At 66.6% G+C, this 57,671-nt stretch carries 45 protein-coding genes and 1 pseudogene; 18 read left to right on the plus strand and 28 right to left on the minus strand.

The window, feature by feature from the left end:
• Positions 1-211: 211 nt before the first annotated feature.
• Positions 212-628 (minus strand): RidA family protein, encoded by a 417-nt coding sequence (locus ACFQU3_RS19755; RefSeq protein WP_385912930.1) that lies wholly within the window; start codon positions 626-628, stop codon positions 212-214.
• A gap of 694 nt (positions 629-1,322) precedes the next feature.
• Here ACFQU3_RS19755 and ACFQU3_RS19760 point away from each other — a divergent pair.
• On the plus strand, positions 1,323-1,760 hold the full coding sequence (locus ACFQU3_RS19760; RefSeq protein WP_385912932.1) for a DUF488 family protein: 438 nt from the start codon (positions 1,323-1,325) through the stop codon (positions 1,758-1,760).
• Here the strand turns inward: ACFQU3_RS19760 and ACFQU3_RS19765 are convergent.
• The 4 genes from ACFQU3_RS19765 to ACFQU3_RS19780 form a co-directional block, all read right to left on the minus strand.
• Positions 1,757-2,605 carry a hypothetical protein gene (locus tag ACFQU3_RS19765; protein ID WP_385912934.1) on the minus strand — a complete coding sequence of 283 codons (849 nt, stop codon included), beginning with the start codon at positions 2,603-2,605 and terminating at the stop codon, positions 1,757-1,759. The genes ACFQU3_RS19760 and ACFQU3_RS19765 overlap by 4 nt on opposite strands.
• A 630-nt stretch (positions 2,606-3,235) precedes the next feature.
• The gene (locus ACFQU3_RS19770; protein WP_385912936.1) at positions 3,236-3,520 is read right to left on the minus strand and encodes a hypothetical protein; all 285 of its coding nucleotides are present in this window, start codon (positions 3,518-3,520) and stop codon (positions 3,236-3,238) included.
• A gap of 45 nt (positions 3,521-3,565) precedes the next feature.
• Positions 3,566-3,868 (minus strand): hypothetical protein, encoded by a 303-nt coding sequence (locus ACFQU3_RS19775; protein ID WP_385912938.1) that lies wholly within the window; start codon positions 3,866-3,868, stop codon positions 3,566-3,568.
• A gap of 706 nt (positions 3,869-4,574) precedes the next feature.
• Positions 4,575-4,979, minus strand: a complete 405-nt coding sequence (locus tag ACFQU3_RS19780; protein WP_385912940.1) for a hypothetical protein — start codon at positions 4,977-4,979, stop codon at positions 4,575-4,577.
• A gap of 272 nt (positions 4,980-5,251) precedes the next feature.
• On the opposite strand from ACFQU3_RS19780, the gene ACFQU3_RS19785 reads away from it, so the two are divergent.
• On the plus strand, positions 5,252-6,118 hold the full coding sequence (locus ACFQU3_RS19785) for a DUF6042 family protein (protein ID WP_385912942.1): 867 nt from the start codon (positions 5,252-5,254) through the stop codon (positions 6,116-6,118).
• 350 nt (positions 6,119-6,468) lie between these two features.
• Positions 6,469-8,466, plus strand: a complete 1,998-nt coding sequence (locus tag ACFQU3_RS19790; RefSeq protein WP_385912944.1) for an AAA family ATPase — start codon at positions 6,469-6,471, stop codon at positions 8,464-8,466.
• Between the two features lie 155 nt (positions 8,467-8,621).
• Here the strand turns inward: ACFQU3_RS19790 and ACFQU3_RS19795 are convergent, their stop codons facing one another.
• From ACFQU3_RS19795 to ACFQU3_RS19810, 4 genes are all read right to left on the minus strand, one after another.
• Complete coding sequence (locus tag ACFQU3_RS19795) at positions 8,622-8,954, minus strand: Lsr2 family protein (protein WP_385912946.1); 333 nt, start codon at positions 8,952-8,954, stop codon at positions 8,622-8,624.
• Positions 8,955-9,129: 175 nt separating this feature from the next.
• On the minus strand, positions 9,130-10,890 hold the full coding sequence (locus ACFQU3_RS19800; protein WP_385912948.1) for a competence protein CoiA family protein: 1,761 nt from the start codon (positions 10,888-10,890) through the stop codon (positions 9,130-9,132).
• 289 nt (positions 10,891-11,179) lie between these two features.
• Positions 11,180-12,694: a hypothetical protein gene (locus ACFQU3_RS19805; protein WP_385912950.1), complete on the minus strand. Its 1,515-nt coding sequence runs from the start codon at positions 12,692-12,694 to the stop codon at positions 11,180-11,182.
• Positions 12,663-14,378, minus strand: a complete 1,716-nt coding sequence (locus ACFQU3_RS19810; RefSeq protein ID WP_385912952.1) for an McrB family protein — start codon at positions 14,376-14,378, stop codon at positions 12,663-12,665. Before ACFQU3_RS19810 ends, ACFQU3_RS19805 begins: the two co-directional genes overlap by 32 nt.
• Positions 14,379-14,892: 514 nt before the next feature.
• Here ACFQU3_RS19810 and ACFQU3_RS19815 point away from each other — a divergent pair.
• The 7 genes and pseudogenes from ACFQU3_RS19815 to ACFQU3_RS19845 all read left to right on the plus strand — a co-directional run bounded on the left by ACFQU3_RS19815 (position 14,893) and on the right by ACFQU3_RS19845 (position 24,608).
• Entirely contained in the window at positions 14,893-15,141 is a 249-nt protein-coding gene (locus ACFQU3_RS19815; RefSeq protein ID WP_385912954.1) for an AAA family ATPase, read from the plus strand.
• Between the two features lie 20 nt (positions 15,142-15,161).
• Entirely contained in the window at positions 15,162-15,344 is a 183-nt protein-coding gene (locus ACFQU3_RS19820; protein ID WP_385912956.1) for an AAA family ATPase, read from the plus strand.
• A gap of 55 nt (positions 15,345-15,399) precedes the next feature.
• Positions 15,400-15,762: pseudogene (locus tag ACFQU3_RS19825) on the plus strand (ATP-binding protein); the annotation flags it as partial.
• A gap of 89 nt (positions 15,763-15,851) precedes the next feature.
• Entirely contained in the window at positions 15,852-16,229 is a 378-nt protein-coding gene (locus ACFQU3_RS19830) for an ATP-binding protein (protein WP_385913163.1), read from the plus strand.
• 512 nt (positions 16,230-16,741) lie between these two features.
• Positions 16,742-17,974: a hypothetical protein gene (locus tag ACFQU3_RS19835; RefSeq protein WP_385912958.1), complete on the plus strand. Its 1,233-nt coding sequence runs from the start codon at positions 16,742-16,744 to the stop codon at positions 17,972-17,974.
• Between the two features lie 173 nt (positions 17,975-18,147).
• On the plus strand, positions 18,148-21,411 hold the full coding sequence (locus ACFQU3_RS19840; RefSeq protein ID WP_385912960.1) for a helicase-related protein: 3,264 nt from the start codon (positions 18,148-18,150) through the stop codon (positions 21,409-21,411).
• On the plus strand, positions 21,408-24,608 hold the full coding sequence (locus tag ACFQU3_RS19845) for an Eco57I restriction-modification methylase domain-containing protein (RefSeq protein WP_385912962.1): 3,201 nt from the start codon (positions 21,408-21,410) through the stop codon (positions 24,606-24,608). Before ACFQU3_RS19840 ends, ACFQU3_RS19845 begins: the two co-directional genes overlap by 4 nt.
• Positions 24,609-25,015: 407 nt before the next feature.
• On the opposite strand, the gene ACFQU3_RS19850 is transcribed toward ACFQU3_RS19845, so the two are convergent.
• The 16 genes from ACFQU3_RS19850 to ACFQU3_RS19925 form a co-directional block, all read right to left on the minus strand.
• Positions 25,016-25,273, minus strand: a complete 258-nt coding sequence (locus ACFQU3_RS19850; RefSeq protein ID WP_385912964.1) for a hypothetical protein — start codon at positions 25,271-25,273, stop codon at positions 25,016-25,018.
• Positions 25,274-25,610: 337 nt separating this feature from the next.
• The gene (locus ACFQU3_RS19855) at positions 25,611-26,813 is read right to left on the minus strand and encodes a helix-turn-helix domain-containing protein (protein WP_385912966.1); all 1,203 of its coding nucleotides are present in this window, start codon (positions 26,811-26,813) and stop codon (positions 25,611-25,613) included.
• A gap of 197 nt (positions 26,814-27,010) precedes the next feature.
• Positions 27,011-27,385, minus strand: coding sequence for a hypothetical protein (locus tag ACFQU3_RS19860; protein ID WP_385912968.1), 375 nt, complete (start codon positions 27,383-27,385; stop codon positions 27,011-27,013).
• 23 nt (positions 27,386-27,408) lie between these two features.
• Complete coding sequence (locus ACFQU3_RS19865) at positions 27,409-28,986, minus strand: CHC2 zinc finger domain-containing protein (RefSeq protein ID WP_385912970.1); 1,578 nt, start codon at positions 28,984-28,986, stop codon at positions 27,409-27,411.
• Complete coding sequence (locus ACFQU3_RS19870; RefSeq protein WP_385912972.1) at positions 28,908-29,534, minus strand: hypothetical protein; 627 nt, start codon at positions 29,532-29,534, stop codon at positions 28,908-28,910. Before ACFQU3_RS19870 ends, ACFQU3_RS19865 begins: the two co-directional genes overlap by 79 nt.
• A 544-nt stretch (positions 29,535-30,078) precedes the next feature.
• Complete coding sequence (locus tag ACFQU3_RS19875) at positions 30,079-30,513, minus strand: hypothetical protein (RefSeq protein ID WP_385912974.1); 435 nt, start codon at positions 30,511-30,513, stop codon at positions 30,079-30,081.
• On the minus strand, positions 30,491-31,864 hold the full coding sequence (locus ACFQU3_RS19880) for a type IV secretory system conjugative DNA transfer family protein (protein WP_385912976.1): 1,374 nt from the start codon (positions 31,862-31,864) through the stop codon (positions 30,491-30,493). The genes ACFQU3_RS19875 and ACFQU3_RS19880 overlap by 23 nt, the downstream gene beginning before the upstream one ends.
• 757 nt (positions 31,865-32,621) lie before the next feature.
• Positions 32,622-33,452, minus strand: a complete 831-nt coding sequence (locus ACFQU3_RS19885) for an alpha/beta fold hydrolase (protein WP_385912978.1) — start codon at positions 33,450-33,452, stop codon at positions 32,622-32,624.
• A 161-nt stretch (positions 33,453-33,613) separates the two neighbouring features.
• Positions 33,614-33,742 carry a hypothetical protein gene (locus ACFQU3_RS19890; RefSeq protein ID WP_385912980.1) on the minus strand — a complete coding sequence of 43 codons (129 nt, stop codon included), beginning with the start codon at positions 33,740-33,742 and terminating at the stop codon, positions 33,614-33,616.
• A 42-nt stretch (positions 33,743-33,784) separates the two neighbouring features.
• Entirely contained in the window at positions 33,785-35,314 is a 1,530-nt protein-coding gene (locus ACFQU3_RS19895; protein ID WP_385912982.1) for an ATP-binding protein, read from the minus strand.
• Positions 35,315-35,316: 2 nt separating this feature from the next.
• Positions 35,317-36,741 carry an SCO6880 family protein gene (locus ACFQU3_RS19900; protein ID WP_385912984.1) on the minus strand — a complete coding sequence of 475 codons (1,425 nt, stop codon included), beginning with the start codon at positions 36,739-36,741 and terminating at the stop codon, positions 35,317-35,319.
• A gap of 36 nt (positions 36,742-36,777) precedes the next feature.
• Positions 36,778-38,136, minus strand: coding sequence for a hypothetical protein (locus ACFQU3_RS19905; protein WP_385912986.1), 1,359 nt, complete (start codon positions 38,134-38,136; stop codon positions 36,778-36,780).
• Positions 38,133-38,768: a hypothetical protein gene (locus ACFQU3_RS19910; RefSeq protein WP_385912988.1), complete on the minus strand. Its 636-nt coding sequence runs from the start codon at positions 38,766-38,768 to the stop codon at positions 38,133-38,135. Before ACFQU3_RS19910 ends, ACFQU3_RS19905 begins: the two co-directional genes overlap by 4 nt.
• Positions 38,769-38,950: 182 nt before the next feature.
• Positions 38,951-39,235 carry a DUF6112 family protein gene (locus ACFQU3_RS19915; RefSeq protein WP_385912990.1) on the minus strand — a complete coding sequence of 95 codons (285 nt, stop codon included), beginning with the start codon at positions 39,233-39,235 and terminating at the stop codon, positions 38,951-38,953.
• An 80-nt stretch (positions 39,236-39,315) separates the two neighbouring features.
• Entirely contained in the window at positions 39,316-40,389 is a 1,074-nt protein-coding gene (locus ACFQU3_RS19920) for a C40 family peptidase (RefSeq protein ID WP_385912992.1), read from the minus strand.
• Positions 40,390-41,410: 1,021 nt separating this feature from the next.
• Positions 41,411-41,725, minus strand: a complete 315-nt coding sequence (locus ACFQU3_RS19925; RefSeq protein WP_385912994.1) for a hypothetical protein — start codon at positions 41,723-41,725, stop codon at positions 41,411-41,413.
• A 565-nt stretch (positions 41,726-42,290) separates the two neighbouring features.
• Between ACFQU3_RS19925 and ACFQU3_RS19930 the strand changes: the two genes are divergently transcribed.
• A complete protein-coding gene (locus tag ACFQU3_RS19930) occupies positions 42,291-43,379 on the plus strand; it encodes a hypothetical protein (RefSeq protein ID WP_385912996.1) in 1,089 nt (362 codons plus the stop codon).
• On the opposite strand, the gene ACFQU3_RS19935 is transcribed toward ACFQU3_RS19930, so the two are convergent.
• Both ACFQU3_RS19935 and ACFQU3_RS19940 read right to left on the minus strand, forming a co-directional pair.
• Entirely contained in the window at positions 43,317-43,880 is a 564-nt protein-coding gene (locus ACFQU3_RS19935; protein ID WP_385912998.1) for an NUDIX hydrolase, read from the minus strand. The genes ACFQU3_RS19930 and ACFQU3_RS19935 overlap by 63 nt on opposite strands.
• Positions 43,881-44,020: 140 nt before the next feature.
• Positions 44,021-44,299: a hypothetical protein gene (locus tag ACFQU3_RS19940; RefSeq protein WP_385913000.1), complete on the minus strand. Its 279-nt coding sequence runs from the start codon at positions 44,297-44,299 to the stop codon at positions 44,021-44,023.
• 623 nt (positions 44,300-44,922) lie between these two features.
• On the opposite strand from ACFQU3_RS19940, the gene mobF reads away from it, so the two are divergent.
• Positions 44,923-48,153, plus strand: coding sequence for a MobF family relaxase (gene mobF / locus ACFQU3_RS19945; protein WP_385913002.1), 3,231 nt, complete (start codon positions 44,923-44,925; stop codon positions 48,151-48,153).
• A gap of 1,003 nt (positions 48,154-49,156) precedes the next feature.
• Here the strand turns inward: mobF and ACFQU3_RS19950 are convergent.
• A complete protein-coding gene (locus ACFQU3_RS19950; RefSeq protein ID WP_385913004.1) occupies positions 49,157-50,236 on the minus strand; it encodes a LacI family DNA-binding transcriptional regulator in 1,080 nt (359 codons plus the stop codon).
• 485 nt (positions 50,237-50,721) lie between these two features.
• On the opposite strand from ACFQU3_RS19950, the gene ACFQU3_RS19955 reads away from it, so the two are divergent.
• The 6 genes from ACFQU3_RS19955 (at position 50,722) to ACFQU3_RS19980 (ending at position 57,648) form a co-directional block, all read left to right on the plus strand.
• Positions 50,722-51,999: a sugar ABC transporter substrate-binding protein gene (locus tag ACFQU3_RS19955; RefSeq protein ID WP_385913006.1), complete on the plus strand. Its 1,278-nt coding sequence runs from the start codon at positions 50,722-50,724 to the stop codon at positions 51,997-51,999.
• A 2-nt stretch (positions 52,000-52,001) separates the two neighbouring features.
• Positions 52,002-52,958 (plus strand): carbohydrate ABC transporter permease, encoded by a 957-nt coding sequence (locus ACFQU3_RS19960; RefSeq protein ID WP_385913008.1) that lies wholly within the window; start codon positions 52,002-52,004, stop codon positions 52,956-52,958.
• An 8-nt stretch (positions 52,959-52,966) separates the two neighbouring features.
• Positions 52,967-53,878 (plus strand): carbohydrate ABC transporter permease, encoded by a 912-nt coding sequence (locus tag ACFQU3_RS19965; RefSeq protein WP_385913010.1) that lies wholly within the window; start codon positions 52,967-52,969, stop codon positions 53,876-53,878.
• A 64-nt stretch (positions 53,879-53,942) separates the two neighbouring features.
• On the plus strand, positions 53,943-56,234 hold the full coding sequence (locus ACFQU3_RS19970) for a glycoside hydrolase family 3 N-terminal domain-containing protein (protein WP_385913012.1): 2,292 nt from the start codon (positions 53,943-53,945) through the stop codon (positions 56,232-56,234).
• Entirely contained in the window at positions 56,231-56,437 is a 207-nt protein-coding gene (locus tag ACFQU3_RS19975; protein WP_385913014.1) for a hypothetical protein, read from the plus strand. Before ACFQU3_RS19970 ends, ACFQU3_RS19975 begins: the two co-directional genes overlap by 4 nt.
• On the plus strand, positions 56,434-57,648 hold the full coding sequence (locus tag ACFQU3_RS19980; RefSeq protein ID WP_385913016.1) for a glycoside hydrolase family 32 protein: 1,215 nt from the start codon (positions 56,434-56,436) through the stop codon (positions 57,646-57,648). The genes ACFQU3_RS19975 and ACFQU3_RS19980 overlap by 4 nt, the downstream gene beginning before the upstream one ends.
• Positions 57,649-57,671 lie beyond the last annotated feature (23 nt).

Here is a 57,671-nt window from a genome sequence, read left to right on the forward strand (position 1 = left end):
CGTTGCAGCCTCTCAGTCCCACGTCGAACGGCCCAGGCTGATTTCGACAGACGGGGCCCTCACGCCGCTCCAGAGTCGGCGCGAGCCTGCCGTGATCAATCTGGCCGGGGTGTTCTCCATGCGGCATAGCAAGGCGTTCTGCGCGGTCGGGTCTGGGAGCGCGCGGCCCTCGTCACCACAGGCACGGGCGGCGAGCAGCTGATGCACCTCGTCACGGGTTGAGGGCTGCGACGGCCTCGATCTCGACGAGCTGGTCGGGATAGCCGAGCACGGTCACGCCGAACAGGGTGCTCGGCACCTCGTGGTCTCCGAACGCGTCGTGCACTACCGTCCATGCCGCGAGGAGGTCCTCGCGCACCGTCGTCGCGACGAGCACGCGCGTGTAGACGACGTCGCGCATGGTCGCGCCGGCCGCCGCCAGAGCCGCGACCAGGTTGTCGACGCACTGCCTGGCCTGGGCCGCGATGTCGCCGGGCGCCACGGTGGCACCCGCATCGTCGAGCGGGCAGGACCCCGCCGCGAAGACGAGGCGGGCCGGCCCGTCGGTCGTGGCGGCATACGCGTAGGGAGCGGTGTCGGTGAGGGCGTCCGAACGGATCAGCCGGACGCTGCTGTCGGGTTGGGTCATGTCGCCGAACCTAGCGACGAACGGCGTGGAAGGTCTGGCGGACAGGGCGCACGCCTTTCGACCGACGAGACTGGGGCTGACCGCGACATCCTGAATTTCGGCATGTGGGTGAAGCCATGCGCGGCGAAGAGCGGCGGGATGTCGATCGCGCTGGTGCGCGGAGTCTTGCGGAAAGCACGCTGGTTCTGGCCTGTCTGTCTTGCAGTTCGCGCGGCAGAGTGTCCGTCATGGGGAGGGACCGGCTGGTTCGTGGGGGATGGCCGGAGCAGTAGCCGGGTCGGGGGACTCGTGGGGGAGTTGACGGGGTGGGTTCTGCCGGGGGAGTCGGCGGAACCCACCCCGATCCCGTTCCGGATCGCGCGCGGTTGACCAGCCCGCCGCCTGCTCCAAGACGGACCGTTTCTGGAGTGCGGCCTGCGGCAACTCCGAATGTGTTGGAGACCCTTGAGGCCCGAGGCCCGAGGCCCGAGGCCCGGCCCGGCTCGCGGCGTAATGACGCAGACGTTCAGGTCGGGCAGCACCTCTCGGCGCGACTTGTGTCACTCGCTTGGACGCTGAGGATCACCAACCTCCCGGCCCCACCGACGGGGTCATGTCGACGATGCATCATGATTCGGAGGGACGGGGCTACCAGGCTCGTCGAGTGCGGCCGCGATCTTCGTCGTCCGCCCAACGGTTGACACTGAGGAGCGCGTTGAAGACCGGCATCGTTTCCGTAGGCTACGAAGGACGCGACCTCGAGGCCTTCGTTGATCTGCTCTCACGGCACGACGTCGCCACGCTGGCGGATGTTCGCTTGAACGCGATCAGTCGACGAGCCGGCTTCTCTAAGACCAAGCTCTCCACGTCGCTTGCGGCGGCGGGCATGGAGTATGTCCACTTGAAGTCATTGGGGAATCCAAGAGACAACCGCGATCCCTTCCATCGAGGACGGTTGGAAGAGGGCATTGCCAAGTTCAAGGAAGTGCTCTCGCAGGATGACGCGAAGCTCGCGATCAACTCTCTCGTCGCACGCGCGTGCACTGAGGTAGTCGCCATAATGTGCTTCGAATCAGACCACCTTCGATGCCATCGAGACATCATCATCGATGAAGTCGCTTCTCGCGCAGGCGTTTCGGTCATGTATCTCTAACCCCGGGGCGGGTAGTACATGCCTATCACGCTGAATGTGTTTCTGTGCTTCGCTTGGTTCCCGACGTAAAAGCACGTGTCCTTTCGGCCATCGCAGATCATGCCGAAGAATTGCCCATGAATGGCTCTCCTCAGCTTGGCATCCGACGCCCGGCCTAGCCGGCGTTGGTAGGCGACCAGTTCCCAGTCGAGCACTCCTTGACGATGGCGGCCTTGGCACGCCGGGTCGCTGCACCGGTACAGATACCACGCCTTGAATCTTGGTGCCTCCAACGGCGTCTTCTCTGCGGCGTCGAAGAGTTCGAACTGATTGACGTAGGCGTCAATCTTGAGTTGCTCATCGCGACTCCAGCCGGGATGGTCCTCGATGTCCAAGCCGACGATGGCGGCTGGACGAATCAAGGCCAGCGACTGCGCGGTCGGTGACGTGGCTACGGCTGACAACAGCGCACACATCGACGGCTCGATCATTGGGTCAATCCATGCCCGCCTGTCCCAGGGCCTCTTATGACGCGACACGACCTTCATGGTTGTCAGGTCCGGCTTCCAGCTCTCGTTGCGGGAGTCGGCGGTGGCCGGAGTGGCTTCGACCTCAATGACGTCGTACTTTCGAAACCGAGCTCCTTCGCCTAGGTGGCGAAGGTTCACGGGATACAGGCGGATCCAGTTCGTTCGCGCCACCCCCACTTCCAGGCCTGCAACGCAAACGGTCTCGCCGTGACTGGCGGACGGATTAGGCGCCGCTGTCACCGTGATGAGCACTCTGAGAAGCCGCCGATGACGGGCAGCGGTGGCCGTCGTGTCTGTGATCAGTTCCCCTGAAATGCTGAACAAGCTGTCCTGCATGGGGCAAAACGTACGCGAGTGATCGAGGCCGAGGGGACGGTATCGACCAATCCAGTGACGCCGCCAAGGCTGTCAGACACCCAACTGGCGGCGGAATGACGCGCCTCGTCGGACCAACGCTCGAACGAGTGGATCGCGGCAAATGCGGACATCTTGTGGGCCAGCATCGGCGACATGGGGATGCGGTCGATTGTGGGTGCGGTCGAGGTGGCTGTAGCGTGGCTCTCGCCGGCACTCCATGGGAACGTGATCGAACGCTGCGCGGACAAGACGAGGACGGCGCTCGCGCCTGGCCGGCCCGCGGGTCCGCACGGGCGGGAAGGCCGTCACCCGCGCTGACCACGCCTCCTGCCTCGGCCACGCGGCGTGGGTCGGCGCCGGCTGCCAGTGGGAGACGATCGAGTCGGCCACCGAGGAAGCCCCGGAGGAGTTCGCCCAGACCGGCACTCACTCGTGGAGGAACCTCAGCCGGGGCACGAGCCCGTACCTGCAGTTCCTTGCCGCGAACGGCTACAAGCTCTCCGGTGTCGAGGAACGCGTCGGTTGACATGAGGTGATCGAGAGCGCACTGCCCGTGCGTGAGGTGGGCGTCGTGAGGGACGCTCCATCCTCACGCGCGGGCTGTGCGTTTCACGGGAGGGACATGTCGTCGAAGATGCGTTCAGCGAGTTCACGCGCGATGCCGCTCAGGACGCCGCGTAGGCCTGCGGCCACGAGTTGTTTTCCGAAGTTGGATCCGTTGCTGGCTGTGCGCGTCTCAGCGCTTGCCATGGCATTACGGATGTCTGTTTGTGTGGGGCCGTCCTGCGGTTCGGGTGCCGCCTCGCCTGAGGCTTCGGGGTCGTGTCGTCGTCGCTTGCGGTGGGCTCCTTCTGAATGGTCGCCGTTGGCGGGACCGTTGATCTTCTCGGGCATGGTTCCCCCTAGGGGGTGTGGGACCGACCTTATGCCGGTCCTGGTCTACTGGGCCGCTCCGCCGTCATTTGACGGACCGGCTGCCGACGGCAGGGACAACTCCTGCTCGACTGCTTCTACGTAGGTCTCAAGGGCGGTGCGGATCAACGTCGAGCGCGTCACGTCACGCATGCCAGCGCCTCGGGCGAGGGCTTCGATGCGGTCCAGGCGCTGAACCAAGGCGGTATCGAGGCGCACGCGCACGGCGTCGCTGAGCCCCTTACCGGTCGAGGGAGTATGAATCGCTCGACGGATCCCATCAGGAGTCGTTCCTCCTGCAAATTGCATAGGCGTCATTGTGTTATTCATGTTTGTCTCCTTTTGTGGAGTTAATTACACTATTGCGTGGTGTCATTTTTTGATATGAATTCAGGTATTCCATTTCTCCTTCGATGATTTGGCGTTGCTGCCTCGTTGCTACCTTGCATCGAGTCGTACAACTGTACCACGGGGGAACGGTGGAACGCCAAGTAGCCGCGGCAGCCACCTCGCCCGGCAGCTGAGAGCCCCCGTAAGTTGGGCGGTGGTCGGGCTTCCGCGCTCCCGGTCGATACGCCAAAGCATGCGCGACGAGACTGTCGCACGTCGCGACGGACGAGCGTCGATCCCTTGCCCGCACTGGAGGCACTGGCGGTACTCGAGTTCCCATCCCGTGTGGTCTACGCGGCACTCTGGGCACGAGTGGGACAACCGCCGTGTCGGCACACAAGTCCCGCCCGTGAGGGGCGGGACCCCGGGGTTGGCTGCCTCGTCATGTCGATGTCCCTCTTGGCATGCTTCGCGTACTGCGAAGTGACGAGCGGATCTGGCTCCTCACCTCTTCGCTGCGCTGATGAGTCGTGGGACAGGACTGGTGCGTGATGCGGGTGATTGCCCCTCTCGCTCAGGGGTCCAGCGGGATGCCGAACCCTCGCGCCCTGCTTTCGGAGATGTGATTCGTCAGTGATAGCCACGCATGACTGTTGCTGTGTCCTCGTACCGTCGACGCGTGCTCACATCTGGCTGACAAGGGGCATCAGATCAGGCCAATGCCCCGGTCGTTGCGGTCAAACCGATCCCGGTAGTTGCCCACGCGCGCGTGAATCTGCTGCGGCTCGACCGGGCGGCCGTCACGCATCTTGTAGAGGCCACGACGGTTGATTTCCCTCGCCAGGTCTCCTGCGGGCAGGCGCTTGGCCGGCACGGAGGCGAGGACGTGCGCCATGGCGTCGTGAAGGCGCATCCGCTCCGGCGGCTCCTGCACACCCTCGGCTGCCAGCGACAACAGAAACTCGTACGACATGACCCTCCGCTCTGCTTCGGCCAGGTTCATGGCCGCCTCGTCTCTCACCCGACGGGCAGAAGCAAGGTCCTGCTCGATCTCGTCTCGGCGGGCCTTTACAACATGCGTCACCAGGTCTAGGTATTCATCCTGATCCATCGGCTTCTCCTTGTGCGACTATGCGATATCAAGAATGATGCGATAGTCGCACAAGCATGTCGAGGCCTTGGAGCAGCTGGGATTGACCTGCACCAGCCCAGGAAGCGCCACGCCCTCCGGGCGACGAAGACCTGTTCGGCTCGTCAATCCTGATCCCTCAGCCGCTGCGTATCCCTGGTGTATCCGTGCGTGTGGATGCGCTGTCCGTTCGACGTGGGCGGGCTCGGCGTGGAGCGTGCCGGGGCGTGTGCACACTGAGATAACGTCCAGACATGACGCCGCCTGCTTACCGACCGACCACCCCCGCTGAGGAGAGAGCTGCCATCTTTAGCGACGTCTACTTTCAGCTCGGCTGGTCACGTGCCTTGCCCTCGTCAGCGATCGCGATTCTGTCTCCCCTTGTGTCTCACGGGCCGATGACCCTTGAGGAATTGGAAGATTGGCTGCGGCCGGAGGCGGGTGTGGAGCGCGGATGGGATGCGGAGGCCTGGGAGCCGCTCCACGAGTGGACCGATGATGAGCTCCGCACACAGCGGGAAAGCTTCCAAGACACACCCTTCGCTTCCGACCCGGAGGAGCCATCAGACGCCGCTTCCGTCATGGCGGAGGAACAGGCGCTGCGCTCGGCTCATGTCGCCGAGTTGGACGCTCAGAGCGAGGCACTGGGTGTAGCCGCAATCCGCACTCTTCGAGATCTGCTTGAGTTCATGGTCGCCGGTGGCCTTCTGACGCGCCAACAGAGCGGGTCACGCACGTTGCTGAAGCTGAACGCCCATGCTCCCATCCCTGGCGAGGTTCTGCCGCTCTCGGCAGAACGGCAGAAGGAGGAAGACGAACTGCGCTGGCAGCGCATGCATGAATCCAGCGCTCAAAGCATCATCCGGCTGTTCAACCCGCACGGCGACCGGGTGGACGCGCTACGCACCAGCCTGCAGCGGTTAGCTGGGCAGCTGGATTTGGACGTCGAGTCAGTTCGCGGCGGCGTCCTGAACCTGATCTCGGAAGGGGACTTCTCAGCGAGCATCGACGTCGAACGCGCCGAGGAGCACCGCGTCTTCGAGCTTGTCGCAGACTGGACAGCGTTCACCGCAAGCCGCTTCAGCCTGAGCGTGCGTAGACCCGGCGACGAGGACGACTGAGGGTCCGTTTGGATTCCTCGTTCTGCCATGAGCGCAGGGCCAGCAAGCGGATCACGATGCCACGGATCGAGTACTCGGCCCGGCCAACGTCGTACGCCGGATCCTCTTCATGAAAGGCGGCCCTCCGACCCTGCATGCTCAGGCGGTCACTAGGCGGTCACTAGGCGGTTAAGGGGGAGGGGGACCGGCGACCGCATCGCTGCCGCGACGGGCCTGTCCAAGCGCGTACGGCATAGCTGTGGAAGGACGAGCGGATGCGCTGAGCCTTCACGAGATGGCTCGGACTTCATTCCCGACACGCGTGACACGGACGTCCAGAGCTCGCGCTAGGTGGTGTAGAGGATGTGCGCATGCTGTTAACCCGGATCCGCGCCCTGAACTTCCTAGCCCTAGACGCGATAGACCTTGAGCTCGGCGAGCGCACCACCATCACGGGACCCAACAACGTCGGCAAGTCGACTGTGCTCGCCGCGGTGTCGCTCGCCCAGGACGCGGTAGCCGCCGCGGCCTCCCCGGAAGCCTTCTCCCGGTTGACGGCCGAATGGGCCAGCGCTGGGCATGAAGGCGCGCAGGGCTTCGAAGTGCGGGTCGGCGTCCGGTTCGACGAGGCGCGAGAGCATCGGCAGCTAGATGACTTCCTTCGCGCGGCCTGGGCGAGCCTGCTTCAGCCGGGGGTGAGAGCACTGGCCGTTGCCGATGCGGTCAGGGACGCCCTCGGCAAGGGACCGGCCGAGGCAATGCGGGCCGGCGAGCTGGTCATCACGCATGAGGCGACGGGTACCTCCCCGTGGTCCGTCGCCTGGGAGTTTGCCGTCAACGGCTCAACAGCCCATGTTCGTCTCGCCGGGCCGTACGGCGACCGCCTCATACCCACGCCCGCCCGCCATGAGCCGATGACCCCTCAGGTGACCCGGGCTTTAGCTATCTCCGAGGATGACCCGGTCAACCAGATCCGGGCCAACAAGGTGCCGTTGAGCTTGGCGTCTGTTGTGAGCCGAGGCGTTCATGACTTCACGGTTGATGTTGCAGCGGTGAGCCGCCGGATGCCGGAGGTGTCGTCGCTGCTGGCCGCCGGCATCGGCACCGACGATGGCAGCGGCATTCGGTTCGCGCAGCTGCTGCACACCCTGCTGGCACGCAACATCGTGGTGACCCCTAACCATCGAAGCGCTCCCGAGGCGGAGCTGACATCCGGGCAACTGCACGCCCCGAGCAACCTCAGAGACGGCACCATGCTCGTGGCCGAGTTGTATCGGCTCAAAAACGGCAGCAGCGACGAACGGGCTATCTTCGCCCGCGCTCAACAACTGTTCACACAACTGACCGGCCAGCACGTCGACTGCACGGCACAGAACCTGAGACCGGGCGATGGCCAACCGACAGGGGCCACGTTTCTCGTCGCGGCTGTGCTGAGCCGCAGCCGCGCGTCGAAGCCCCCTGGCAACTACGACGTACCGCTGCGTCGCAGCGGGGCCGGAGACACGGAAGCCTTGTACCTCGCGGCGCTCATGGCCCAGCCACACCGGACTCTGCTGCTGGACGAACCGGCCATACACCTGTCACCGACAGCACAACGGCGGCTGCATCGGCTTTTACGTGCCGACAGCTCCCCACGGCAGGTGGTGCTCGTCACTCACAGCCCGGACATGGTGGCCGTCTCCGATGCCCGCGACCTGGCTGCCATCGTGCGACTGAGCCGTGACGAGCGAGGCGTGCGAGTCGACCGCATCGGCCAGCTCACGTCCTCCGACCGACAGGCTAGAACGCTGCTGTCGTCCTCGGCCATCCGCTCAGTCCTCTTCGCTGCCGGGGTGCTCCTTGTCGAGGGCGGAACCGAAGCGGGCCTCGTCGACCACTGGACATCGGAGGAGCTTGAGCACGAGGGGTACGTGTTGCCCTCCCGGGACGATGCGAACATCGCGTTGCTCTCCGTTGAGGGCGAGAACAACTTCGGCGTCCATGTCGGTCTACTGGGGCACCTTGGTATCCCCTTCGCCGTGCTGGCGGACGGCCCGGCATTGCGACCCGGTCGTAGACCCGCGAACAGCTTGGCAAAAAACGGCCTGCGAGTGCCGTCGACCGGCGCCTCGCTCGCGGATGTCCGTGGTGAGTGGGAGCGTGCGGGCGTGTTCACCCTGGCCGCGGAGTTCGGCGACGGTGGCGATAAGGCCGGCGAGATTGAGTCGTTTCTCACCGCGACCGACGCATGTGCGTTGAAGCAAGCGCGCCGGGAGGTCGATGCAACGAAGGGGGCCCTCGTGGGCGCGGCCTTCGCGGCCAGCGTGCCCGCGCCACCGTCGTTTGTTCAGCTGTGGGGACGCATCGTGCAGCGGTTGGCGCGCCCGTAACAGACATCCACCGTGGTGCCGCTGAACCGGCCTGTCCGTGGTCACGGTGTCGGCCACGCGGCCAGCCTGACCTGACGCAGCAGGGCCCGCCACGCGGAGTCGTGGCGGGCCCAGACGGCTGCTGTGCCTGTGCGGCCTCAGCGCCATAAGCGGCACTAGTGGTGCGCGTCGAAGGCAGCAACGACCCTCTGGGGGATACGTCCCCGAGCCGGCACCAGATGGCCGTTGCTATGCGCCCAAGTCCGGATTTCTGCGTTGCGCGAGTGCCCTGCGGAAGGGACGCTCACTCGCTTCCGTGTGGCGGAGGCTTGAACGCCCGACTCACGGGCCGCCGCTATGTAGCGTGTGAGTGCTTCCCTCAGTTCAGAGGCATTCTTCTCGGATGGGTCGATCTCGTACTTGCTGCCATCCAGCGCGAACGTGACGGATTCCGTAGCTTCGCTACCGTCAAGGTCGTCGATCAAGGTGACGATCTTCTTTTGGGCCATGCGTCGATCGTACGCGGATGGCGTCTCAGTCGAATACGCCGCCAGGTGACGTGGCGGAGCGCCGAGATGGACATCCGATCGGCGCCGCGCGAGGATTCTCATGCTCAGCAACATCCCTGTGGGTGTCGGTGAGCGGGACTGAGGTCTCCATAGAATGGGCGACGTCCTTGGATAGTCAGGTTCTTGGTCGACAACCGATGTGGTATCCGACCTCCTCAAGTATGTCTGCGAGCCTCCCCCCGCAGACAATGCAATTCGTATACCGGCGTGAATCGCGGACTCCCTTCCACGATGGGTCGGGTGAGGGGCCGTTTGGTTTCGTCGTCATCGGCTTTGATCGGCCGGCGGCAGGACTAGGGTCTGGGATGGCGCGTTCGCGCTCCCTCAGTCTGCGGCGACGTTCAACGATCGCGGCTCGCCGTTCGTCTCGGACGCGGGATTCGTCCCGCTCACGGGTCAGTCGGGCCGCTCGGGCAGCCTCACTGGTGCGCTTGTTTCCGGGCGCGCTTGTCAGGTCGCCGAGAACGCGTACATAGTCCACGTGTCTTGGGCGGAAGGCGTTCCACCTGATGTGAACGAGGTCGATCTTGGCCAAGTGCTCGAGGTACTCGACGACGGCCGCTCCTCGACGTGTGCCGTCGCCGTGTAGCCGGAAGCCGCTCACCCGCAGCGTTTTGTAGCAGTCGCCGATCGTGAAGCGCGCGCCGTCATCGCGAGCTTGGATGTGCGCCTCGTACAGCACCGCGTGCCAGTGCTCGGCGAGTCCTTGCACGCCCACGTCGTTCGGCAGCGGCTCGCGCAAGGCGTCTGGAATGGCGCCGTAGCGCGACGTCAGGTCGGCGTATAGCGAGGACGCTTGCCACTGCTGGACGAGCGAGTGACCTTCCTGCTGTAGCCACCGCCGTATCCTCTGGTCTTCCTCATCGGCCCGACTAGCGCGGAGAGAGGCGACCCGTTGGAGGACTGCCCGCTGGCGGTTCATCTCCGCTTCTCGACGCAGTCGCTCTGCTCGAATGGCGGCCTGAGCCTCGTTGTCAGCTCGGCGCGCCTTGACGTACGCGACGAGCGATGCGGCAAGTCGCGCGGTGGTGGGGGTTTGAAGCCCCTCCGGCGAGATGTCGCAGCGTGCGAGTGGGTCCACGCCGAAAAAACCGAAGTCCTCAGAGTCGGCCGCGCCGAGATGGGGAGAGACCTGAAACGTTGTGTTGTCGCCGGGGCACCGGCAGGGATAGTCCTCACACTCATGTGCGTCCGCGTGAGTCCAGACCGTGCCGACCGACTCCTCGATTGGGTTGATCCACATCAGAGGGACCTGCGCCGCAATCATCGCCTGATGGAGTGCACTGAGTGCTACAGCACCCCCCGACCCGACAGAGGTGGCCGTAACCCCTCGCGCCTCGCGCAGGTTGGGAGGCAGATGCCCGAGGAGCCACATGCAGGAAAGGCCCTGGGATAAGTAGGACTCGTGTCGAGCGCGCCACTGAGTTGGTGTCAGCGCGGCGTACTGAATCTCGACGGCGAGCTGTTGACCGCTTGGCCAAGTCAGCATGACATCGGCGCGCCGCTCTCCTGACTCCGTGGCCTGCTCAAGGCGAGCTGTCACCTCGCCGCGATACCGAGCGCTGACCCAGCGTCCGATGAGGGCTTTGGCCTGCTGATGGAACAAGCTCTCGCGCGCGTGGCCGCCGGCGCCCCGCCTGTGGGAGAACCCGTCGCGTCGCGTTGCTCGCGACACCGTGGTGAGTTGACGGGCACCGCAATCTGGCATGAAGCACACAAGGTGCTGCTTGGCCCATGCGCGTACCTCGCGCGCTGTCCCGTCCTCCAAAAAGTACAGAGGCGCATCCGGGTCCGCACGCAAGCGCGCATAGACCAGTCGCTCTTCGCCGTCCTGAAATTTGGCGAGAGCGGACCGGTCGTGCGCCGTGGGGCTCACGGAGCGAGTATGCGTCCATGCGCTGACGCCACACTGCGGAAGCGACGAATCGGGAGCAAATTGATGCGCTGACTTGCAGGAAGTGCAGGCACGGCTTCGAGCGTCGCAGACGAGATCTACATCGAAGTTTCCACCGTCAGAGTCGAAACACGCGTCGAAGGCAGGATGGCTTTCGCCAAGGGAGGCGAGGACCTTCACGCACGCCTGGTAACCGAGGCGACATCGTCTCGGGTCCGACGTCATCCACCCCACCTAGGACACCTCGCGGCACGGCAACCAGCTAGCGAAGTCAGACTGTTTCGTTGAGCGCACGCCGAATGCCGCTGGCTAGCACGGCGACGTAGTGGTGCCAGGCGGTGTCGGTTCGTACATCGGCTGGTGACGCAAACGGGAGATCCACCAGCCGAAGTATGAATCGTGGGTTCGTTGCCCGCATCAGCTTGGTCTGTCGGTGTCCGCGACTCCGCCCCGTGCCACTGGCGCGCAGAGGGTAAAAGACCGCACCTTCGCTAATCGATTGGCCGGAGATCGGAACCGACGCTGTGTGGCTGTAGCTAAACATCTGATAGCCATCCGCAGCGCCGAGTGAGTGAGATCCCATCTTGTACTTCGCGTCTGCAAGGACCCGTCGCTCGTTCATGCTGAAGATGAAGTCCGCCTTCCGCGTCGCGTCCGCGTTCTGCTCAGGAACAGGCGCGAACGAGGCGTCAGCAAAGGGCGGGAGCCCGGATGCCGTCACGGGGCCCCACGGCGGGGGGACAGGCACCTGCTCATGGAAACTTCCGGGATCTGCAATAAGACGCAACCCGTCGGCGAGACATTGCTCCCACCACTTCTCCATATACAAATGAATCGACGCGGCTCTGGGAGTGTCTATGGTCCCGTCTGCCGGTACGACGGACTTTCGGGATAGCACCTGAATCGCGAGGTCAACGGCCTCGGCCCACGGTCGATCAAGCACGTCCACTACCAGGCTACGGGCAGCCAGGAGTGCCCGCTCGGTGTCCAAAATTGCCACGCCCTCGAGGCGTCCTGCGAGGCCTACAGCGCTGGAACGAATGGGCCCAGCCACGGCCGCAAAGTGCGCGGGGACGCGGTCGGTCGCGACGGCGCGCAAACCCGCTAGTACTATCCGAAGCACGGTCGTATCGGTTGACTGTTCATCGAACCGAGACTCGAGCCAGGGAGTGCCGGTCAGCAGCGCTATCGCGAGACTTGAGCCGGACAGCTTTCCCCGTGGGCTCGACAAGCGGTCGACCCGTTCAACATATGTGGGCCTTGCCCGGTCGATGACGCGGCGCACTTCGGTAACGAAGAGGTGCTGTTGCACTAGCCGAAGCAGCGACGGCACAGCAGTGCCTCTGAATCCCTGCTCAGTGAGGGAAGATCGCTGACGCTTCGCAAGAAGCATCAAGTTGACGAGGGTTTCAAACTCGCCGACGTCCGGCTGTGACACTGGCACGCCCTCGGCGCGTGCACGAACCAATTCGAGGAGGTACTGCCGGCCCTCGATACTAGAGATCTCTAGTATCGCCTGGGTCAAGGAGCCGATGACCGACTGTGTGCTTTGAACCTCCACTATTTCGGACTCGTACATTGTGACGTGTGTCGTCGTCCCCGGATCGTGCCGAGGGGTCAGCAGGCGCTCACCGCCCGCCTTTCTCCACGGCTTCGGCAGGATAGTGACTGTCAGATTGCCGCCGGCGCCGTCGGGGAGCACCGCAAATCCCGCGCGAATTCCGCGGGGGCTCGCGCGGATTGCGATCCGGAAGTCAGGCGTCGGAGCTAGGAGCGTCAGTCTCATCGGTGCCGGGCACCTCGCTCTCGAGCGCATCAGAAGGCGGAGCTACCGTGGTCGCGTTGTCGGGATCGGACACGTCGCCCGCGAGCGCATCCGAAGCCTGAGCCACCGTCGCCGCGTCGTCGGCACCAAGCGTCTCGCCGTGGACCTTGTCGGAACCCGCGGTGAGGAGGTTCGCCTGTGCATCGACCTCTTCGACCACAGGGCCTGCGGAAAGGCCATGCCCGGAAAGCACGATCTGCAATCCCAAGTGACCCATCAAGAAGTCGTCGAAATCAGCCATGGCCTCGATCACCTTCGCGCCTGCGTCAGGGGCGAGATTCTCACGCAGCCAGATCTCGCGTAGTCCTGTGATGAGCAACTCCGGCGAGAACGCCTGCATCAGGTTCTCGAGAAGCTGCGGGAGTATCGAGTAGCGCCAAACGGTCTTCTCAAGATCATCGCCACGGCCGTCCGTCGCGGACCGAAATTTGCCATACCGCCGCGTGCTAGTGCGGCCCTCCCAATCGGATCTCGCCCTGTACTGAGTAAGTATCGCCGCCTCGTGGCCCCCGAACGGCAGGTATTCGAGCGTCACCTCCCGAAGGCCGACGGGTGTCCAAATTGTGACGCCATCGTCCATTGCGCTAAACGGAATGTGGGTGGAGTTGGCGGAAAACCGAACGTTCCCATTGTTGGGATTCTCGAGGCGCACGCGGTTAAACGTACGGCCATCATAACGCACTTCGAGATCGACGGATTGGCCCCGGTTATCCACCGTCGTCCCCGGAGAAGCGGCGCCCAGCAGCCTGTTTGCCCAGTCTTTTGTGACTTGAAGCTGGGACCCTGTCTGCACGGCAGAGCTGTCGACCTCCATCCAGAAACGTGGTGCTCCGAACGCCGGGCCGAGCTCGAACAAGTAGCTGTGGCCCAGCATGGAGTTCGGCCCAAGGGCAAGTCCAAGCGCTTGGTTGATGTTGTCAAGCGCCAACACGGATCGCGCGATGATCTCGTCGCCTACTTCGGGCAACGCAGCCTCCAGCCGCCCTCGCAATTCGTCGCCGGACATCGGTGGCACACGGACGAACGCGAACCGGCGCCGAAGTGCAGAGTCGAGTGGGGCGATCGAGCGATCGGAACTGTTCATTGTGCCAAGCACGTAGAGGTTCTCGGGCACACCGAGGAGTTCGTTGGAGTACGCGAGTTGCGTGGTGGCACCGCCGGACCAGCAGGCGACGTGGACTCTGTCGGTTCGCACACACGCGGGGTCGTGCCGGAGTCGCTTTGACGCCTCTAGACCGAGCAGTAAGTCGCCGAGCACTTTCGAGACGTTCGCGCGATTGACCTCGTCTATGAGGACGAGGAAGTCCTTGTCTGGGTCGGCCCTCGCTGCCTCTATCCAGTCCCGGAAAACGCCTGAACGAAGCTCGAATCCCCTTGGCTTGCTCTTGGGGTTCTTGGGATCCACGGGGTCGGGGTTGTATCGGATCCCCTCGACGAACTCCTCGTAACTCGTACTCGGATGAAAGGTGACGGCCCAAGATCCGTTGCCACTGGCTGGCTCGCCACCCTTATTGGTGCCAAGCTCTCGCGGCCAGGAGGCTGCGATATCCGCCACCGAGAACGACTTCCCGGTCCCGGGCGGACCCTCAAGAATCACGTTCTTGAAGACCTGGAGGGCCGCTATGGCCTCATCGACTGCTGTCACCGCTACTCCATCCGTGGCCCGCGCGAGTCGAGCGCAGACTATCCACCTTGCCGCTGCGAGGGCCAGGTACGGGAGTGCCCCGGGGAGGTGCAGCGTTACCAACACTCGCCCCGTGCTGCGAGGAGCTGCCTCGTACGGGTGCTGTGAACAAGCCGCGGCTCACCAGCGATTCATTCGTCGCGGTTGTGGTCCTGGCGGGGTCGTAGCGAAGAGTGCACGGCCGGTCGCCCGTCGGCTTGTACGCACAGTAGTAGGCGTGCTCGAGAGCGGGCAACAGATTGGCGTAGCGGAGTTCACCGGCCAAGATGGCGTCGATGTGGTCGGTGATATCGCATCTCTGAGTGGACGAAGTTGCCCATCCACTTGCCCGCATCCTTCGTGAAGGACACATGATGGGAAAGTCGGCAAGGCGAAGGCTGCCGCCGTGTGTGCCGGAGACCTGCCCGGTCGTGACCATCCGATGTCGACGGAGCAAGCTTCTGCCGTACGCCGGATCGCCACGTCCAGTGGTGCTGTGGACGTGCTCGTCGGCCCGGCTGGTGCGGGTAAGTCGACGGCCATGGCGGGGGTCCGTGCCGTTTGGGAGTCGCAGTTCGGGCGTGGTTCTGTTGTGGGTCTAGCCCCCTCCGCAGCGGCGGCCGAGGTGCTGTCCGAGGCGGTCGGCATGCCGACCGAGAACACAGCCAAGTGGCTCGCTGAACCGGCGGCGCGGCAGCCAGAGCGCGTCCACGAAACCGGTGGCGCCTACGCCCAGCGCAGCTGATGATCGTCGACGAGGCGTCCATGGCTGGAACGTTCGAGCTCGACTCGCTGACGGCATACGCCCGCACCGCCGGCGCGAAGGTGCTCCTCCTGGGGGACTGGGCCCAGCTGTCCCCGACCGCAGCCGGCGGTGCATTCAAACTGCTCACGACCGACCGCGACGACGCGCCATCCCCACCGCCTACGACGCAGCCTTCGGCCTGAACGACCTGAACGACCTGAACGACGCGACCGACCTGAGCGAGGACGAGGTGGCTTGATGGCCACCACCAGCACCGCTGGGCACACCGGCACGACGTCGCGGGCCGTGAGCGGGCGCGACATCGCCAGCGAGCTTGCTTACGTGACCCGAGCGTTGAAGGCCCCGAGCCTGCGTGAGGCCATCGATCGGCTCGGCGAACGGGCCCGGGCCGAGTCCTCGACGCACGAGGAGTATCTGCTCGCCTGCCTGCAACGCGAGGTAGCCGCCCGGGACGCACACGGCGGCGAGGGCCGGATCCGCGCCGCCCGGTTCCCAGCTCGAAAGTCTCTGGAGGAGTTCGACTTCGAGCACGCCCGCGGCCTGCGACCCGACCTGATCGCGCACCCGGGCGCCCTGGACTTCGTCACCGCCCGAGAGAACATCGTGTTCCTCGGCCCGCCCGGCGCCGGCAAGACCCACCTGGCCACCGGGATCGCGATCCGCGCGCCTGCCAGGCCGGGCGCCGGGTCCTGTTCGCGACCGCCTCCGAATGGGTCGACCGCCTCACCGGCGCGCACCACGACGGGCGCCTGCAGGACGAGCTGCGACGCCTCGGCCGGTATCCGCTGCTGGTCATCGACGAGGTCGGGTACATCCCGTTCGAACCCGAGGCAGCGAACCTGTTCTTTCAGCTCGTGTCCTCCGGCTGCGAACGAGCCTCGCTGATCGTCACATCCAACAAGCCCTTCGGCCGGTGGGGCGAGGTGTTCGGCGACGACGTCGTGGCGGCCGCGATGATCGACCGGCTCGTCCACCACGCCGAGGTCATCGCCCTCAAAGGCGACTCCTACCGGCTCAAGAACGGCGACCTCGGACGCGTCCCCGCCACCGGCGGATCCGAGGACTAACCCAGGCAGGTAGTCAGACTTCAGCCGTCGACCCCTGGTCAGATTTCACCCGTCGTTGACAAATAGGTCGTCGGTTCGATTCCGATGAGCGGCTCCAGCAACGCCCCCGGCTTCTGCCGGGGGCGTTTCTGCCCGTCAGGCGCTGATCCCGCGCTTTTTCGGTAGGTCATCGCCCAACCCGGTGTAGGGCTCTGCTTGGCGAGTGATGACGGGGTATCCCTTAAGTGTCCACCTTCCTCGCTTCAAGAACTCTTGGCAGACGCAGGTCAGCAACCGCTGCAGCGAGCCTGGACTGGTTGTAGTGGGTGTCTCCGAGGGCCCCTGCGAGAATCATTTCAACGCCGGATGGTCGCACCCCCGCCAGCCCGGAGCGGTCTGCCGACGGCGCCTTCCTCGCTTCAGGGCTGTCCACGTGAAGCTCATTTGTACGAATCGCAGCTTCTAAGGGTGCCCGCTTGAGATGATGCGTACGGTTCTCGCCCGTGGCGGGGTTGAAAGGGGGCGGGCCTCGCATGATCACCTTCACGGTCCACGACGAGGTAGGCCTCGTTGCGGCGGTGCGGTTCCTCGATGGTTGGCTGCCGGTGGTCGCAGAGCGACTCTCGCAGCTCCTAGGGTCGAACGCGGAGGAGGTGAACGTCCACGTTGTCCTGTCGACCGCGGCGGTGCACGCAAGGCGTTTTCCTGTTGACACCGCGGCCTTGCGGCAGCTCATGGATCAGAGCCTCATCGACGAGCTAGCCACGCACTCGGGATACCTTACGTTGGAGGTTCCGCCGGCGACGTACGCCCACGGGGTCGCTACCCGCGCGACCGAAGCACTGCATTTGCCGCCCGAAGTGGCAGCTGGGGATGCCGTGATTTGCGTTGATGTCGAGACCATCAGGGATTTGGCACGTGAGCTTGAGGTGCCCTTCGAGGCACTCCTCGGCAGAACGGCGTTGCACGAGCTGTCCCATGTTCTGCGGGGTCACGTTTGGGAGGATCATGGGGTGACGCACGGCTACGTCCGGGAAGGGGACGCGCAGCGTGACGCGTGGCAGGTTCTTGCCGATCTTCTGGCGGATCCCAATTTCGCCCCGACTGCTCGAGCTGGACGTGCCGCGCAGGTTCGCCTCGCTGCGAAGCAACCCTCTGCCTACCGACACTTCGGTCACGCATCCCCCGACCGATACATCTGGACCCGGGGGCTCCCTGAGCCGCCCGCAAACTGGGTTATTCAGCCCTACCGACGCCTGCTTCCCCTTACGAGGGAGCCTGTGATCGAGCTCCCGGTGAGGACCGGGGTCAAGGTGGGGACACCTGTCATTGGTGACCACGCCTATCTAGCCGGGGAAGGCATCCTCGTCGGACCGTGGGTGATGATCGGTCGCGCGGACGTGCCCCATCAACCACATCACGGCGAGACCTCGGCGACCGAGGAACTCGACAAGCACCTTGGCGCAAGAGAACAGTACGCCTGGTTGCAGCTGCGTCCGGCGCCGCGACAGAGTGCGACCCGCCACGTCCCCTCGGTTCTAAGGCTCAGCCCCAGGGGTGAACTGCTGGCCGACCGCATCCCGAACCGCCTCCTGAGTGATCTGAAAGCAAGCTTGGAGGATGCGCAACCCGTCCTCGAGGATCTTGCCGACCGCTTGCGTCAGTATCAGATGGCACTGTTTCAAGACGCCAAAGAGAGGTTCGGCGCCGAGATGGCTGTCAAGTTGTTCGACCCTCGGCGGTACGAGCCCTTCCAAGAGAGTTGATAGGTCTCTACGCCCGGTGGATCCGCGATGTGTCCATGATGAGCGCTCACCGACACGTGCCGATGCGGAAAGTGGGTGTCAAACAGGCCCGTAGATACTCGACCTCAGGGCCCGAGCCGATAGCCTCAGCGAGCAAGATAGAACCTCATCCGGCACAGGGGGACCAGCAGGCGATGACCCGCATCTTCGACAACATCGACGAGGACCTGGGTCCGCACCTGCTTGAAACGTTCGCAGGTGCCGACAGCCTGGACTCCGCGGTGGGGTACTTCAACCTTCGCGGCTGGGCCACTTTCGCTGACGCGGTGGATGCCAAGCCGGACAGCGCAGAGCCAGTCATGCGCGTCCTTGTCGGCATGACTCTCGCGGATCCGAACGATCAGGTACTGGCATCCCTGCAGAGCGAGCTTGAGGGCACCGCAGACGCCGACGAGGTTGACCGGGAGGTTGCCAAGGCGCGACGGCAGTCGGCGCTCCTGAAGTTCCGAACCCAACTCATGCGCGGTGTTCCCAACAACCGAGACCTCAAGAGCCTCCGCCGGCTACGGCAGCACGTGCACGAAGGGCGCGTGAAGATCAAGCTGTTCACTCGTCGGCCTTTGCACGGAAAGACTTACCTTTGCCATCGCGAGGACCCCAACACGCCGATTATCGGGTTCGTCGGCTCCTCAAACTTGACGATGTCCGGGCTGCGGCACAACTACGAACTCAACGTCGACGTCCTGGACTTCGATGCCGCCAAGAAACTCGACGAGTGGTTCGTAGCTCGATGGGATGACAAGTTCTCGCTCGACATCAGCAATGACCTTATCGAGATCATCGACGAGTCGTGGGCTGGTACAGAGGACCGAAGCCCATACGAGGTCTTCCTCAAAGTCTGTTACCACCTGTCGCAGGACGTGCGCGAGGGGCTGATCGAGTACAGTCTCCCCGCGTCCATGCGAGAGAAGTTGCTAGAATATCAGATCAATGCGGTTCAGACCCTCGCTCGGCGCATTCACAACCGTGGCGGAACCATGCTGGGCGACGTGGTTGGTCTCGGCAAGACCCTCACAGGAGTCGCAACCGCCCTGATGCTCCGCGAGGAGCATGGCTACTCAACGCTCGTACTGAGTCCCAAGAACCTCGTAAAAATGTGGGACGAGCACCTGCAGGCCTACGACGTGCCGGGCCGGGTCGTGTCCTACACCAGCGCCCATAGAGACCTGCCCGAGATGAGGGCGTACCAGTTGGTGATCCTCGACGAATCGCACACCCTACGATCGGATAAGCGACGCGACTACGCGGCGATCAAGGACTACATCCAAAATGCAGGCAGCAAGGTCCTCCTCCTAACCGCCACGCCATACAACATTCGGTTCCTGGACGTGGCGAACCAGCTGGGCCTCTACATCGACGACGACGATGACCTTGGGCTGCAGCCCCTGTCTGCCATGGCGAAGAACCCGAAGTTGGCCGAGTCAGTCGACTTCAAGACCAACACGATGCTCGCCTTCCGCAAGTCCGAGGAAGCGGACGACTGGAAGCGTCTTATGTCCGAGCACCTCGTGCGCCGCACTCGGTCATTTATCCGGGCCAACTACGGCAAGGTCGACCCTGAGAACGGGAGGGAGTACCTGCTCTACCCCGGCGGCAGCCGTTTCTACTTTCCTGAGCGCACTCCGAAGCCACTCGACCACTCGTTCGGTGAGAACGACCCGGCGCTTTTGATGGCGTCGGAGAAGACTCTCAGCGCGATCGCGTGCCTCCTGTTGCCCCGATACAACCTGTCCGAGTACATCAATGCCAGGATGGCCAAGACCGCCGTCGAGTCCGAGTGGTTCGACAAGTTGGAGCGGGCTCGGGGCCATCTCACTGGCTTTGTCCGAACCGGCCTTTACAAGCGCCTGTCGTCCTGCGGACACTCCTATATCCAGTCGCTCAAACGTCACCTGGCGAGGAACGACATGTTCCTATACGCACTCGGTAACGACCTTCCCGTTCCGGTAGGCACTGTCCTCGATGCAATGTTCAACGGCGCACAGGAGGACTCTGACGAGGACGAGGAAGGCGCCACCGCGGTGGACGCCAAGGCCAATTACGACGCCCTGGATAAGGCTAGGCCGAAGAGTGTCACGTGGATCCGTGCGGCGCTGTTCAAAAAGTCGCTCGCCAGGGCGATCGAGACCGACTCCGCCACGATCAGGGATCTCCTCGACGACTACGGCACGTGGTCTCCTGAGGTCGACTCCAAGCTGGACCGACTCATCGAGCTTGTGACGCAGGACCACGCCGACGAGAAGGTGCTTGTGTTTACCGAGTACAAGGACACCGCCAACTACGTAGCTCAGGCCCTCATTGAGGCTGGAGTCGACGGCGTCGCCCTCGTCACCGGTGAGACCGACGACCCGACCAAAGTCGTGCGCACGTTCGCCCCGGCCTCGAATCGCAGGCCGAATGATTCCGGAGAAGCTCCCCCCGTCGAGAAGCAGCACCGGGTCCTGATTGCTACAGACGTACTTTCCGAGGGTCAGAACCTGCAGGATGCCAGGGTGGTCGTCAACTACGACCTGCCGTGGGCGATCATTAGGCTCATCCAGCGCGCAGGGCGTATCGACCGCGTCGGCCAGCAGGCCGAGGAAATCCTGATCTACTCGTTCTTCCACGAGTCCGTCGAAAGTGTGCTTTCGCTGCGGCAGCGCATCAAGGAACGGCTCGCTGCCAACGCGGAGGCGTTCGGCTCCGACGAGAGGTTCTTCGGCTCCGAGGAGGAGACAAAGGCGATTGAGGACCTGTACGACGGGCACCTGGACGAAGAGGAGATCGACGTCGAAGTTGACGCCTCAAGCCTGGCCTATGAAGTGTGGAGCCGGGCAGAGGAGGAGACTCCGAAACTCGCACACAAAGTCACCCAACTTCCCGACTTGATCCACGCCACCCGAGCGGCCACGGACGATAACGACACCGCGGGCATCGCGTGCTATGTGCGGACGGAGAACGGCAGCGACGGTTTCGGCTTCGCCGTTGCGCAGGATGACCTTCGACTCCTCACAGGGCACGAAGCTCTTAGGGTGTTCCGTGCGGACCTTGACACTCCGGCCCAGCCTCGCCGTCAGGACCACTTCGACATGACCGCCGCGCTCGCGCTTGGACCGCTTGCCAAGCCATCCACGATTGAAGGTCGCTTGCGCGGCGTGCGTAAGCGCGTGTGGAACCGGCTCAACGGTAACTTTGTGACCCTCAACGCCGAGGTCATCGACGCGCTGGAAGCGCTGTTTCGGCGTCCGCTGACGCGTGACGCCGAACGTCGACTCCAATCGGCGCTAACAGCACGCTCCTCCGACGACGATCTCGGAGACCTTCTTGTTCTCCTTCACCGTGACAACCGGCTTGTCGTTGCCGACTCTTTAGGCAGCGACCCCATCCGCATCGTCTGCACCATTGGAGTGACCAAATGATCGGCCAACGCATGCGGCTCGTCAACGAGGGCCGCTTCCGCGATCTGTTCATCGAGGAACTCGGCTGGGCAAAGGCTAACCACCCCGACCTCAAGATCTCGACGGACGACGGCGAGTACACCCTCACACAGGTTGCAGGATACAAGGGCGTGCGTGTCTGGTTCTGCCCGAGCGTGCCTTCGCCGCGGGATCAGCGGCTCATAGACCATGAGGTCAACCGCATCTCCGACGAACGACTCATCGTCTTCGCCGACAGCGTTCACCAGCAATGGCGTTGGCCCCAGTCGTCCAATCCGCTCGGAAGCGGCCAGGCGCGGCTCACAACCCACGCGCACGTCGTAGGCACCGAAAACCCTGCACTCGATCAGCGTCTCGCGATGGTCGAGATCGGGCTCAACGAAGAACCGAATGTGGTCGAGATCCTCCGGCGAATGCGGTCAGCTTTCGACGCCGACAAGATCACTAAGGGCTTCTACGACAAGTTCTTGGCCAAGCATAGGGCGCTCGTAGAGGCCATTCACGGACTCGACACCAGCGGCGAGCGTGAGTGGTACAGCGCCTTGCTGATGAACCGCCTCATGTTCATCTATTTCTTGCAGCGCAAGGGATTCCTCGATGGCGACCGCGACTATCTGCGCAGCCGGCTCGACGCACTGCGTTCCAAGTCCGGGGACGACAATTTCTATGAGTTCTACCGCGACTTCCTGTTGCCGCTGTTCCACGAAGGGCTCGGTGCACCAGGATTGGAGGTCGCTGACCCAGTCATCAAAGGACTCCTCGGCGACATCCCCTACCTCAACGGCGGGATCTTCGCCGTCCACGAACTGGAAGAGGCCCACGAAGACATCACCATCCCGGATCGGGTGTTCGAGTCGATTTTCGACCTGTTCGACGCCTACCAGTGGCACCTTGACGATCGCCCGTCGGCGAACCCCAACGAGATCAACCCGGACGTCCTCGGCTATATCTTTGAGCAGTTCATCAATCAGAAGGAGCAGGGCGCCTACTACACCAAGGAGGACGTTACGCACTTCATGACGTCCTCAACATTGATACCGGTGTTCCTCGAACGCTTGGAGAAGGCCACCGGCATCAACCCGTGGGCCTATGTCGCCGCGGAGCCGGCCAGGTACATCTGGGCGAGCCTGCAGCACGGCCTCGACTTGGACTTTGCTGCAGAGGTCGAGGACCAGCGCGACGGGTTCCCGCGTCCGGCATGGAATTCGAAGGCTCCCGAATCGCTCGCCCTTCCCGGGGAGACGTGGTGGGAAGTCGAACACCGCCGCACGACCTATGCGGCCGTTGTCGAGGCGGCCAAGTCCGGAAACATCACGGACGTCGACACTGCAGTCACATACAACCTCGACCTTGAATCCCTCGCAACCGATGTCATCGACGGCATGGACAGCCCGTCGGACGTCGTCGCAGCGTGGGCGATCCTGTCGGGCCTCAAGATCATCGACCCCACATGTGGTTCCGGAGCGTTTCTCTTCGCAGCACTAAAGATCCTGCAGGCCCTCTACTCCGCTGTTCTTGACGCCGCCCGATCCCAGGCGAAGACCTCAAGCGAACCGGGCCTTAGGTCTCTGCTCGCCGACGTCGACGCACACCCCAACGCCTTGTACTTCACCCTTAAGCACTCGACCTTGAGCAACCTGTACGGCGTAGACCTAATGAAGGAAGCCACCGAGATCGCCCGGCTGCGCCTCTTCCTCAAGTTGGTCTCCGCCATCGACGACCGCAACGACCTCGAGCCGCTGCCGGATCTCGACTTCAACATCAAGGCCGGCAACGTGTTGGTCGGTGCTCGAGTGGCCGGCGAGATCGAAGATACTAACGACCTCCTTTCATCCCAAACGATCGACGCAGTAATGGCACAGGCGAACGAGATTACTGAGGCGTACCGCGAGTTCCGCAAGACGCAGGAGTCTGGCGGCCCGGACATGGTCAAGGGGGCCCGGGACTCGCTTGCTGCGAAGCTGGCAGCCGTACGCGACACCGTGAACGAGCATTACCACTCAGCCAACGGGCTCAGCGGCTCAGTGGACGGGTGGACCCGCAGCCATTCCCCGTTCCACTGGTTTATCGAGTACCCCGAGGTGTTCAGCGAAGGGGGCTTCGATGTCGTCATCGGCAACCCGCCCTACATCAACAAGCGCAAGGTTCAGGGTTATGCTTTCAGAGGGTTCGCAACCGACGACACGCCGGACATCTACGCCCCGTGCACCGAACGGTCCTCGCAGATCACCCGCCCCGACGGGCGAATGACGCTCATCATCCCGATCTCCGCTCAGTTCGGCGGCGAATTCACCGCCTTGCGCCAGCACTTAGAGAAGCGCTTCTCCCGGCTATGGGTGAGCACTTTCTCCCGCAACCCAGCCGCCCTCTTCAGCGCCGGACTGGGCGTGCGTTCCACCATCGTGGTCGGCTCTGGCAGCGGAGCGGTGAGCAACTCACTGCATACGACCAAGACCCACCGCTGGATCGAGGAGTACCGGCCTGCTCTGTTCGAGACCCTCACCTACGTGCAGCACACTGCCGTGTCAGGCCACGGTGGCTGGGTGCGTCTGGTCGACGAGGGCATTGCCAAACTCTTTGGTGGACTTTCGCCCAAGGGCGGCCTTGCCCAGATGGTCGCCTCGCGTGGCGGCATGGGCTCCGTGGGATTCAAGACGACCGCGCTGTACTGGCTATCGGTCTTCAGCGAGGACCCGCCGTCCTACGAACTCAACTTCCAACCGACGCCCCAGACCAAGATCGGCCGGCTCCGGTTTGCAAACGCTCACGCCGCCAAGATCGCCCTCGCGATACTTGCTTCAAAGGTTGCATTCGTATGGTGGTACTGCACGGGCGACGACTTTGATGTCACCGCCGATGGACTCAAGTCCAGCCCTATCAACGTTAGCGCACTCTCGCAGCAGACCAAGCAACGGCTTGCCGAAATCGCCGACGACATGGTGGCCGACTTCCCGAACCACATCGCCTTCACCAAATACGCAGGCAAGTGGATGGGCAACTACGTGCATTCCGAAATGCGGGACATCACCGATGAGGTCGACAAGCTACTGGCCGACGACCTGGGCTACACCGAGCTCTTACCTGCCCTCGAGCACGCCTACTACTGCGTCTACAAGCCCACAGGAGACCGTCCGGGCACCCTTCGGTACGATCCAGCGGTCAAGGCGAGGACTGTCTGACAAGGGTGCTTTTAAGTCAACACGCCCACGGAGCCGGCGATCCAGCAGTGCCGCATATGGACGCGGGAACAGTTCCAGGTCACCACCGGGCCGAGGTGTCGGTCCACCTGGTCGTCGAGCGTCTGGCTCGGTCCGGGAGGCGCCGCAAAGCCGTTGTCACTCCCCACGTCTAACGTCGCATTCGCGACCAGATCGTCGCGCTGGCCCGGCGCCCCACGCCAAGCACGGCCGACGCACAGAGCCCCCGTTTCACCTCACGGTGGGCGGGGGCGCCTTCGCATTCCCGGCCTGCGATCAGCGCGACGATGTGTCACGCTTTCTGGGCTGGTCGGACTCGTGCATGGGTTTTAGCGGATGTAGGTGGCGCCCTCGTCGAGCGCCGGATGAGCGGCTTGTTGCCGGGCACTTCAATCCGATGGAGGCGCCGTCTCGTCCACGACCACGCGTATGGCATCGGGCAGGGCGACGTGGCCTGGTGCGACCAGGGAGCCGTCGAGCCCTTGTGGAAGCCCGAGCACCGCCCGGTCGGCGTGGCGCATCGTGGAGGGACCGGTTACACGCCCCCTTCCGGCCTGCCTCGGCCAGGTCCGGCCATCGGGTGATTTACCGAGCACCAGGTCGGCCTCGTCGAGCCGGCTTCGGGCCCACTCGTCCTTGCTGGCCATGGTCATCTCCAGATGTTCAAGCCGTCGCCCGTCGCGGCGAGGGAAGAGCTTGTCGTCGTTCCCTAAGGGGGTCGCAGCCACTGGACCGCCAACTTCAATGCCGGCCGATAAGAAGACTTGCAGCGCTGGTATCTCGGAGATGCACACATTGCCTCTGTGGAACCTGGGTCAGGGGTGTCATTGTGGGCGGGATGGGCGCCCAGAGCGGCCGGTGCGGGGCACCTTCATGAGTGCCGTGTGGGGAAGGTCAACGCGCACGACCGAGGTGGTTTGATAGTCGGCCGGTGTCATCCCGGGCTTCGCTGATCGGGCCTCTTCTGAGTGTCGGCTCCCTGGATTACAGGAAGGGCATCGCTGGTTGCCGTGGTTCCGCGCTTCTCCTTGAGTCGATGGCGGCTCGTCGTGCGTCCGCGGCGAGCCGCGCGATGGCGAGGTCGGCTGCTGTGGTCTTGAGGCACAGGTCCGGCAGATCGCCTGCGCGGAGCTCGACGAAGTGTCCGGCGGCTCGAGCGCGCAGACGGTCGGGTGCTGACTTGGCCGCCTTGGGGGCCGCGAAGAGGAGCCTCGAGGCGAGCAGTTGCCGCGAGATCTGTGTTGATCGACGAGCCAGCGCAGCGACATCGTTGGTGGCGTCGAGCAGGGTCGCGAGCGCGCGGTCGCGGCCGAACGCGAGCGCGCTGCGGATTGAGATCGGCCCCGTAATGAGCTCGTGGAGTGTGCGGTGAAGATCTCGGGCCGCGTCGACGTACGCATGGGACGGGGGAGTGCCGGTCGTAGCTGAACCCCACGCAGAGCCAGCCGTGGTGATTGCGATGGCGCAGGTTCGGAGACGCTCACGGTCAAGCGTGCTGGCCGGCAAGTCCTGAGATGGCGCACCGACGAGGGCATCGATCGCGGCCAGTACGTGCACGCTTTGGCCGGCCACGTTCCTGACCACCTCAATGCTCGGCACGCTGAGGCTCAGGTCCTCATACGCGATGCGGATCCACGTGTGCAGGGCGGCATCAAGGCGGTCGTTCGGCGTCGCCCCAGACTCCCGGGGCGGCGGGATGGCGATGTACGGCAGCGGTGCTGTCGAGCCGGCGGGGGACAGTCGGTCGAGGGCGCGCCTCGCGAACTGTGCGATCTGCAGCGGTCTGAAGGCGTCCGAGGTGTCACTGCGTGAAACGGCGTGCTCGGCCGCATCGAACGCCACTCGGAGGACTGCCTCGGCCAGCGCCAGGGCGGAGGCCGCCTCAATCCTCGGACGGTGAACGTCGAGATCGCGCGTGACCAGCATGTCGGTGAGGGCGCCGACGGCACAGGCAGTGCGCGTCAGCGGGTGCGAGTCCCCATGGGCCGCAGGGTGTACGTCGCTGCGGAGACCGAGAGCGTCCCGCGCGATGAGCCAGCGCCCACCGTCCCGGCGGCCCGGCAGCGTGCCACGCTTGAGCCGATTGCGAACGGACGCCACCGAAGTATCCAGCAGCCGGGCCGCCGCTGTGGGGGAGTACTCGGTCGCATCATCGGCCGGTACGAGGGGCGCGGGGTAGTCCTTCACCAGGGCCAGCAGCGGCAGCGCCTCGAGGTCGACGTGGCCCGGTCCGAGTGGTCGAGTGCGCGTGAGGGTGACGAGGAATCGGTAGATCGTCTGGTCGAACGACTCCCAGTGGCGGCGGGAGACCGGCTCGGCACTGCCACGGAGGCCTCGGGCCAGTTCCTGCATGCGATGCGTGAGGTCCGCGACGGTCGTGGCTGTCACGATCGACGTCCGCGCTCGTCGCCGGCCAGGCCGAGGTCGGCGATCAGGGCGTTGAGGTCGTCGATGTGACCGACCCAGAACGCGAGGTCCTCTGGTGCGTCCGCGGGACTGATCTCTTCAAGTGCGGCGGAAGCTGCTGACAGGCAGCCGCCGAGGTCACCCTCGCCTTCCGCCAGGACGCCAGGAGACGACTCCGGCGGATGGACGAGGGCGGAGAGTCCGGACGCGACCAGCCGCAGCTGGCTGGCGAGGGCCGCCCAGGGGCTGAACGGGTTGTCTTCGCTGCGCAGGGCGGCAAGGTCCGCGGCCCGGTGCAGCTCCACCGCTGCGGTGGCGAGCTGGGGCACGAAGTGGCTTCCGGAGTGGGCCAATGGAGGGCTCCTTCAGTGAGCGGTCAGAGGAGATCGGGCAGAGCTGCGGTGGCCTTTAGGACCGGGGCCGGCCCCTTGTGGACGGGATGCAAGCCCGCGAGTTCGCGGTCGATCGCGCGGGCGAACGCCTGGTGGGGGTTCCAGCCGCTGCGAGTCATCTCGTCGGTTGCTTGCGCCACGAGCACGGTGCGCATGCCGGGGCTGAGGCGTCGCGCGACGGGGGCGATCGCGGCGACCGTGTCGCGGATTGGGTCATCGGCCGCGATCAGCGCGAGGCGAGCCAGGTCTCGGCCGGGAAGCGCAGGGCATGGCGGACTGCCAATGTTCTCGGACGTGCCGAGGTCCGCATCTGGGAGGAACGCGCCGATTCCGGCCGGGCCATGCTCGGCGATCCAGCTCGCCGGGTCGTGGCCATGCGGGAGGCGCAGTACGAACGCAGGGCGGTGTCGCTCGAGACACAGGGCAGTCAGCCAGCGGTCCGTGCCCTCACGGCCCGCGTCGTCAGCGTCGAGGGCGATGACAGGCGGATTGACGGAGATGGCCAGGACCTGGTCGGCCTGCTCCGCCGAGACGGTCACCCCAGAAGCGGCGCAGGCAGCGATCTGGTCACTTGCTCCGGTGGCTGCCGCCGCGGCGGCCAGGGCAAGCGCATCGAACACTCCCTCGACGAGGACGACCCGACCGTCGGGAGCCAGCGGCGCGAACGTGGGCCGGTAGAGGGTGCGGCTCTTCTCGTACGTCGGGGTCCGGGTGGGGTTGCGGTACTTGGGCGCGGCGGGGCGGCCGCTGATGTCACGGCCGACAAACCCTTCGATCTGGTTGCGGTCATTGCGGAGGGGGACGATGAGGCGGTAGCGGAGGGTGTCGATGAGGCTGCCGGTTCGGGTGTGCTGGGCCAGGTCCATGGCGACCAGTTCGTCGTCGCTGACGCCGTCGGATCGCAGCTGGTCGGTGAGGCTGGTCCAGTGGCCGCTGGCGTACCCGATGAGCTCCGTTCCGGGCTGCTCCGCCGGGAGGGCGTTGAGGTCCAGGCCTCGCTGGGAGCTGAGGTAGTGGCTGGCAAATCCTGAGTGGACGGGGCCGGTGAGTTGCCGCCAAGCCATGGCGTTGATGTCGTATCCCCGCTCGGCGCTGACCCTGCGCCACGCCCCGGCCTTCCCGCTCGGGGCAGAGTTGGTATCGGTGTCACGTACTAGTCGCAGCCCAGGCCGCGCCGGCGCGCCGTGTCTCGACGGATGTCCGGGGTGGGACTCGAGCATCGCGACCGCGTCCCGGAAATCGAGGCCGTGGAGGCGTTGGATGAAGTCGACGACGTCACCGGAGGCGCCGCAGCCGAAGCAGTGGAACCGATCCGGCACCCCATCGACCGACAGGGATGGCGTGGTGTCTTCGTGGAAGGGACAGCAACCGACCCAGCCGTGCCCGCGGGGGTGCAGCTCCACGCCTGCCGTCGATACGACGTCCGCGAGCGGGAACCGGGCGCGAATGTCGGCGACATCGACGTGTCCGGTACGCCTGGCGTTCACAGTTCTACTCCCGCCGCCTCGGTGGTGAGCGTGGCTGCTGGGGTCTGGTCGGCGACGAGTCGGGCGAACAGGCATGGGTCTAGGTGGATGTCGCCCTGAACGGCTCGGGCATACGCCTTGTCGACCGCGGTCCTGTTGGCGTCCTCGGACAGGACGGCGTACTCGTCCCATGTCCGGTCATACACGTAGAGCAGGCCCTCGTCCTGGCCGCTCTTGATCCGCAGCGAGATCCGCTCATCGCGCCGGGGTCCCCACAGGAAGCCGTAGTCGTGGTCGATCCCGGGCACGTGGCCGTAGCGGGTGTTGAATTCGCGTGGCGCGATCCAGTGGAGCGTTGTCGCCGTGGTGCGGCCGGGGGTGGGGCCGTATGCCGCGGAGCTCAGTTCGGCGACGGTTCTGACGTTCGCTTCGAGGGCGGTGGTGACTCGCTCCGCGATCCTGAATGCGTCGTCGCCGACGTGGGGGGACAGGAGCATGCCCGTGGCATGGGCGTAGGCGTTGCGTTGACCGAGCCGGAACCAGTAGTCGACTTGATCGGTCCGGTCGACGTTCGCGGTGGCGTTGCGTGCCAAGGCGATGAGGTCGGAGGCGAGGCGTTCCTGGTCTGCCGGAGTGGGGGACATGATCGGCCTTCCTGGGCGAGGACTTCTCGCGCATGCCGGGGCCACGGCCGCGGCGGGACACCATCAGCCGCTATGCGTCGGCCTCGCTCGGAGACGGTGTGCATCGCCAACCCGCCTCTGCGGCAGGTTGATCCGCTGCCCACGGCGGGATGGCCTGATCTCGGTGCTCGTGGATCGAGCACTGGGTGCGCGCCGCTGTGTCGGCCAGCAACAGCTGCGCGTCGCGCAGGGCCCGAAGCCAGTCCATCGCGGAGGTCGGCGAGGCCGTGTCGGCATAGGACGCGCGCTCATGGTCCCGAAGGGCAGAGAGGACCTCGACCATGGCGGGGTGACGGCCCCAGCACGGCGGCAGAGTCCGGGGCTCGATGCAGAACCGGGCCACGAGGGACCTGACCCAGCCCTCGAGCTCGTCCGTTCGAGACGCCGCCTCGTCACGCGTCAGCGACGGCCAGTGAACCGGCCCGCGCAGCTGACTCAGGGCTCGCTCCAATGGGTCGACCCCGAAGGTGAAAGGCTCAGGTGTCCGGTTAGCTGCCATCGCCGGTCAGGGCCCCGCGAGCGCATCGGCGACGGCGCCGTCGTGGACGCTATCGGCGCGAGCGCGGAGCTGGGCGAGGATCCCTGCGGTCGCAGCGGCGCGGCCGAGTCGCCGCCACATCACCGACGTGTCGAAGATGGCATGCAGCTGACGGTGATGGCGTGCGCAAAGCGGCACGAGGTCATCAGGCTCCTCGGTGCCGAGGCGAATGTAGGTGACGTGATGCAGGTGGCCGGTCTTGAGCGTCCAGATCCGCCCGCACACGACGCAGGTGGGGGGCGTGCCTGCGACGGTCAGCCAGGCGGCATACCACTCACGGCGTTTGTTCTTCCATGCCTTGGAGGCGAGGTACGCGTCATAGGCGCGGCCGCGGGCGCCGCGCCGCGCTCGGTGCAGCTCGGGGGCTGGATCCTTCGGGTCACGGGTGGTGCGCGCTGGCATGCCGGATCGCCTCCTCGAGTGCGGCACGGTCGGCGCGAAGCGTCTTGGCTTCTGGTCGCTGGTGCCAGGGCTGCATCGTCAGCGCGATGGGGCGCGCCGAGCGCAGCAGCAGGACGGAGGTGCCGAAGGGCAGGGTGCGTAGCCGTGCCGGTTCGAGGATCGGGACTTCGCTCGTGGAGCTGGACGTCGATTTCCGGCCATCGCCACCGATGCTGCGGCTTATCACCTCGCGTTGCCGGGTGCCGATGAGCTTCGAAAGGTCTTCAAGGTCACGGGCATTCGAGCCGCCACCGAGGATGATCTTGACGATCGCGGCGTCCCAGATCGCGGAGGCCGCATGCTCACCCCAGACGGCGCGGGCCTGAGCCAGCGACTGCAGGACGACGGTTGTCGCAATGCCTGAGCCGCCTCCATCGGACATCAGGGACGCCAGCGACGGCAATGGGTAGTTCGCCGCCTCGTCGAGGACCATGGACAGCGGCGGGTCGAGCCGCGACCCGGGGGATGCCGCGGCCTTGCGGCGCGCCACCTCGAGCACGTCCTCGAGGAACGCGCCGACCAGGCCGGCGGTCGCTGCGGCGCCGGTGGATGTGCCAAGCAGGTAGATCGTGCCGTTCGCGGTGAGGAAGTCAGCGGGGTCGAACTGCTCGCCCTCGGCAGGGGACACAGCGTCGAGCACGCGCGGGTCGGCGAGCGCCGCGAACGCGATGGAGACCATGGCCCAGACCGAGTCGCGTTGCCGAGGGTCGGCTTCGAGCAGCGAGTCGAGTCCTTGGTGCCAGGCGGTCGCGGCCGCGGGCTCCGTGCTCAGGATCATGACGGCCTCACGCGCGTGCACCGCGGACAGGGACCAGCGGTACAGGTCGGTCGAGGAGCGGCCGCCCAGGGCGGCCGCGTGCAGCATCGCCCGGACTGCTTGTTCCGCTGACGCCTGCCAGAAGTTCGCGTCCGTCGTCCCGCGTGCGGCTCCAGCGGTGAGGGCCTTCGCCCGGACCATGGCCACGTGTGGGTCCTCACAGCCGCGGATCGGGGACCACCGTGCGGCGGAGGGAACGCCGGGAGCGAGCCCTTGGGGGTCGAATACCGCTACCGGGCCGCGGGCCTGCCGCGCCCGCAGCGTGGCCGTCAGGTTGTCCGGCCGGGTGCTCGTCGTGATGACCGCCCCCGGGGCATCGAGGATCGCCGGGATGACCAGGTGCAGGCCCTTGCCGGAACGCGGAGGCCCGAGGACGACGGCCGAGTCCTCTACCGTTGCATAGCACTCGACGCCTCGACTGTGGCCGAGCCGATGACCCAGATCCGTCGGCGAGGGGTGCGTCAGGGATGGACGCAGCGCTGCCGCCTGGCTCATCAACCGCCGCCGGCCGGCGGCACGTCGGCTCTCCGAGCGAGACGCGACCCCCTCCAAGCCATGAGCAGGCCCGTTCGGGCGCGGCGAACTCCAGAGTCGTCCGCTGTGGATTGCGAACCCGGCGCACGTCGTGAGCGGCAGGGCGAGGACAACCGTGATCCAGTAGAGAGCAGCCGGCCCAACTGGCGAGCCCCAAGCTGCGCCTGGATCCGAAGGCTGCGCGAACGCGAGCCATGGGGCGAGGACCGAAAACCGAGGCACCCGGTTGCCGCTCAGCCAGGCAGAGGCAGCCGCGGCGCCCCACAGGGCCATTGCCACCGTGCCGGCCATGACCAGGACAAGTGCCTGCCAGTCCCGGGTCCACGCAACACTCGCCTTTGATTGCATGGCCCGCCTACGGTGCACGCGGGACACTATCTGGGCAGGCTCCTCGTTGCGCTGGGGCAACTCGAGCGGATCGCCGAGCCGGGAGACCCGGCGGCCGGGACCGCGGTCCTTCGATCCCTGGTGACGATGCTCGATCGAGCTGCGGCGAGCACCGAAGCCATCACGCAGCGAGGTTGCATCCGCGTTCCAATGCGCACCAACCTAAGCCGACGCTGGGACATGATGACGAGCACCGAAGGGCAGAGCGCCCAGTACTTGCAGAAGACGGCTCCGCTTCCAGGAACGCGGTAGCTTCACCGCCGTCGCAGCAGGCGGTGCCGGAAATCCTTAGCTCCCTGGCAGATTCGACGTCCGGTGGGAAGGTCCGGGATCAGGCAGTCGCGGCGATGAAGGTGCTCAGGGCGGCTTGGACCTGACCGTGCGCGGGACCGATCCAGAACAGGTGGCTCGGTGCGTCCAGCTCGACAAGCGTGGCGCTCGGGATCGTGTTGGCGAGGTCCTCGGCATGAGTGAAAGCGACGCCGGCGTCGTCACGCGACGCAGTCACCAGAGTCGGACAGCTGACCTTCGTCTGGAACAGTCGGCGATAGGCCCCACGGTCGGCGCCAGCCTGCTGCAGGTCGTTGACGAAACCGGACCCCGAGCCCATCGTCTTGAACAGCCCTCGGGCGAGGACCCTGTCCTGCTCCGACCACGTGTGCCACCAGTCGTCGATCCGCCTCTTAGACAGGGCCCCGACCATTCTGCGCAACCCGGCATCCGACTCGACCAACCGTGCCACCGTCGCCCACGTGAAGCTCTGCAGGCCAGGAGCGAAGGCAATCGGCCCCGACACCGACTCGAGCCGACTGTCCGGATAAGCAAGGGTGGACGGCGCGCAACTGTGAAGAACCAAACGAGGCACCACGCCGGGCATTGCCACCGCAACCTGAATGGCCTGCATCCCGCCGAAGGACACCCCGACCGCGCCTGCCGCCTCATCGACCGCCAACACCTCGCAGCACTCGGCCACGGCAGGGACGAACTCCCCAGCGGTGAGGCGCCCCACGTCCGTGAGGCCATAGCCCGGGCGGGAGAACGACAGGACTCCGTGCCCGATCGAGGTGTAGAGACTCCATCCGCAGTCGACCGCCGCAGAGCAGTGTCCCCCCGGAAAGAACAGCACCGGCGGCTTGTCGCCCGGTAGGTACAGCACCTCCACGGCGCCCAGGTGGGTTTGGACCACTCGAGTCGGGTGCACCGGCACAGCCTACGGTTCGTCGCTCCCGCGGCCGCTGATCCACAGGGTCTCCGGTTTCGTGGACTGCCCGTGTCCGTTGGGGCCTGGTTCGGAACGGGTGACCCTCCATCGGCGGTTCGAGTTCAGAAGTCGTTGCCGTTGTCGGTCTCGGTGTAGGTGGTTGTGGCGGCGGTGTTGCCGGCGAGGTCGAGGATGGTGCCGCGATGGCCGCCTCGAAGCCCTGCTGCCGCCTCGTAGGTACTCGATGGCACCGGGTCCTCGAGGTCGCCAAGGGCGAGGAGGAGTTCGTGACCTCAGTGGGGTCGGGCGTCCCCGATGTCGGCACGAGCAATCGGGAACCCTTCCGGGTTCGAATTCATGCGGGCATTGGTGTCAAAGAGGTCTAGTTCGCCGTCGGTGGCGAGGTGGCGGACGACGAAGGCGCGCTGCCCGACGCGCCAAAGTCCTTCACCTCGTTGGAGATCGGGCAGCTGGCCAGTCTCGGTGACCGAAAGACCGAGCTGCCTGGCAGCGTGCGGAGTCTCGGACGCTTCCTGCTGGTAGATGATCTTCGTCGAGCAGTCCGCGAGCAGTCCTTGCGCCAGGGCGCGTGCACCCGACTCGGCGTCTCCGACGGCGTCGAGGTCGGACAGCCGGTGGACAATCAGCAGGTTGGCGATGCCGAAGCCGCGCGAGAGCTTCCACTCGGACTGCATTCTGGCCAGCAGCGCAGGCTGCCTGATGAGTCGCCATGCTTCGTCGTAGATGACCCAACGCTGGCCACCATCGGCGTTGGCCAGCGAGGCTTCCATCCAGGCGCTCGCGCAGGTCATGACCATGGCGGTGAGCTGATCGGAACCTTGGATCTGCGATAGGTCCAGGGTGACCATCGGCAGGGACGGGTCGAATGAGACGGTCGAGGGGCCGTCGAAGAGCCCGGCCAGATCACCGGACACGAGACGTCGCACGGCGTGGGCCACCTCACGGCCGTCCCTGATCAGCTCGGCCCGGCTCGCGGCGCCTTCACCTGCTGCGGGCTCGAACAACGCCTTGACGATGCGCGGCAAGGTTGGCTGCGCATCGCACCGCACCACATCGTCCAGGGCTACGTCTAGCGCCGTGTGTTCCACGGCAGTCAGGGTCCGTCCGAGCGCTGACTGGGCAAGGGATCCCAGGAGCGTTCGGCGCCTGGTGGCCACCACGGTCTTCCACTGGTCCGCAGGCGTTGAAGGGTTGCGTGGTCCGGGGTCGAGAGGGTTGAGCCGGTTGGAGCTGCCCCCGCCGAGCTGGATGGCAGCCCCGCCGACGGCTCGCGCGACGACACTCCATTCGCCTTTGGGGTCCCCTGGGACATAGACGCGTCGACCGAACGCGATCGACCTGGTGGCCAGCGACTTGGCCAGGCAGGACTTGCCCTTTCCCACTGCACCGGCAAGGACGCAGTTCGGGTTGGTCAGGACCCCACGGTGGTAGAGGACCCAAGGGTCGAAGCAAAAGCCGCCACCGGACCAGGCGTCCTGCCCGACGAAGACGCCCTGTTCGCCGAGTCCCGCCTCGGCGAGGAAGGGATAGGCACCGGACAACACGTCCGAGGTTGCACGGTGGCTCGGGAGCCGGAGCGGACGAAGTGCCCGCAGCGCCTGTTCGCGCCGTTCGCCGGAGGCCGGGAGCAGTTGCGGCTCACGCTCGCCCCGGAGCGTGCGCCGGTCGTCGAGTGCGTCCGCCTGTCTGCGTCGTGCCGAGCGTTCGAGGCTCCTTGCGGCCTCTCGCTTGGCCTTCCGCACTGCCCGGTCTTCGCCGGCAGGGCTGTAGAAGGTCGAGGTGTGCGCGCGTACCTCGGGCATTGTCAGTCCACCTTCCTTGCCAATGGGAGGGCAGCGGCAGTGAAGGCCTGTGCCTGCTTCCCGTGTAGTCGCCGTGTCTCGCAACCGCACTGAACGGCGGCGCGCTCAACCTGAGCCACGGCCGCGTCGAGCTCCTGGACGGTGTCGGCCGTGATGGTGACCAGTCCGGTGAACCGGAGGTCCGCGTGTCCGGAGAGCAGTGCACGCTCCCGATCCAGTACGTCCTCGAGCTCGGCGGCGTCAGAGAGGTCCGCGATCGCCCCGATCCGGGCACGTTGCTCGGCATCGGTGACGTGCTCGACCTTCGCGCGACGAATCTCGCGCATCGCCTGCCGCGGGGCGAGCGGAGTAGCCGTGATCGAGAGCGACTTGCGCACGCCGGGCTGGAAGACCAGCGCGTGCAGGAAGTCTGCCGGCACGTCGATCCGGGGCCACTCGATGATCCACAGCACCGCGGAGATCCCGGTGTCGTGCCGAAGGTGACCCCAGTCCTCCTCGATGGCCATAGGGCCCGCGGTCCGCAGCGAGTGACGTCGAGAAGCCGGGGATGCGCCCGGGTCGTAGGCACTACGGATCACTTCTGCGAGCTGGGCATCACTTAGCCATCCGACGAGCCGCAGCTCCGCAGCCCGCAAGGCTGACTCGAAGGCAGTCATCTCGCGCCGTAGTTCGTCGAGCCCCTTGATGGGCCCGGGCTTCCAGTTGCCTACCGTCGATCCCTTGACGGAGAACGCGATCAGGCTTCGGTGCGTGGCCGCTGACGGTGCGTAGGACTCCATGAGTCGGGCGTATTCCGTTGCGGACCAGGACGACCCGCCCGTTCCGTTGGCCTTCCACCAGCCGACGATGCCGTCCCCTGAGTCCGGGGCGGCGGCCTCGAGCACCTGTACCCGGGCGCATCGGCCTGACATCGCAAGGCCTGCGAGGACGCGACCCCACCCAGCGACGCGTCGGGCCTGCTCGTCTGGCGACAACAGGACGTATGCCGTGTGCTCGACCTGGGCGACCACCGTGAGGGTCGCGTCGTGTGCGTCATGAACGACAACTGCACCGGACGGCTCGTCGAGCAGGAACCGAAGCCGCGCGGCGTCACCGGGTAGGGCCATCGTCCCGACAGGCCTCGGGCGGTCTGGACTGACGCGGAACTGGGTCTGCCTTATGATCTGCCGCGCGAGGAAATGGGTGGCCGTCGGTAGAGCCTCGACAAGTGGCGATCCGTCGAGACGGATGAACGCCAGTGCGATGGCGCCGGCCCAGACGGGCGCGCTCATCGCCACCCCGGACGCGCCGTCAAGGAAGACTCCGACGGTTACCGCGAGGACGGCTACGCCGATGCAGCACACCCGGGCGAGGGACAGCCCAAGCAGCAGGCCGCGTTGCGAGCGACGACCGAACCTGACCCGGACAACGGTCGAGCTGTCAGTCATGGCATTTCTCCTGGTCGATATGCCGATCCGTGAAGGTCAGCGGCTGGGGTTGAGCGGGCCGGACTTGGCGACCGCCCGGGCCTGAGGGACTTTCGGCGGTGTGGCTCCGGGCACCGGATCTCGGGAGACGAAGCGGGATCCGGCTCTAGGCGTCTGGGACAACCCGCCTGCGCCTGCATCGGGTCCGACCGGCTCGGCGCCCGGGCCGGGGTCACTCGGAAGTGTGCTGGGCCGGGGCAATGCTGCCGGCGATGCTGCCGCGGCCGCAGGGCTCTCCGCGTCGGATCGGAGTGCCCCTGCGACGCTGCCGCCGATCGGTTCGGACCCACCCCCAGAGGCTGTCCCCGACCCGAAGCCCGGGCAGTCCGGCGGTCGGGTGCTCGACACACCCTGCGGCGCGCGCGCACTCACGGTCCTCGGCCGCGATCCTGCGCTCGAGGCGCTCAGCGCGCGTCCTTGCGAGTAGAGCATGGCCGCCTTCTGCGGGGCCGCGATCGCAGTCCTGGCGCCGGTCGCGGCGTGACCGGCCGTGCTGTGAGCGGCGTACATGGCGTCGCCGACGAAGGTGCACATGCGCATCGCCAGCCAGGGCGAGAGTCCACCGAGCAGCAGGATCAGGACGCCGATGGCGAGCTGGGTGCCGACCTGGGTCGGTTGGCTACCTGCCAGACCTGCGCCTTCGATGACGGCGACACCGGTGCTGAGGATCAGGACGAGCACGAGCTTGGAAACGGCCATGGCGCAGACGAACTCGATCCATTTGCGCACCCACGACCGGGTGAGTTCCGCGGTTGCCCCGGCGAAGGCGATAGGGGCCATCACCGCGGAGATGATGAGCAGCATCTTGCGGATCATCATGGCGAACCACACGATGACGGCCGAGCAGAGCACCGCCAGCGAGAGCGCCAGCGTGATGGCGGGGTTCGACATGGAGGTCACGTTCGCGAGGGCCAGCTTGGCGCCGATTCCCTGCATGTTGGTGCCGATCGCGTGGTGGACGACTCCCTCGCTGAGCGCGTCGACTGCCCCGAGGAGCAGGCGGGTGGACGCGAGCGCGAATCCGGTCCCGAGCGCGCTGATGAAGAGGCCCTTGACCGCTCGCGAAATTGCGCCGGGTTCGCGCCTGAGTGCAGCGGTGATCAGCTGGATGACGAACAGTCCCACGCACACCACTCCGGCAATGGCGCCCGTGATGGCCATCTCTCTTCGGAGTGCGGGCGAGTTCAGGTCGATCGACGTCGCGACGTTGATCTGCTGCCACAGCCAGTTGGTTGCGGTGACAGCGGCGTCGGCGAAGAAGGCTGCGGTGCGGGTGAACGCGTCGTTGACCATCGAGGACGCGGCGGCTGCGGCCTGACAGGCAGGGTTGAAGGCCTGCATTCCGTCGCAGCTCATGTCTGGCCCGTCGCGATCCGCGTGTACGTGACAGCGGTGACAAATCCCCACTGGGGCCGCGAGGGAGGTCCCTCGAAGTTCGCGGTGATCTCGATGCTGGCAGCACTCGTCTGCGGCTGCCCGTCGATGATCGTGTGGGACGTGACGGTGGCGGTCACTGTTCGTGCGGTGATCCCCGGGTCGGTGATCCGGCCCGCGTCGACGGCGGTCGTCCATGCTTCAGGCTGGCTGACCCGGACGTCGCTCACCGTGGTGTGGCCCCCGAGGGTGCCGAGGCGGCCCCATTCCGCGGCTGAGGGGATCGGGGTCGCGCGCGTCGAGGAGTCGGTCACCGAGAAGACCGCCAGCTTGTCGCGCAGGTCCTCGGGCACGAGGCCGACGACGAGCGGTTCACGTGTGGTGGCGCTCTCCGACGCGATCCGCGCGATGTGTTCGTCGCGGCCCCGGCGAAAGTCCTGGGTCAGGAGCATGCGGGTGAACTCAGCGGCATACAGGTCGGGGTGCTGCTTCGCTGCCGCGGAGATGCTCGGCGCCCGAGTGTGCGGCAACGCGGCGCGGACGGGTGGCATGGCGCGCAGCGCCTGCAGCTCGCGCTCGAGAGCCGAGCCACGCTCGTCGGCAGGAGCAGACACGTCTGGGGTCGGTGCCACGGTCGGCGCGGTGACCTGGGCGCCGTGGCCGGAAAAGGAGGTCGCCCGGTCTGGTGCGTTTCCTCGGCCGAGGAGGACGATGCCGCAGACCAGACCAACGACTACACCGAGGGTCGCGATCGCGAGCCGAGTCCGCCGGCCGCGTAGGGGAGTGAAGGGAATCCTCATCGGATCGCCGCTCCGGCGCTGGAGAAGAAGGTGATCAGAGTGTTGGCAGCCCCGATGAGCATGGCTGCGGCGCCGGCGATGAGGACGCCGTTCTTGCCGCGGCCGGCGATGTGCGGGTTCGAGGAGGTCGAGCCGATGGCCCACGCCACGGCGGAGATCACGACGCCGGCGACGGCGGCCACGAGACCAAAGGTGAGGAGTGCGCCGACGATCTTCTCGAGCGCGGCGAGTCCCGGGAGGCCGTTTGTGTTCGGCGTGACGTCAACGGACGGGAGGTGCATGGTCGAGTCCCTTCGATGGGGCGGGCAGGTCCCGCGCACGCTTGGCCCTACTGCGGTGCTGGGGCAGCATCGGATGCGAGTCAGGCGATGTGGCGGTAGCCGGAGACGCCGTCAGCGATGAAGGAGCTGAGCCGGACCACCTTGACGACGTCGCCCGTGCGGGGCGCGTGCAGCACCTGCCCGTTGCCGATGTACATGCCGATGTGGCCCGGGTGGGCGAGGGTGCCGAGGGTGCCGGGGATCAAGACAAGGTCGCCGGGGCGCAGCGCTGTTGCCGTGGTCGCGGTGCCGTTGCGGAACTGCTGCGTGGTGACCCTGCCGATCGAGACACCGGCGTGCCGCCACGCGGTCTGCATGAGGCCCGAGCAGTCGTAGGTGTCCGGCCCCTCGCCGCCCCACTGGTAGGCCTTGCCTCGTTGTGCAAGGGCGAACGCGACCGCCGCTGCCGCCCGGGGTGATACACCTGCCGCGCTAAGCGGGGTGAGATCGGAGGTGCCGGGGCTGTTGTCCGAGATGACGGCTCCTCCGCAGTCCAGCGGGCCGGAGGAGGGATAGGCTTCACCGATCGCGGCGAGAACCCGGCCGGCGCGTTCGGCTTGGCGCAGGTAGTTGCCGCCGTAGACCGACGACTGGCCGTTGGCCGGGGTGGGGTTACCGGTGAAAGCGGACCGTTGCACCGACTGCGCCGCGCGCCATGGCTGCATCGACTCCCAGCTCGGCAGTGCCAGCAGCGCATCGAGGAACAGGTTCGTCGAGGACACGGGATCCATCCGCTGGGCCGCGGTTCCCCAACCGGGGCGCTGTTGGAAGATCCCCAGGGAGTCGTGGTCGTAGCCGATGCCTTGGGCCGGAATTCTGTTGCCCGACGGGTCGTTCGGGTTGCTGAGCACCAAGAGGTTGGACTCGGTCAGGCCAGTCATCAGGGCGACGTATGCCGCCGGACGCCCTCCACGCACGAGCGCGGTCGCGTAGATGGTGCGCGCGTTCTGCGCTTGCGCGTCCGAGAGATCAGGGACGCTGCCTGAAGTCACGCACAAGGGCAGCCGGCTCGGGGCCGCGGCCACGCCGCTGGGCAGCAGGAGCAGCCCGAAGAGGACGCCGCTCGCCGCTACCAACGACCCGAGCACGGTGAGTGCGGCTTTCTGAATCGACATGCTGAGCAAGACGGTCCGGCCGGGACACCATCGGCGTCGACAGGGCCTGTCGCGGTGCTGTCGCCTTGCAATGTCGGAGATCCTCGGCACCATGGGACGGAGGAGGTGTCCGTCCATGCGTCGTCGAGTCCGTCGCCGTGAGGCAGATCTCGCGCTGCCGTTGGCTGACGCGCGCCGACTGGCCCTTGAGGTTGCAGGGCTTGCCCCGCCCAACCACGTCGACGTCATGGCGCTGGGGATCGTTCTCGAGCCAAGCGAGAGCGCGAGCCGCCTGGTCACGACCCGACTTCGGGTGCGCGAGGGTGGCACGTGGACGGACGAGGCAGCCTGCTCGTGTCTGGTCACGGACCGGAGACTGCTGCTCCACCTGCCGCACGGCGAGAGCGCCTCGCTCTGGTGGGGTGGGCTGGTGGGCTTGGAGATTGACCTCGTCAATCACCGGGTGACTCTTGACTACGGGGACGCCCGTCCCCGTGTGTTGGTCGGTCCTGGTGTGGCGTCCGTCGCTGTGATGGCCGTGGCTCAGGTGTACGGGCTCGATGCCTTGGCGTCGCATCCCGGGCTGTCCCCGCTGCGCCACCCTGTGCCCGCCTTCGAGCAGTAAGTCGTCGCGCGACCGCGTGGGGTCCGTTGTGCTCGGCGCCACCATGGAAGGCGCGGATCTGGCGGCGGACGTAGGCGCGTTGTTCCGCCGTGGTCGAGCGCCCCTCGACGAAGAGGCGGAGGAGCCCCGGCCAGCCGCTGGTTGATCCCGCGACGAGGCGGTGGATGACGCGCAGCTGTGCATCTGTGAAACCGAGGTTCCGCAGCATGCGGCGGGTGCACATCCGCGAGTTTCCGCCGGAGCCCTTCGGTGAAACCGTCTTCAGCGGATCGGAGGATCCCCGTCGGCGCGCGTCCTCACACCTGGAGATGAAGATGTCGAGGACCACGTCGAGCTGAAGGGCGTGCCTCTCGTCCGCTCCGATGCCCGCGTTGTCCAGGACCCACTGGCTGAAGCTTGTCATGGTCGTCCGAGCCATCAGGCGCTCTCCTCCCAGTCGAGGCTGTACCAACGGATGAGCCCGTCGGCTGGCACCTCGGTCATGCCATGCAAGAGGTCGGACTGCGCGAGGCGGGCCGATCCGTTCGCGCCCTTCGTCGCGACGCCGCGGAGTCTCTTGAACAGTTGCCCGGCGTCGAGGTCTCGAGCCTCTACCTCATGGCCATAGAGCCAGTCCATGACGGCGATCAGCTCGTGGCTGGCGTGTTCGCTGCCCACCACCCTGACCTGAGCCGTGGAGCCGAATGGCGTCACGGCCCGGGCCCCGCGCGTGCAGACCACCTGCTGCACCACGAACCAGAGCTCATCTCTCGTGTCCGACTCGCAGGTCAGCCGGGGGCAGCGCCTCAACGTGGCCCACAGCAGGCCTTCCTGGTCGCCTGCGTTTGGATTGCCGATCTCGGAGCCATTTCTCATTGGTTCGCCCCCGTGGTGAGTAGGTCGGCCCATGGAACCGAGCAGACACAGCCCTTGTCGGCGGCAGCCGCGAGACCGGTGGATAGCCAGCAGAGCGTGAGGGGAGCCCCCGACTTATCCACAGGCGATGTTTGTCTCCGGTGGCGTTGTGTGGGGCATGGCCGAGAATGGTCCTGAACTGTCCCAAACCAGGACGGCTGCGTGGAGCTGCGACACCGGAGCTCATGGCCCTTGGCATCGACGGCTGACGGATCACACGGCGACGAAAGGAATCGCATGCTGGCCTCCATGATGAGTCGAGTGCTTGCCCGATTCACGTTCGTGGGCCGACGACTGCGGGAACAGATGACGACGGGTGACGGCGGGTGACTCGCAGATGACCGCTGAGGCGTCGCCGTTGCGGGCCTGTCGGCTGAGGAAGGGCTGGAGTCAGGCCGCCGCGATGCGTCGCTTCCAGGCCGAAGTGGTGCGCAACGGCGGGGTCGCGCCGGAGGGGGCATCGCTCAAACGGATGTTCGCCTACTGGGAGTCGGGCGCGCGGGCTGTCACTGTCCCGGCGTACCAGCAGGCCTTCGTCAACCTCTACGCTGCGCCCCCGGAGGCGTTGGGGTTCGTACCGGCGGATGAGTCCGGGCGCATCGCGGACTTGCGCGAGCGCCCGCTCGAGATCGTGGCCGTCGACCAAGGGCTCGTCGACATCTTTGAGGCACAGACGCAGTCGCTGCGATTGCTCGACCGGCGGCTCGGGTCTGCCGTCCAGGCGGCGCAGGTCGAGGCGCACGTGCGTCAGATCGAGGCGGTGCTACGGCGCAGCGTCGGCAACAAGCGACCGGCGTTGGCTCGGGCGTTCGCCGAGGCAGCCGCCCTCGCTGGGTGGCAGGCACTCGACAGGGCAGATGTGACATCTGCCTGGGAGCTGCATGAGTCGGCGAAGTCGGCCGCGCTCGAGGGAGGGGACGAGTCCATCGCGGCCCACGTGTTCGCACAGCAGGGGTTGGTCCTCCTCGACGCCGAACAGCCCGCGCTTGCCATGGATTCCGTGGCTGAGGCCGCGCAGCGCGGCGCGGCCACACCGCCCGTCATGCGGGCATGGCTCGCGGCCGCCCTGGCTGAGTGCCACGCGGCGCTCGGCGATGGCGACGACGCTCGACGGCGCCTCGACGAGGCCGACGGCCACCTTGCGGCCGCCGTTGCCGACGGAGCCGAGCTGCCATATCTCATGCTCTCCGAGGAGCACCTCCATCGGTGGCGAGCCCACTGTATGGCGGAGCTCGGTGACATCGAGGCGGTCGACGCCGCGACCGCGGCGAGTCCGGCCGAAGGCGACTCCGTACGGGCCGCCACGTCGCTGCACACTGACCTGGCATCGGCCTACCTCAACGCCGGAGACCTCGGTGCCGCGGCAGCCGAGGCGGAGCTGGCCCTGCGGATGGCCGAGCGTTACGGCTCGGCGCGGCAGCGCAAGCGCTCAGTCGCGATCCTCGCCCGATGTCAGCGCGAGGTAGTGCAGCAACCCGATCAGCGTGCCTGAGTTGACGATCTTTCCCTCGTCAATGAGGCGGGGGACATCTGCCAGCGGCAGCCACTCGAAGCGCCCCTCGTCCAGCTCCGTCGGCTCTCCGACGCGCTCGGCACCGTGGGCGACATAGACGTGATGACGGCTGCGGACCATGCCGATCATCGGCTCGAACATCACCGCTCGACGGATCGTTCTGGCCCGGTAGCCGGTCTCCTCGACAATCTCCCGAGAGGCCGTCGCCTCCGGGTCCTCACCGGGCTCGACCAGCCCGCCGGGAAGCTCGTAGTTCCACACATCCGGCACGAACCGGTGCCGCCAGCTGAGTAGGACGTGCCGCTGGTCGTCGTCGATCACGACGGCCATGGCGGCCTCGGGCATCGTCACGGTGTGGTGCTCGAAGTGTTGTCCAGACGGGAGCACGACGTCGGCCGCGCCGAGGGTCACCCACTTGCTCTCGTAGATCGACCGCTCACCGAGGACCTGCCACGCGTCCGTCTCGACCGGGTCGGCCATGGGGTGATCGCTCCTCCCTGCGGCTCCGTTGGCCGACGCGCTCGCGTCCGTATGCCGCTCAGTCGGCTCCCAGCCTATGTCCGCAGCTGTTGTGCCTGAGCCCGGGGGGAGGCACGACCGCTGCGCGGCAGTCGCAACGTTCACTCGAGCTGTGATGGCTTGAGACCGGCCTCCCTGGCCTTCTGCCGGAGGGCTGTCGCCGATTCGCCGATGAGGCGCTCGGTCCGCCTGACACCCGACACGTTCACGAGTGCGACCTGGGCACGCGACAGCGCCGCCTCTGCGAGCTCGAGACGATCACGCGCCTTGTCGCGAAGTCTCTCGGCAGCACTGACGGCACGAAGGGCGTCAGACTCGGACTTCTGCGCTGCACGCAGCCGCTCACGTGCCGTCTCGTTCACGGGATATGCGTCGGACATGGTGCCTCCTCAGGCATCGGCCAGTTTGACGTGAGTCCCACGTGCCGGCCGGGACAGCATGCTTCGTCTGGGTGAAGCAGCTGCATCGGTCTACGAATCCGATTTCGCCATGGTCGAACACCAGTTCGATGATGGGCGACAATGGACTGATGGCAGGAGGCATGGGACGTGGACGGGGGATCCCGCTGCGTGACCGGCCGGTGGCAACGCCAGGCGAGGCACGTCGCCCGAGCCGCCACTGCTGGGTGGCGGGGACGACGGATAGCCCGGGCCCGTGGCCCGGCGTGGTGGTCGAGTGGCGCCGCGATCCCGCTAGCGGTCTCTGGTCGGCACTCGTCGTCTATGTGGTTATGGACGCCAATCGGCCGTTCACGGTGCAGGCCTGGCTCGATTCCCAGTACCTGAGCCCCGTGCAGCCCACCTGACTCCCTCGCGCCCAGTGCGCCACCGCAACCGGCCTCCCCGCCAACCGACCCCCGCACCACCCTGCCTCCCCGCCACCCCACCGCCGCCACCCATCGGCCCGGCCCCGTCGCCCGCCGGAGCCCTCGTCCCCGTCCTCCTCGCCCAACTGGGCCATCCTTTGCTCCACACGTCTGGCACCAAGGTGGGGCCCCCCGCCGATGGTGACCCAGCGGCGGGGTGGTTCGGGAGTGACGATGTCGATCAGGCGGATGACCCTGGGGTCGGGCTACCGGTACCTCATGTCCTCGGTCGCGCGAGGAGACTCCGGCGGCCCGACGACCTCCCCGCTGACCGACTACTACGCCCAAGCGGGCACGCCGCCGGGCCGGTTCCTGGGCCGCGGCCTCGCCGGCCTGGACGCGGGACGAGGCATCGAAGCAGGCACTGTCGTGACCGAGGAACACCTGTGGCGGATGCTCGGGATGCTGCAGGACCCCGTCACCGGGCAACCGCTCGGCCGGACCCCGGGCGCGAGCCGAACGGCACCCGTCGACGGCCTCGGCCGCGCGCGGAAGGCCCCGAAGACGGTGGCCGGCTTCGACCTGACGTTCAGCGCACCGAAGTCGGTCTCCACGATCTGGGCGCTCGCCGACGAGAGCACCCGGGAGCGGATCCGAGCCGCGCACCAGGAGGCACTGGCGTTCGTCCTCGCATACGCGGAGGAACACGTGTTCGCGACCCGGACCGGCCGCGGCGGCGTGGTCTCGGAGGACGTCCGCGGGGTCGTCGCGGCGACATTCGAGCACTGGGACTCGCGCGCGGGGGACCCGCAGCTGCACACGCACGTGGTGGTGTTGAACCGGGTGCAGGCGGCCTCGGACGGCGGTTGGCGCACCTTGGACAGCAAGGCGCTGTTCCGTTCGGCCGTGGGTCTGTCCGAGCTGTACAACGGGGTCCTGGCCGACCTGGTCACCGCCGACCTCGGAGTCGGGTGGACCCCGGAAGCGCGGCGGCACTCGGCCGTGGAGAAGTGGGAGGTCACCGGCGTCGGGCAAGCGCTGCGGGCCGAGTTCTCGCAACGCACCACCGAGATCGAGCAGGCCAAGGACGTCCTCGTCGAGCGGTTCGTCGCCGGCCACGGACGCCACCCGACCGCCCGCGAGGTGCTCCAGATGCGGCAGCAGGCGACCCTGGAGACCCGCCCCGAGAAGCACCTGAAGCCGCTCGCGGAGCTCCTCCACGGGTGGCGACGCCGCGCCGAGCCGTTCGTCGGCGACGACCCGCAGGCGTGGGTCGCGACCCTCGCCGACCGCAACGACCTGCCGCTCCTGACGGCGTCGGACCTGTCCCCGGGGATGCTCGAGGACGCGGCGCGGATCGCGGTCGAGGTGGTGTCCGGCAAGCGGGCCACGTTCACCCGTGCGAACGTGTTCGCGGAGGTCCTGCGCCAGATCGGCGGGGTCCGGTTCGCCGCACCGGGCGAACGCGTCACGGTCGCCGAGCGGGTCGCGGACCTGGCCCTCGAGCAGTCGGTGACGCTCACACCCCCGGAGACCGGCGTCGTCCCGGACGCGTTGCGCCGTCCGGACGGCTCCTCGCGGTTCCGTCCCCGCAACTCCCAGCTGTTCACGACGGCCGCGCTCATCGACGCGGAAGAGCGGCTCCTCGCGGCGGGGCGCGCGACCGACGGGCCTGCCGTCGAGGAGGCCGTGGCCGTGTCGGTCACGACGCAGGACCTGCCCGGGCGGGGCCATCCCCTGTCGCCGGAGCAGGCCGCGGCGGTCTGCCGGGTGCTCGACTCCGGGCGGGTCCTGGACGTCCTCGTCGGGCCGGCCGGGACCGGGAAGTCGACCGCGATGGCCGGGGTCCGGGCCGGCTGGGAGGCCAGGTTCGGGCCCGGATCGGTCGTCGGGTTGGCCCCGTCAGCGGCCGCCGCGGAGGTCCTGGGCGAGGCGGTGGGCGTGCCGACGGAGAACACGACGAAGTGGCTGACGGAGGTCGCCCGGCTGCCCGCCCGGCTGCAGGAGCTGGACCGGCTGGCGGTGCGGCTGGACCGGGCCAGCCCCTCGCTGCGGACCCGCGCGTTGACCCGACGGGCGAGGGCGGTGGCGGCGGAGGTGGACCGGTGGCGGCTACGACCGGGCCAGCTCCTCATCGTCGATGAGGCGTCGATGGCCGGCACGTTCGAGCTCGACACCCTGACCGCGCACGCACGGGCAGCGGGCGCGAAGGTGCTACTCGTGGGGGACTGGGCCCAGCTGTCACCCGTGTCCGCCGGGGGCGCGTTCAAGCTCGTCGCGACCGACCGCGACGACGCCCCGCACCTGTCCGATGTGCGACGGTTCCGGCACGAGTGGGAACGCGACGCATCCCTCGGGCTCCGCGCCGGGCGGCCCACGGCGGCGGAGCTGTACGCCCGCAAGGGACGCGTGGAAGGTGGCGACCGCGAGTCGATGCTCGACCTGCTCTACGAGGCGTGGCGCGCCGACGCCAAGGCGGGGAAACGATCGGTCATGCTCGCGGCCGACGCGCAGACCGTGGCCGACCTCAACACCCGCGCCCGCGCCGACCGGGTCGCCGCCGGCGAGGTCACCGACGCCGGAGTGGCGATCGCCGGCGGCGCGACGATCGGGGTCGGGGACGTCGTCGTCACCCGCCTGAACCAGCGCGACCTGGCCACCGCCGGCGCCTGGGTCAAGAACGGCGACACCTGGACCGTGACCGACATCCGCGGCGACGGATCGGTGCGAGTCCGGCGCCCGAACGGCGGGGGAGCCGCCGTCCTGCCCGCCGGCTACGTGCGTGCGCACGTCGAGCTCGGCTACGCCACCACCGCGCACCGGGCGCAGGGCCGGACCGTCGACACCGCCCACGCGTACGTCACCGCCACGACCCTGCGCGAACCGCTCTACGTGATGGCCACCCGCGGACGCGAGAGCAACCGCCTCTACGTCGACACGCAGTACGACCCGGACCTCGCCACCGCCCACGCCGAGCCCGTCGAGGTCCACGCCGTCGACGTCCTCACGCAGGTCCTCGCGCACTCGGGCGCGGACACATCCGCCACCGAAACCCGCCACGACGAAGCCAGCGCGGCCACCAGGCTGGCCCGGCTCGACGCCGAAGGCGCCGCCATCCACACCCACCACCGCGAGATGCAGATCGTCGAGAACCTCATCCGGTGCGGCATCACGCCCGAGGAGATCGAGTCCGCCAAACGCGCCGACCAGTGGCGACCACTCCTCGCGCGCATCCACCACGCCGAGCGGCTCGGCATCGACATCGGCAGCGTGGTCGGGTCGCTTGCATACTCCGCCGAGACGCCGCTGACGCACACGCGGCTGCTCGCGCTGGAGTCGCAACTGGCTCTTCGCATGACCGTAGACCTCGAGCCCGGTGTTGAGGTCGCTCGATCGAAGACGGTCAGCGGCGCTTACCTTCAGGCTTGAAGCCGATACTCCAACCAGTTCCCGGGCCAGACTGCGAACTGGGGGCCACCCGTGTGGCGTTGCGCCGCGGTATGGCGGGATCCAATCTCGTTCGCGGACAAGATCCCGCCGCGCCGCGGACAGCCAGACGCCGTGCGGCTAGCAGAAATCGAAACGTCCGCAGATGACGCCTCTCGCTACGCGGCCCAGATCGTGCCTTCCTTGTTCTTTGCGATGTCGAGCCACCCTCACGTCCTAGCACCGGTAAACCACCCACCGCGAGCGAGGAGCGCCTGGTCCTCGGGGAGCACGACCTGGTCCTCGGACCGGTGAGGCAGCCCAGTTCGACACCCGGGTGCCGCACTGGTTTGGCAGCACGGGCGGGCGGGCGGCGGAGTACCTCGACTGGTTAACCACCGACGCTCCACGGCGAGATCGGGCTGACTCCCTACAGAAGAAGTCCGACAGCCGACGACGATCAGCCAAAGGGTCCACGCGACATGGGTGATGGGGGTACGGACCCCCGCCAGGTTCCAGCCTTCCCGGCTCGAAGCCGCCGACGAATTCCAGCGAGCAGATCATCAAGAGGGTTCCGAAAACAATGCCGGCAACACCGGACCACGGTGTGTTCGCGGCCTGGATCAGCGCGCCCCCGGTCAGGACGCTCCAGGCGCCGGTGAGCAGGTAGCCGAGGTGCTCGCTCACGGCGACGCCGGGGTAGTCGTTGAAGGACGGGAACACCACGTCCATGGATTCGCGACGGGCTGGGCCGGCGTCTGGGTCAGCGTCGGCGCGCGCAAGGTAACCAGGAAGGGACACCGAACCGGTCCCAGGAACTGCACGACTGCTGCCATCACCCCAGTGGTTCCCGCCAGCGTGAGCAGGCCTGAGCCGGCACCGTCGAGAGAGCGGATGACAGCAGAAGGGCTGCGGGTGCCAGCAGGACACGGGTCAGTTCGAAGATCCACCAACCGTGCTCAACCGCACGCCCAAGAGGGTCTAGCAGCCACCAGGCTCTGGCGGTTCAGGCGGGATGTGGCTGTTGGGGCGGGCAACCGCAGCTTTCCCGGAGAAGCAGCTGGACGGGCAGCGTCTCAGACGCCGTGGAGGCATCGGGTTGGTCGATGCGGTCGATCAGGAGCCGCACCACCGTCGCGCCCATGGCCTCCATCGGCTGGCGGACGGTGGTGAGCTGCGGAGAGATCAGTCGCCCGGCAACGATCCCGTCAAAGCCCGTCACGACAACCTGCCCCGGGACGTCGATCTTGGCCTCCCTCAAGGTGTCCATGAGCTCCAGCGCAACCTCGTCGGTGACGCACACGAACGCGTCGGGGATTGCCTGTCGATGTGTGAGATCGGCGATTGCCTCTCGATAGTTGCCGGCCGCGGCCATGGGGTCTCGGGGCACGGGAAGTTTGGCGGCCCGAAGTGTCGCTCGGAACGCGTCGAAACGCTCCTTGCGGTCTGAGTCGAAGGTCGGGCCGACGAAGCGCAGGTCGCGCAGGCCATGCACTTGCACCAGGTGCTGGATCAGGGCGCGCATGCCTCCGACGTTGTCCACGCAGACCCGGCTCAGTGTGTCATCGCCGGGCTGAGACATGAGCACTACCGGCAGCCGCTCGGCGATGTGGCGAAGGTCCACGTCGTCCGCCATGCCCGAAAAGAAGAGGGCTAAACCGTCAACCCGGCCTGCGATGTCGGTGAGCACCGCCTCCGCGTTGGAGGGCTTGGCGCCGGCGATCATCACGGCATACCCGCGGCGCCAGCACTCCTGCTCGACCCCGCGCTGAACCTCGTCCACGAACAGCGGGAACAAGCGGAAGTCCGCGTTCGGATCCGTCGAGCCTGGGTCGTGGTTGCTTGCGAACTCGAGGGGAGGGACTGGCCGATAGTCCAGGGATATCAAGCCCAGGGCGCCGGTTCGACCGCCTGCCAGCCCGCGGGCGCTGCCGCTCGGTATGTAGCCGAGCTCTCGGGCGGCGGCGTGGACCAGCTCGCGTGTCGACTCCTTCACCTTGCTGGGTCGCCGGAACGTGAACGACACCGTGGCGATCGACACGCCAGCCCGCTCCGCGACGTCATACACCGTCGGACCCTTGGTCACCACAGCCACCTCCTGACCCGAACTATATGCGCTTAGACAGGGCGCGGCACGCTCGTCCCTGAGGGCGGCGGGGTGCTCGAATCCGGCAGGTCGGAGCTCTTGTCAGCCGCGTGATCAATGCGCTTAAATAGCGCTTGCCGCCAGGATCTAAGCGCATTGACGCACACGGCTCATCGGAAGGAGCGAGCAATGGCTTCCATGCCCAAAGAGCCCACAGACGGCAGGTCGGGGTCAGGTCCGGCTCGCCCCTGCAGCGGCGCACGGCGCACCCGACGACCCGGATCTGGGGTGAGACCGACAGCTGAAGGCGATCGTCCGCCCTGACCAGCGGGCGCAGCGCCAGCCGGTCACGGCCCACGACGCCCTGACCACGCAGGATCACGGTCGATGGACCGTCGCCTCTGCAGAAGCCCCCAAAGGTGCACATCGTCACGGCACGCCCGCGACGGCATACAACATCACCGACGATGGATGGAGAAACATCGATGTTTCAGATGAAGGCAAAGGGCGCGGTCGTCATTCTCGTGTCCGCCGCAGTACTGCTCACGGCATGCGGCAGAAACAGCGAGGCGTCGCAGACGCCGGCACCGGCCGGGACGGTCGCCGCTGGTCCAGCAACGGGAACGCTCAACGTCTGGGCCCAGGCGGAGGAGGCTGCCGCGCTGCCGGCCTTCGCCGAGGAGTTCGAGAAGCTCAATCCGGACGTGAAGATCAAGGTCACGGCGATCCCGTGGGACGCGGCGCACAACAAGTACCAGACCGCGATCGCCGGTGGTTCGACTCCGGACATCGCCCACATGGGCACCACGTGGATGAGCGACTTCACCGATGCCTTCGCGCCGACACCGAAGTCCATCGACACCAGCGACCACTTCTCGTCGGCGGTGAAGTCCACCCAGATCGACGGCACCACCTACGGCGTCCCGTGGTACGTCGACACGCGGGTGGTCTACTACCGCACGGACCTCGCCGCGAAGGCCGGCTACACCACATTCCCCTCCAACTGGGACGACTTCAAGGCCATGGCCAAGGCGATGCAGACCAAGGCCGGAGCCAAGTGGGGGATCAACCTGCCGGCAGGCGGCCCCAGCGCCTTCGGGTCGGTCCTTCCCTTCATGTGGTCGGCCGGCGCCGACCTGATGAACTCAGACCAGACGAAGTGGACGCTGGACACCCCTGCGTGGGTCGACGCGATGAGGCGCTACCAGAGCTTCTTCACCGAGAAGATCGCCACAACCGCTCCCGACACCGGCGCAGGTGCCCCCGACGCCGCATTCGTGAACGGCTCGATCCCGATGATTCTCGGCGGTCCGAGCTACCTCGGCACACTGATCACGGCTGGCGGACCGGCAATCAAGGACAAGATCGGCGTGGCGAGAATCCCCACGGACAAGTCGTCAACCTCGTTCGTCGGCGGAGGCGACCTGGTGGTGTTCAAAAAGAGCCAAAACCAGGACGCGGCGTGGAAGTTCATCCAGTGGCTGATGAAGCCGGAGGTCCAGGTCAAGTGGCAGCAGACGCTCGGCGACCTGCCCGCCTCGCAGACCGCCTGGAAGGACCCGGCGCTTGCAGAGGACACGGTGCTCTCGGTCTTCGGTGAACAGCTCACCGACACCAAGGCGCCGCCGGCGATCCCAGCCTGGAGCCAGGTCAGCGACGCCGGCGACGCCGCTCTCGAGCAGATCGTGAAAACTGGAGCGGACCCGGCCAAGACGATGCAGAGCCTGCAGGCCACCGCCGACTCCATCGGCACCCGAGGCTGATCATGCCACGCACTCTGATCCCGGCCGGCACCGTCACCGGTGCCGGCCGGGCGGACCCAACGGATCAGACGAAGGTGTCCCAGGCGAGGCGCCGCAAGCAGGCGCTGGTGGGCTGGTTGTTCGCGTTGCCCTACGTGCTCACGTTCGCGATCTTCATGCTGATCCCACTGCTGTCCTCGTTCCTGATGTCCTTCACCGACTTCACCAGCCGCGACGTACAGGACCCGCTGGGGGTCGACTTCGTCGGCCTCCAGCAGTACACCGACCTCTTCGGCAATCCGCAGTTCCGCAAGTCGATGGTCGTCACGGCCTACTTCGTGGTCGTCGGCATTCCGCTCACCATGATCGTGGCCCTGGCCCTCGCGTTGGCGTTGAACAGCGGGATCAACCGGTTCCGCACCGCGTTCCGGGTGGGGTTCTACACACCGGTCGTGACCAGCATCGTCGCTGTGGCCGTGGTGTGGCGGTTCATCCTGCAGGACGACGGGCTGATCAACGCCATGCTGGGCTGGACCGGCATCCACGGACCGGACTGGCTCAACAGCACCACCTGGGCGATGCCGGCCATGATCCTGATGGCGGTGTGGCGCAACATGGGCACGTTGATGATCATCTTCCTCGCCGGCCTGCAGACCATCCCGGAGTCGGTGAAGGAGGCCGCCGCGATCGACGGCGCCGGCCGCTGGTCGATCTTCCGCCTGATCACGCTGCCGCTGTTGCGACCAACCCTCCTTCTGGGGGCGGTTCTGCTGTCCGTGGGCTATCTGCAGTTCTTCGAGGAGCCGTACGTGATGACGAAGGGCGGTCCCCTGGACTCCACGCTCTCGGTCACCTACTTCACCTTCAACCAGTTCGGGTTCGGCAAGTACGGCACGGCCTCCGCGGCGAGCTATGTGCTGTTCGTCGCCATCGCGCTGCTGAGCCTGGTCCAGTTCCGCGCATTGCGATCAAAGGACTAAGGGTCACCATGAAGATCTCCGAGACCGCACCGGTCGCAGCCAAGCCCGTAGGCCGCGTGTCTACGTCGCCGCCGCCACGTCGCGGCGCTCCCCACGAGCGCGGCTCGACTGCGCGGCAGCTGTTGGTCTATGCGGTGCTGTTCGTTGCCGTGGCCGCGACGATGCTGCCGTTCGTCTGGATGGTGCTGAGCTCGTTCAAGACCCAGGGCGAGATCCTCCGCAACCCAACCGGCTTCTTGCCCGCCGACCCCGGGTGGGGCAACTACGCCCGGTGGTTCAGCGACTTCCACATCCAGAGGTTCTTCCTCAACAGCCTCATCGTCGCGGTGGCGACCGTGCTCGGGAACCTGCTGTTCTGTTCCATGGTCGCCTACGCGCTGGCCAAGCTGGAGTTCCCCGGCAAGCGGCTGCTCTTCGCTCTGGTCATGGTCACCCTGATGGTTCCGGGGGTGGTCACGTTCGTGCCCCTGTTCGTGACGATCAGCAAACTCGGGATGGTCGACACCTACCCGGCGCTGTTCCTGCCGTTCCTGACCTCGCCGATGGGCGTGTTCTTGATGCGCCAGTTCATACTCGGCATCCCGGACGAGCTGATCGAGGCGGCCAAGCTCGACGGAGCCAACGACTTCAGGATCTTCGCGAGGATCGTGATGCCGTTGTGCGGCGCGCCGCTGGCGACGTTGGGGATCTTGACCTTCCTGTCGTCCTGGAACGGATTCCTGTGGCCCTTGGTGGCTGCCCAGAGTGACGACAAGTACACGCTGCCGGTCGCGCTGGCGCTGTTCTCGACCGGGCAGAACGCCACCGACTACGCCCTGCTGCTCGCCGGCTCCGTCCTGGTGGTCGGCCCCATCGTGCTGGTGTTCATCTGTCTGCAGCGGTTCTTCACACAGACCGTCGCGATGACCGGCATCAAATAGCTCGTCACCGCAGATCGACCGGCACCAACCACGTCCAGACCCGCACCGACACAAAGGAGAACACATGCAGCCGGCTCCGCCCACTACACGCGACTCGCGGCGCTATCTCGACCCGGCCGCAGCGGTGGAGGCGCGTGTCGAGGACCTGCTGGCGCGGATGACGCTGCCGGAGAAGGTCGGTCAGATGCTCCAGCTCGACGGTCGCCAGGACCTGGTCGAAGTGGTAGACACCCGGTTGGCCGGATCGATCCTGCACCCGCCGCCGTCGCGGACGCACGAGGCGATCGAGCTCGCCCGGCGTACACGGCTGGGCATCCCGTTGCTGATCGCCGACGACGGCATCCACGGTCACTCGTTCTGGCCCGGGGCAACGATCTTCCCCACCCAGTTGTCGATGGCCTGCACCTGGGCCCCGGACCTGGTACACCGTGCGGCCCGGGCTGCGGCCACCGAGATCGCGGCCACCGGTATCCACTGGACGTTCTCGCCGGTGCTGTGCATCACGCGGGATCTACGCTGGGGCCGGGTGAACGAGACGTTCGGGGAGGACCCGTTCCTCATCGGCGAGCTCGGCGCCGCGATGGTTCGCGGCTACCAGGGCGAGGGGCTCGACGACCCGACCGCCGTGCTCGCCTGCGCGAAGCACTTCGCCGGCTATTCCGAGACCCAAGGCGGGCGCGACGCCAGTGAGGCCGACCTCACTCCCCGCAAGCTGCGGTCGTGGTTCCTGCCGCCGTTCCAGCGGGCGGTGGAGGCGGGCGTCCGGACGTTCATGCTCGGCTACCAGTCGATGGATGGCGTCCCGATCACGGCGAACCGTTGGCTGCTCAACGACGTGCTCAAGAACGAGTGGGGCTTCACCGGGACGCTCGTGACGGACTGGGACAACGTCGGCCGCATGGTGTGGGAGCAACGGGTCTGCGCGGACCAGGTCGAGGCGGCCGCGGTCGCCATCCGGGCCGGCAACGATCTGGTCATGAGCACCCCGAGCTTCTTCGAGGGCGCCCAGGAGGCGGTGAGCCGCGGCCTGGTCGAGGAACAGGAGCTCGACGACGCCGTCCGCCGAATCCTGCGGATCAAGTTCGAGCTGGGACTGTTCGAGGACCCGCGCGCTCCCGACCCTGTCCGGCAGGCGGTGGTGATCGGCCGCCGTGAGCATGCCGAGCTCAACCTCGAGGTGGCCCGGCGGTCACTGGTGCTGCTGCGCAATGACGGCGTGCTGCCGCTGCCAAGCGAAGGCACGCCACGAACTATCGCGGTGATCGGACCGAACGCCGATGACCCGCAGGCGATGCTGGGCGACTGGGCGGGTGCGACGGGTCAGGTCGACTGGATGCCGCAAGGGCATCCGCGCGAGTCCGTGGAGACCGTGCTCGACGGGTTCCGCGTCGTCGCCCCCGAGCACTGGTCGGTCACGCACGCGCGCGGGGCCGACATCGGGGTCCTGATGCCTGACCCAGCGGGGGCACTGCTACCCGATGGGCAACCGCGGCCGCCGATCTTCAGCCAGGCACCAGTCGACCCACCCGTGCTGGAGGAGGCCGTCGCCACGGCCGCGGCGGCCGACTACGCGGTGGTGGTGGTCGGCGACACCATCGCGCTCACCGGCGAGCTCTGCTCAACCGCCACACTCGACCTGCAGGGCGGGCAGATCGCGCTGCTGGACGCGGTCGCCGGCACCGGCACACCGATGATCGTCGTGCTGGTGCAGTCCAAGCCCAGCACGCTGCCGCAGTCGGCGCTCGACGCCGCCGCGATCATCGAGGCATTCAACCCGGGCATGCGCGGCGGGTCCGCAATCGCCGAGCTGGTCTTCGGGCTGTTCGAACCCAGTGGCCGGCTCCCGATCTCCTTCGCCCGCCACGTCGGCCAGCAGCCGGTCTACTACAACCAGGTCCGCGGCCAACACGGCCACCGGTATGCCGACCTCACCCAGGACCCGTTGTTCGCGTTCGGCGAGGGTCTGAGCTACACCACGGTGACCTACGACGAACTGCGCCTCCGCGAAAACCTCGTGGAGGTGGCCGAGACGGTCACAGCAGCAGTGCGGTTGACAAACACCGGATCTCGTCCCGCTCTGGAGACGGTGCAGGCCTACGTCAGTGACCTGACCACGAGCGTCACCTGGGCAGACCAGGAACTGAAGGCGTTCACCCAGGTGCAGCTCGCTCCTGGCGAGTCGCAGGAGGTGCGCATCGACATACCGGCCTCACGATGCACAGTGGTCACCGCCGACGGCCGCCGCGTGGTCGAACCCGGCGCGTTCCAGCTCCGCGTCGGACCCAGCTCGCGACAAGCAACCCACCTCGTCGCCAACTTCGAGATCCTCGAGAATGAACGGAGAAAGACACCGTGACACCCCGGCCCCGGCTGGTCGCCGACCTCGGCGTTGCCGGCGAGCTCGTGCGACGAGACTCGATCACCAAGCCTCGCGGCGTCGTCGCGTGGGGTCCGATGCTTGCCTATGCGACCCTGATCACGATTCCCGTCCCCGCCCTGTTCCTGCCCTTCCAGCGCGCGTTCATCGGGAGCATCGCGTCCAGCGGGGTGAAGGGATGAGCGCCCCAGACGAAATCGGCAGCCCACTCAGGCCCGCCCTCCACTTCACGGCACCGGACGGATGGCTCAACGACCCGCTCGGGCTCACCTGGCGCGACGGCAGGTACGAACTCTTCTACCAGGCGCTTCCCGGTGCCGACGCCTGGAACCCGCGCTGCCGCTGGGGCCACGCGACGAGCACAGACCTGCTCACCTGGACCCACCACCCGATCGCCCTAGAACCGGGCGAGGACGAACTCGGCTGCTGGTCCGGGGGGCTCGTCGTCCCCGACCCGGCATCGGCCCTGTCGGCCACGATCTACTACACGTCGGTCAATGAGCCGAACATGGATCTCGGCGCCGTCCGCGTCGCCCGTCCCGCGGACGAGGCCTGGCAGCAATGGGACAAGGGCAACGTCGTCGTCACACCCCCGCCGGGCGTGGACCTGCGCGTGTTCCGTGACCCAGTAGTGCTCCGCGACGGCGATCGATGGCGCATGCTCGTGGGTGCCGGCTATCGGGACGGAACCCCTGCCGTCCTGACCTTCGTGTCCAACGACCTGGAGGACTGGACCTACGACGGCGTGCTGGCGAGCACCTGGACGTCCCCCACCGGTCAACTGCCATCCGGCGAGGCATGGGAATGCCCGCAGCTCCTGCAAGTGGGCGACCGACACGTCCTTGTTGTCTCAACATGCCGAGACGGCTCGACCCAAGACGTCCTCGCCGGGGTCGGCACCTTCGCCGACGGGCGCATGCGCGTGGACCGATGGCAGCGGCTGACACACGGGACGGGCCACTATGCAGCGATGCAGTTCGTCGATGACGACGGCCAACCCTGCCTGCTCTTCTGGATCCGCGAGATCGCAGACCCCGACGGCGCCTGGACCGGCGCGCTCAGCGTTCCCTACCGGCTGAGCCTCGACAGTGCAGCCGCCGACCCAGTCCGGCTCACGCCGCACCCGACCGTTCCGCCGCCCGGCGCAGACGATCCGAGGGCCGGTGTGCGGCACATTGCTCTCGCCGACGGGGACGCCGTCCACCTCACACCAACCGGCCCCCCTCACTTGGCCGTCGACGTCCGGTACGAGCGGGGAACGGTGATCGTCACATCGAATGGAACTCAGACGATGGTCCCCGAAGTTCCCGGGCCAGTACACGTACTCGTTGACGGTCCCGTCATCGAGGTCTGCACCGGGACCGCACTCGTCGGTCTGACAACCAACGGCTGACGACGCTCGACGATCCGCGCAGC

Origin of the sequence: Terrabacter sp. GCM10028922 (assembly GCF_042666095.1) — a bacterium.
Taxonomy (GTDB): Bacteria; Actinomycetota; Actinomycetes; order Actinomycetales; family Dermatophilaceae; genus Terrabacter.

Excerpts from the sequence above, each read along its gene's own strand:
- ACFQU3_RS19840 (WP_385912960.1), top strand. The coding sequence starts at position 18,148 with ATGACCCGCATCTTCGACAACATCGACGAGGACCTGGGTCCGCACCTG.
- ACFQU3_RS19865 (WP_385912970.1), bottom strand. The coding sequence starts at position 28,986 with ATGCCTGTTCGCCCGACTCGTCGCCGACCAGACCCCAGCAGCCACGCT.
- ACFQU3_RS19880 (WP_385912976.1), bottom strand. The coding sequence starts at position 31,864 with ATGAGCCAGGCGGCAGCGCTGCGTCCATCCCTGACGCACCCCTCGCCG.
- ACFQU3_RS19875 (WP_385912974.1), bottom strand. The coding sequence starts at position 30,513 with ATGCCAGCGCGCACCACCCGTGACCCGAAGGATCCAGCCCCCGAGCTG.
- ACFQU3_RS19755 (WP_385912930.1), bottom strand. The coding sequence starts at position 628 with ATGACCCAACCCGACAGCAGCGTCCGGCTGATCCGTTCGGACGCCCTC.
- ACFQU3_RS19870 (WP_385912972.1), bottom strand. The coding sequence starts at position 29,534 with ATGTCCCCCACTCCGGCAGACCAGGAACGCCTCGCCTCCGACCTCATC.
- ACFQU3_RS19970 (WP_385913012.1), top strand. The coding sequence starts at position 53,943 with ATGCAGCCGGCTCCGCCCACTACACGCGACTCGCGGCGCTATCTCGAC.
- mobF (WP_385913002.1), top strand. The coding sequence starts at position 44,923 with ATGGTGACCCAGCGGCGGGGTGGTTCGGGAGTGACGATGTCGATCAGG.
- ACFQU3_RS19785 (WP_385912942.1), top strand. The coding sequence starts at position 5,252 with ATGACGCCGCCTGCTTACCGACCGACCACCCCCGCTGAGGAGAGAGCT.
- ACFQU3_RS19795 (WP_385912946.1), bottom strand. The coding sequence starts at position 8,954 with ATGGCCCAAAAGAAGATCGTCACCTTGATCGACGACCTTGACGGTAGC.
- ACFQU3_RS19775 (WP_385912938.1), bottom strand. The coding sequence starts at position 3,868 with ATGAATAACACAATGACGCCTATGCAATTTGCAGGAGGAACGACTCCT.
- ACFQU3_RS19850 (WP_385912964.1), bottom strand. The coding sequence starts at position 25,273 with ATGGCCAGCAAGGACGAGTGGGCCCGAAGCCGGCTCGACGAGGCCGAC.
- ACFQU3_RS19930 (WP_385912996.1), top strand. The coding sequence starts at position 42,291 with ATGCGTCGCTTCCAGGCCGAAGTGGTGCGCAACGGCGGGGTCGCGCCG.
- ACFQU3_RS19935 (WP_385912998.1), bottom strand. The coding sequence starts at position 43,880 with ATGGCCGACCCGGTCGAGACGGACGCGTGGCAGGTCCTCGGTGAGCGG.
- ACFQU3_RS19835 (WP_385912958.1), top strand. The coding sequence starts at position 16,742 with ATGATCACCTTCACGGTCCACGACGAGGTAGGCCTCGTTGCGGCGGTG.
- ACFQU3_RS19780 (WP_385912940.1), bottom strand. The coding sequence starts at position 4,979 with ATGGATCAGGATGAATACCTAGACCTGGTGACGCATGTTGTAAAGGCC.
- ACFQU3_RS19940 (WP_385913000.1), bottom strand. The coding sequence starts at position 44,299 with ATGTCCGACGCATATCCCGTGAACGAGACGGCACGTGAGCGGCTGCGT.
- ACFQU3_RS19900 (WP_385912984.1), bottom strand. The coding sequence starts at position 36,741 with ATGACTGACAGCTCGACCGTTGTCCGGGTCAGGTTCGGTCGTCGCTCG.
- ACFQU3_RS19965 (WP_385913010.1), top strand. The coding sequence starts at position 52,967 with ATGAAGATCTCCGAGACCGCACCGGTCGCAGCCAAGCCCGTAGGCCGC.
- ACFQU3_RS19790 (WP_385912944.1), top strand. The coding sequence starts at position 6,469 with ATGCTGTTAACCCGGATCCGCGCCCTGAACTTCCTAGCCCTAGACGCG.
- ACFQU3_RS19915 (WP_385912990.1), bottom strand. The coding sequence starts at position 39,235 with ATGCACCTCCCGTCCGTTGACGTCACGCCGAACACAAACGGCCTCCCG.
- ACFQU3_RS19955 (WP_385913006.1), top strand. The coding sequence starts at position 50,722 with ATGTTTCAGATGAAGGCAAAGGGCGCGGTCGTCATTCTCGTGTCCGCC.
- ACFQU3_RS19845 (WP_385912962.1), top strand. The coding sequence starts at position 21,408 with ATGATCGGCCAACGCATGCGGCTCGTCAACGAGGGCCGCTTCCGCGAT.
- ACFQU3_RS19920 (WP_385912992.1), bottom strand. The coding sequence starts at position 40,389 with ATGTCGATTCAGAAAGCCGCACTCACCGTGCTCGGGTCGTTGGTAGCG.
- ACFQU3_RS19905 (WP_385912986.1), bottom strand. The coding sequence starts at position 38,136 with ATGAGCTGCGACGGAATGCAGGCCTTCAACCCTGCCTGTCAGGCCGCA.
- ACFQU3_RS19765 (WP_385912934.1), bottom strand. The coding sequence starts at position 2,605 with ATGCAGGACAGCTTGTTCAGCATTTCAGGGGAACTGATCACAGACACG.
- ACFQU3_RS19805 (WP_385912950.1), bottom strand. The coding sequence starts at position 12,694 with ATGAGACTGACGCTCCTAGCTCCGACGCCTGACTTCCGGATCGCAATC.
- ACFQU3_RS19895 (WP_385912982.1), bottom strand. The coding sequence starts at position 35,314 with ATGCCCGAGGTACGCGCGCACACCTCGACCTTCTACAGCCCTGCCGGC.
- ACFQU3_RS19770 (WP_385912936.1), bottom strand. The coding sequence starts at position 3,520 with ATGCCCGAGAAGATCAACGGTCCCGCCAACGGCGACCATTCAGAAGGA.
- ACFQU3_RS19980 (WP_385913016.1), top strand. The coding sequence starts at position 56,434 with ATGAGCGCCCCAGACGAAATCGGCAGCCCACTCAGGCCCGCCCTCCAC.
- ACFQU3_RS19960 (WP_385913008.1), top strand. The coding sequence starts at position 52,002 with ATGCCACGCACTCTGATCCCGGCCGGCACCGTCACCGGTGCCGGCCGG.
- ACFQU3_RS19820 (WP_385912956.1), top strand. The coding sequence starts at position 15,162 with ATGGCTGGAACGTTCGAGCTCGACTCGCTGACGGCATACGCCCGCACC.